This is a genomic window from Absiella sp. AM29-15 (assembly GCF_003434225.1).
Taxonomy (GTDB): Bacteria; Bacillota_I; Bacilli_A; order Erysipelotrichales; family Erysipelotrichaceae; genus Hoskinsella; species Hoskinsella hominis.
Map to the genome: position 1 here is coordinate 1 of NZ_QVFL01000018.1, position 57671 is coordinate 57671.

62 protein-coding genes and 3 tRNA genes (1 of these 65 running past the window's edge) are annotated in these 57671 nt (G+C 36.0%); 26 read left to right on the forward strand and 39 right to left on the reverse strand.

Annotated elements, in window-relative coordinates; genetic code table 11:
- Positions 1-152 precede the first annotated feature (152 nt).
- The 4 genes from DW761_RS16330 (at position 153) to DW761_RS16345 (ending at position 3195) form a co-directional block, all read left to right on the forward strand.
- On the forward strand, positions 153-548 hold the full coding sequence (locus DW761_RS16330) for an Hsp20/alpha crystallin family protein (protein ID WP_117452014.1): 396 nt from the start codon (positions 153-155) through the stop codon (positions 546-548).
- Positions 549-567: 19 nt separating this feature from the next.
- A complete protein-coding gene (locus DW761_RS16335; protein WP_117451735.1) occupies positions 568-963 on the forward strand; it encodes an Hsp20/alpha crystallin family protein in 396 nt (131 codons plus the stop codon).
- Between the two features lie 53 nt (positions 964-1016).
- Positions 1017-1427 (forward strand): Hsp20/alpha crystallin family protein, encoded by a 411-nt coding sequence (locus tag DW761_RS16340; RefSeq protein WP_117451733.1) that lies wholly within the window; start codon positions 1017-1019, stop codon positions 1425-1427.
- A 97-nt stretch (positions 1428-1524) separates the two neighbouring features.
- A complete protein-coding gene (locus tag DW761_RS16345; RefSeq protein ID WP_117451731.1) occupies positions 1525-3195 on the forward strand; it encodes a DUF1653 domain-containing protein in 1671 nt (556 codons plus the stop codon).
- Positions 3196-3212: 17 nt separating this feature from the next.
- Here the strand turns inward: DW761_RS16345 and DW761_RS16350 are convergent, their stop codons facing one another.
- From DW761_RS16350 to DW761_RS16380, 7 genes are all read right to left on the reverse strand, one after another.
- Positions 3213-4328 carry a hypothetical protein gene (locus DW761_RS16350; RefSeq protein WP_117518781.1) on the reverse strand — a complete coding sequence of 372 codons (1116 nt, stop codon included), beginning with the start codon at positions 4326-4328 and terminating at the stop codon, positions 3213-3215.
- A gap of 5 nt (positions 4329-4333) precedes the next feature.
- A complete protein-coding gene (locus tag DW761_RS16355; RefSeq protein WP_117518782.1) occupies positions 4334-5158 on the reverse strand; it encodes a DUF4097 family beta strand repeat-containing protein in 825 nt (274 codons plus the stop codon).
- Positions 5145-5771 carry a DUF1700 domain-containing protein gene (locus tag DW761_RS16360; RefSeq protein WP_158553836.1) on the reverse strand — a complete coding sequence of 209 codons (627 nt, stop codon included), beginning with the start codon at positions 5769-5771 and terminating at the stop codon, positions 5145-5147. The genes DW761_RS16355 and DW761_RS16360 overlap by 14 nt, the downstream gene beginning before the upstream one ends.
- Entirely contained in the window at positions 5752-6081 is a 330-nt protein-coding gene (locus DW761_RS16365; protein ID WP_117451724.1) for a PadR family transcriptional regulator, read from the reverse strand. Before DW761_RS16365 ends, DW761_RS16360 begins: the two co-directional genes overlap by 20 nt.
- A gap of 137 nt (positions 6082-6218) precedes the next feature.
- Positions 6219-6294 (reverse strand) — tRNA-Glu (locus DW761_RS16370).
- 141 nt (positions 6295-6435) lie between these two features.
- Positions 6436-7623: a CapA family protein gene (locus DW761_RS16375; RefSeq protein WP_117518784.1), complete on the reverse strand. Its 1188-nt coding sequence runs from the start codon at positions 7621-7623 to the stop codon at positions 6436-6438.
- Between the two features lie 64 nt (positions 7624-7687).
- Positions 7688-9004: a neurofilament protein gene (locus DW761_RS16380; protein ID WP_117518785.1), complete on the reverse strand. Its 1317-nt coding sequence runs from the start codon at positions 9002-9004 to the stop codon at positions 7688-7690.
- 271 nt (positions 9005-9275) lie between these two features.
- On the opposite strand from DW761_RS16380, the gene DW761_RS16385 reads away from it, so the two are divergent.
- Positions 9276-10646: a S1C family serine protease gene (locus DW761_RS16385; protein ID WP_233513118.1), complete on the forward strand. Its 1371-nt coding sequence runs from the start codon at positions 9276-9278 to the stop codon at positions 10644-10646.
- 36 nt (positions 10647-10682) lie between these two features.
- Here DW761_RS16385 and malQ read toward each other — a convergent pair whose 3' ends face one another.
- The 5 genes from malQ to DW761_RS16410 all read right to left on the reverse strand — a co-directional run bounded on the left by malQ (position 10683) and on the right by DW761_RS16410 (position 16785).
- Complete coding sequence (gene malQ, locus DW761_RS16390) at positions 10683-12155, reverse strand: 4-alpha-glucanotransferase (RefSeq protein WP_117451718.1); 1473 nt, start codon at positions 12153-12155, stop codon at positions 10683-10685.
- 12 nt (positions 12156-12167) lie between these two features.
- Positions 12168-14420: a glycogen/starch/alpha-glucan phosphorylase gene (locus tag DW761_RS16395; protein ID WP_117518786.1), complete on the reverse strand. Its 2253-nt coding sequence runs from the start codon at positions 14418-14420 to the stop codon at positions 12168-12170.
- 128 nt (positions 14421-14548) lie between these two features.
- The gene (locus DW761_RS16400) at positions 14549-15349 is read right to left on the reverse strand and encodes a ZIP family metal transporter (RefSeq protein WP_117518787.1); all 801 of its coding nucleotides are present in this window, start codon (positions 15347-15349) and stop codon (positions 14549-14551) included.
- A gap of 186 nt (positions 15350-15535) precedes the next feature.
- Positions 15536-16039 carry a PocR ligand-binding domain-containing protein gene (locus tag DW761_RS16405; protein WP_117451712.1) on the reverse strand — a complete coding sequence of 168 codons (504 nt, stop codon included), beginning with the start codon at positions 16037-16039 and terminating at the stop codon, positions 15536-15538.
- 56 nt (positions 16040-16095) lie between these two features.
- Positions 16096-16785, reverse strand: a complete 690-nt coding sequence (locus DW761_RS16410) for an MBL fold metallo-hydrolase (protein ID WP_158553837.1) — start codon at positions 16783-16785, stop codon at positions 16096-16098.
- Between the two features lie 124 nt (positions 16786-16909).
- Here DW761_RS16410 and DW761_RS16415 point away from each other — a divergent pair, with 124 nt between their 5' ends.
- A complete protein-coding gene (locus DW761_RS16415; RefSeq protein WP_117518789.1) occupies positions 16910-17419 on the forward strand; it encodes a flavin reductase family protein in 510 nt (169 codons plus the stop codon).
- A gap of 31 nt (positions 17420-17450) precedes the next feature.
- Here DW761_RS16415 and DW761_RS16420 read toward each other — a convergent pair whose 3' ends face one another.
- The 3 genes from DW761_RS16420 to DW761_RS16430 are packed head-to-tail and all read right to left on the reverse strand — an operon-like array spanning position 17451 to position 19208.
- A complete protein-coding gene (locus DW761_RS16420; protein ID WP_117518790.1) occupies positions 17451-17942 on the reverse strand; it encodes a GNAT family N-acetyltransferase in 492 nt (163 codons plus the stop codon).
- A 48-nt stretch (positions 17943-17990) separates the two neighbouring features.
- On the reverse strand, positions 17991-18224 hold the full coding sequence (locus tag DW761_RS16425) for a hypothetical protein (protein ID WP_117451704.1): 234 nt from the start codon (positions 18222-18224) through the stop codon (positions 17991-17993).
- A gap of 60 nt (positions 18225-18284) precedes the next feature.
- Complete coding sequence (locus DW761_RS16430; protein ID WP_117518791.1) at positions 18285-19208, reverse strand: hypothetical protein; 924 nt, start codon at positions 19206-19208, stop codon at positions 18285-18287.
- A 125-nt stretch (positions 19209-19333) separates the two neighbouring features.
- On the opposite strand from DW761_RS16430, the gene DW761_RS16435 reads away from it, so the two are divergent.
- The 3 genes from DW761_RS16435 to fumC all read left to right on the forward strand — a co-directional run bounded on the left by DW761_RS16435 (position 19334) and on the right by fumC (position 21954).
- Entirely contained in the window at positions 19334-19894 is a 561-nt protein-coding gene (locus tag DW761_RS16435; RefSeq protein WP_117518792.1) for a hypothetical protein, read from the forward strand.
- A gap of 292 nt (positions 19895-20186) precedes the next feature.
- On the forward strand, positions 20187-20471 hold the full coding sequence (locus DW761_RS16440) for a hypothetical protein (RefSeq protein ID WP_117518793.1): 285 nt from the start codon (positions 20187-20189) through the stop codon (positions 20469-20471).
- Positions 20472-20589: 118 nt separating this feature from the next.
- Entirely contained in the window at positions 20590-21954 is a 1365-nt protein-coding gene (gene fumC / locus DW761_RS16445; RefSeq protein ID WP_117451696.1) for a class II fumarate hydratase, read from the forward strand.
- A gap of 68 nt (positions 21955-22022) precedes the next feature.
- Here fumC and DW761_RS16450 read toward each other — a convergent pair whose 3' ends face one another.
- Positions 22023-23195: an NAD(P)-dependent malic enzyme gene (locus DW761_RS16450; protein WP_117518794.1), complete on the reverse strand. Its 1173-nt coding sequence runs from the start codon at positions 23193-23195 to the stop codon at positions 22023-22025.
- 169 nt (positions 23196-23364) lie between these two features.
- Here DW761_RS16450 and DW761_RS16455 point away from each other — a divergent pair, with 169 nt between their 5' ends.
- From DW761_RS16455 to DW761_RS16480, 6 genes are all read left to right on the forward strand, one after another.
- The gene (locus tag DW761_RS16455; protein WP_117518795.1) at positions 23365-24213 is read left to right on the forward strand and encodes a metallophosphoesterase family protein; all 849 of its coding nucleotides are present in this window, start codon (positions 23365-23367) and stop codon (positions 24211-24213) included.
- 125 nt (positions 24214-24338) lie between these two features.
- Positions 24339-24782, forward strand: coding sequence for a potassium channel family protein (locus tag DW761_RS16460; protein ID WP_117518796.1), 444 nt, complete (start codon positions 24339-24341; stop codon positions 24780-24782).
- Positions 24779-25441 (forward strand): potassium channel family protein, encoded by a 663-nt coding sequence (locus DW761_RS16465; protein ID WP_117451688.1) that lies wholly within the window; start codon positions 24779-24781, stop codon positions 25439-25441. The genes DW761_RS16460 and DW761_RS16465 overlap by 4 nt, the downstream gene beginning before the upstream one ends.
- A 4-nt stretch (positions 25442-25445) precedes the next feature.
- Positions 25446-26924, forward strand: coding sequence for a TrkH family potassium uptake protein (locus DW761_RS16470; protein ID WP_117518797.1), 1479 nt, complete (start codon positions 25446-25448; stop codon positions 26922-26924).
- A 38-nt stretch (positions 26925-26962) separates the two neighbouring features.
- On the forward strand, positions 26963-28468 hold the full coding sequence (locus DW761_RS16475; protein ID WP_117518798.1) for a DUF4118 domain-containing protein: 1506 nt from the start codon (positions 26963-26965) through the stop codon (positions 28466-28468).
- Positions 28461-29147, forward strand: a complete 687-nt coding sequence (locus tag DW761_RS16480; protein WP_117451683.1) for a response regulator — start codon at positions 28461-28463, stop codon at positions 29145-29147. Before DW761_RS16475 ends, DW761_RS16480 begins: the two co-directional genes overlap by 8 nt.
- Positions 29148-29197: 50 nt before the next feature.
- Here DW761_RS16480 and DW761_RS16485 read toward each other — a convergent pair whose 3' ends face one another.
- The 3 genes from DW761_RS16485 to DW761_RS16495 all read right to left on the reverse strand — a co-directional run bounded on the left by DW761_RS16485 (position 29198) and on the right by DW761_RS16495 (position 31729).
- Positions 29198-29617 carry a hypothetical protein gene (locus DW761_RS16485; RefSeq protein WP_117451681.1) on the reverse strand — a complete coding sequence of 140 codons (420 nt, stop codon included), beginning with the start codon at positions 29615-29617 and terminating at the stop codon, positions 29198-29200.
- Positions 29583-30113, reverse strand: a complete 531-nt coding sequence (locus DW761_RS16490; protein WP_117451679.1) for a DUF1836 domain-containing protein — start codon at positions 30111-30113, stop codon at positions 29583-29585. The genes DW761_RS16485 and DW761_RS16490 overlap by 35 nt, the downstream gene beginning before the upstream one ends.
- A 620-nt stretch (positions 30114-30733) precedes the next feature.
- Complete coding sequence (locus DW761_RS16495) at positions 30734-31729, reverse strand: asparaginase (protein WP_117451677.1); 996 nt, start codon at positions 31727-31729, stop codon at positions 30734-30736.
- A gap of 212 nt (positions 31730-31941) precedes the next feature.
- Between DW761_RS16495 and DW761_RS16500 the strand changes: the two genes are divergently transcribed.
- The 4 genes from DW761_RS16500 to DW761_RS16515 all read left to right on the forward strand — a co-directional run bounded on the left by DW761_RS16500 (position 31942) and on the right by DW761_RS16515 (position 33516).
- Positions 31942-32017: transfer RNA gene (locus DW761_RS16500), tRNA-Glu, on the forward strand.
- 76 nt (positions 32018-32093) lie between these two features.
- Positions 32094-32948, forward strand: a complete 855-nt coding sequence (locus DW761_RS16505) for an alpha/beta hydrolase (protein WP_117451675.1) — start codon at positions 32094-32096, stop codon at positions 32946-32948.
- Positions 32949-33015: 67 nt separating this feature from the next.
- Positions 33016-33091: transfer RNA gene (locus DW761_RS16510), tRNA-Asn, on the forward strand.
- Between the two features lie 170 nt (positions 33092-33261).
- On the forward strand, positions 33262-33516 hold the full coding sequence (locus tag DW761_RS16515; RefSeq protein WP_117451673.1) for a DUF2500 family protein: 255 nt from the start codon (positions 33262-33264) through the stop codon (positions 33514-33516).
- 45 nt (positions 33517-33561) lie between these two features.
- Here the strand turns inward: DW761_RS16515 and DW761_RS16520 are convergent, their stop codons facing one another.
- The 3 genes from DW761_RS16520 to DW761_RS16530 form a co-directional block, all read right to left on the reverse strand.
- Positions 33562-33882 (reverse strand): DUF2500 family protein, encoded by a 321-nt coding sequence (locus DW761_RS16520; protein WP_117518799.1) that lies wholly within the window; start codon positions 33880-33882, stop codon positions 33562-33564.
- 76 nt (positions 33883-33958) lie between these two features.
- On the reverse strand, positions 33959-35968 hold the full coding sequence (locus DW761_RS16525) for a UvrD-helicase domain-containing protein (RefSeq protein ID WP_117451669.1): 2010 nt from the start codon (positions 35966-35968) through the stop codon (positions 33959-33961).
- Between the two features lie 77 nt (positions 35969-36045).
- Positions 36046-36621, reverse strand: coding sequence for an N-acetylmuramoyl-L-alanine amidase family protein (locus tag DW761_RS16530; protein ID WP_117452010.1), 576 nt, complete (start codon positions 36619-36621; stop codon positions 36046-36048).
- Positions 36622-36748: 127 nt separating this feature from the next.
- Between DW761_RS16530 and DW761_RS16535 the strand changes: the two genes are divergently transcribed.
- The gene (locus DW761_RS16535; protein ID WP_117451667.1) at positions 36749-37672 is read left to right on the forward strand and encodes an aldo/keto reductase; all 924 of its coding nucleotides are present in this window, start codon (positions 36749-36751) and stop codon (positions 37670-37672) included.
- A gap of 310 nt (positions 37673-37982) precedes the next feature.
- On the opposite strand, the gene DW761_RS16540 is transcribed toward DW761_RS16535, so the two are convergent.
- Positions 37983-39323: a dicarboxylate/amino acid:cation symporter gene (locus tag DW761_RS16540; protein ID WP_117451665.1), complete on the reverse strand. Its 1341-nt coding sequence runs from the start codon at positions 39321-39323 to the stop codon at positions 37983-37985.
- 345 nt (positions 39324-39668) lie between these two features.
- Between DW761_RS16540 and DW761_RS16545 the strand changes: the two genes are divergently transcribed.
- The 4 genes from DW761_RS16545 to DW761_RS16560 all read left to right on the forward strand — a co-directional run bounded on the left by DW761_RS16545 (position 39669) and on the right by DW761_RS16560 (position 43069).
- Positions 39669-41018, forward strand: a complete 1350-nt coding sequence (locus tag DW761_RS16545) for an ATP-binding protein (RefSeq protein WP_117518800.1) — start codon at positions 39669-39671, stop codon at positions 41016-41018.
- A 1-nt stretch (position 41019) separates the two neighbouring features.
- Positions 41020-41403, forward strand: coding sequence for a hypothetical protein (locus DW761_RS16550; RefSeq protein WP_199485647.1), 384 nt, complete (start codon positions 41020-41022; stop codon positions 41401-41403).
- 163 nt (positions 41404-41566) lie between these two features.
- Positions 41567-42451 carry a DUF368 domain-containing protein gene (locus DW761_RS16555; RefSeq protein WP_117518801.1) on the forward strand — a complete coding sequence of 295 codons (885 nt, stop codon included), beginning with the start codon at positions 41567-41569 and terminating at the stop codon, positions 42449-42451.
- 75 nt (positions 42452-42526) lie between these two features.
- The gene (locus DW761_RS16560) at positions 42527-43069 is read left to right on the forward strand and encodes a hypothetical protein (protein WP_147323330.1); all 543 of its coding nucleotides are present in this window, start codon (positions 42527-42529) and stop codon (positions 43067-43069) included.
- A gap of 58 nt (positions 43070-43127) precedes the next feature.
- Here the strand turns inward: DW761_RS16560 and DW761_RS16565 are convergent, their stop codons facing one another.
- The 15 genes from DW761_RS16565 to DW761_RS16630 are packed head-to-tail and all read right to left on the reverse strand — an operon-like array spanning position 43128 to position 54999.
- Positions 43128-43820: a lysophospholipid acyltransferase family protein gene (locus tag DW761_RS16565; RefSeq protein ID WP_117451655.1), complete on the reverse strand. Its 693-nt coding sequence runs from the start codon at positions 43818-43820 to the stop codon at positions 43128-43130.
- Between the two features lie 3 nt (positions 43821-43823).
- The gene (gene acpS, locus DW761_RS16570; protein WP_117451653.1) at positions 43824-44168 is read right to left on the reverse strand and encodes a holo-ACP synthase; all 345 of its coding nucleotides are present in this window, start codon (positions 44166-44168) and stop codon (positions 43824-43826) included.
- A gap of 2 nt (positions 44169-44170) precedes the next feature.
- The gene (locus DW761_RS16575; RefSeq protein ID WP_117518803.1) at positions 44171-44833 is read right to left on the reverse strand and encodes a biotin--[acetyl-CoA-carboxylase] ligase; all 663 of its coding nucleotides are present in this window, start codon (positions 44831-44833) and stop codon (positions 44171-44173) included.
- Between the two features lies 1 nt (position 44834).
- The gene (fabZ, locus tag DW761_RS16580; RefSeq protein WP_117518804.1) at positions 44835-45263 is read right to left on the reverse strand and encodes a 3-hydroxyacyl-ACP dehydratase FabZ; all 429 of its coding nucleotides are present in this window, start codon (positions 45261-45263) and stop codon (positions 44835-44837) included.
- Positions 45264-45266: 3 nt separating this feature from the next.
- Positions 45267-46502: a beta-ketoacyl-ACP synthase II gene (gene fabF, locus DW761_RS21215; protein WP_199485648.1), complete on the reverse strand. Its 1236-nt coding sequence runs from the start codon at positions 46500-46502 to the stop codon at positions 45267-45269.
- Positions 46503-47234 carry a 3-oxoacyl-[acyl-carrier-protein] reductase gene (gene fabG, locus DW761_RS21220; RefSeq protein WP_117451645.1) on the reverse strand — a complete coding sequence of 244 codons (732 nt, stop codon included), beginning with the start codon at positions 47232-47234 and terminating at the stop codon, positions 46503-46505.
- A gap of 4 nt (positions 47235-47238) precedes the next feature.
- The gene (gene fabD, locus DW761_RS16590) at positions 47239-48165 is read right to left on the reverse strand and encodes an ACP S-malonyltransferase (protein WP_117518805.1); all 927 of its coding nucleotides are present in this window, start codon (positions 48163-48165) and stop codon (positions 47239-47241) included.
- 15 nt (positions 48166-48180) lie between these two features.
- Positions 48181-49230, reverse strand: coding sequence for an NAD(P)H-dependent flavin oxidoreductase (locus tag DW761_RS16595; protein WP_117518806.1), 1050 nt, complete (start codon positions 49228-49230; stop codon positions 48181-48183).
- Positions 49220-50173: a DUF561 domain-containing protein gene (locus DW761_RS16600; RefSeq protein ID WP_117518807.1), complete on the reverse strand. Its 954-nt coding sequence runs from the start codon at positions 50171-50173 to the stop codon at positions 49220-49222. The genes DW761_RS16595 and DW761_RS16600 overlap by 11 nt, the downstream gene beginning before the upstream one ends.
- A gap of 13 nt (positions 50174-50186) precedes the next feature.
- Positions 50187-51161, reverse strand: a complete 975-nt coding sequence (locus DW761_RS16605) for a beta-ketoacyl-ACP synthase III (RefSeq protein WP_117518808.1) — start codon at positions 51159-51161, stop codon at positions 50187-50189.
- Complete coding sequence (locus DW761_RS16610) at positions 51148-52083, reverse strand: acetyl-CoA carboxylase carboxyltransferase subunit alpha (protein ID WP_117518809.1); 936 nt, start codon at positions 52081-52083, stop codon at positions 51148-51150. The genes DW761_RS16605 and DW761_RS16610 overlap by 14 nt, the downstream gene beginning before the upstream one ends.
- Positions 52064-52948 (reverse strand): acetyl-CoA carboxylase, carboxyltransferase subunit beta, encoded by an 885-nt coding sequence (accD, locus tag DW761_RS16615; protein ID WP_117451633.1) that lies wholly within the window; start codon positions 52946-52948, stop codon positions 52064-52066. Before accD ends, DW761_RS16610 begins: the two co-directional genes overlap by 20 nt.
- Positions 52932-54296 (reverse strand): acetyl-CoA carboxylase biotin carboxylase subunit, encoded by a 1365-nt coding sequence (gene accC, locus DW761_RS16620; protein ID WP_117518810.1) that lies wholly within the window; start codon positions 54294-54296, stop codon positions 52932-52934. The genes accD and accC overlap by 17 nt, the downstream gene beginning before the upstream one ends.
- Entirely contained in the window at positions 54293-54730 is a 438-nt protein-coding gene (locus DW761_RS16625) for an acetyl-CoA carboxylase biotin carboxyl carrier protein (RefSeq protein WP_117451629.1), read from the reverse strand. The genes accC and DW761_RS16625 overlap by 4 nt, the downstream gene beginning before the upstream one ends.
- 44 nt (positions 54731-54774) lie before the next feature.
- The gene (locus DW761_RS16630; protein ID WP_117451627.1) at positions 54775-54999 is read right to left on the reverse strand and encodes an acyl carrier protein; all 225 of its coding nucleotides are present in this window, start codon (positions 54997-54999) and stop codon (positions 54775-54777) included.
- Between the two features lie 338 nt (positions 55000-55337).
- Between DW761_RS16630 and DW761_RS16635 the strand changes: the two genes are divergently transcribed.
- Positions 55338-56963, forward strand: a complete 1626-nt coding sequence (locus tag DW761_RS16635; protein ID WP_117518811.1) for a hypothetical protein — start codon at positions 55338-55340, stop codon at positions 56961-56963.
- A 60-nt stretch (positions 56964-57023) separates the two neighbouring features.
- Complete coding sequence (locus DW761_RS21225) at positions 57024-57185, forward strand: hypothetical protein (protein ID WP_199485649.1); 162 nt, start codon at positions 57024-57026, stop codon at positions 57183-57185.
- Between the two features lie 54 nt (positions 57186-57239).
- On the opposite strand, the gene DW761_RS16640 is transcribed toward DW761_RS21225, so the two are convergent.
- A protein-coding gene (locus DW761_RS16640) for a hypothetical protein (RefSeq protein WP_117518812.1) crosses the window boundary here: on the reverse strand, positions 57240-57671 show its 3' portion. It continues 183 nt past the right edge of the window; the window shows 432 of its 615 coding nt (coding positions 184-615); the start codon falls outside the window, past its right edge — the gene reads right to left on this strand; its stop codon occupies positions 57240-57242.

Consider the following 57671-nt stretch of genomic DNA (forward strand, 5'->3'; position numbering starts at 1 on the left):
AAACCATTGATTTTAAAGGGTTTGCAAAAAAATAACAAAAATATTAGCACTCAACTATTGACAGTGCTAATTTTTGCGTTATAATATAGGCGTAAAGTTGATAAGAGCTTTACAGGTAGTCATGATAAAAATAAAAAGAGGCGGTTATTATGATGATGAGATTTCTACCTGGATTATTCAATGAAGGCTTTGATGACATGTTTCATGATGTACACAATATGAAATGTGATATTAAAGAAAAAGATGGCAATTACCTGTTGGATATCGAATTGCCAGGATACAAGAAAGAAAATATTCATATGGATTTAAAGGATGGATATTTGACAATTCAGGCTACGCGTTTAAACAACGAGGAAGAACGTAATGAAGCTGGTCAAATCATTCGTCAGGAACGTTTCTCTGGAAGCTGTTCAAGAAGTTTCTATATTGGCGAAGGCATTCGCCCAGAAGATATCAAGGCAGCTTATGAAAATGGTGAATTAAAGATCACAGTACCAAAAGAACCTGTGAAAAAAGTAGAAGAAACAACATTCATTCCAATTGAATGATAGATAAAAGGAGGCAATTATGATGAGATTATTCCCTGGTTTATTTAATGATGCATTTGATGATATGATGCATGATCACAACATGATGAAAACTGACATTCGTGAAAAAGATGGTAACTTTATTCTGGATATGGAATTACCTGGATTCAAGAAAGAAGATATTCAGATGGAATTAAAAGAAGGTTATCTGACAATCAATGCCAGCCGTAACACAAACAAAGAAGACAAGGATGACGAAGGCAATATCATTCGTCAGGAACGTTTCTCTGGTACTTGTACAAGAAGCTTCTATGTTGGTGAAGATATCACACATGAGGATATCAAAGCAAGCTTTGGCAATGGTGAATTAAAAGTAATCGTTCCAAAGGAAGCTCCAAAGAAAGTTGAAGAAAAACGCTTTATTCCAATCGATTAAACGAATGAATTGGTAGGCTTTTCATTCTTAATATTCAAAGTGAGGCGATCGTTATGAAATTTCTACCAGAATTATTTAATGACACGTTTGATGAACTGTTTTATGATCCATTCTTTTCTAAATCAAGCAGCTATATGAAAACGGATATCAAGGAACAAGATGGTTGTTATCTGTTAGATATGGAACTGCCTGGATTTAAAAAAGAGGATATTCAGATGGAATTAAAGAATGGTTATCTGAGTATTCACGCAAAACGTGATGCCAACAGTGAGGAAAAAGATAAAGAAGGCAATATCATTCGCCAGGAACGTTTCTCTGGCAGCTGTTCACGTAACTTCTATGTTGGTGAAGGTGTTAAACAAAGTGATATTAAAGCAAGCTTTTGTAATGGTGAATTAAAAATCACTTTACCTAAGGTTGATCAAAAAGCGGTGGAAGAAAAGAAAGTCATCGCAATTGAATAAAAAATAGACACGGTGTAAAAATAAAACACCGTGTTTTTTTCACTTATTTTGCTCATGAAAGCGTAATTCATGGTATACTAATACCGAGGTGAATCAAATGAATAACTGGACAAAGGATGCTGTGTTCTATCATATTTATCCCCTAGGATTCTGTGGTTGTGAACAATATCATCAGGAAAGCATCAATCATCGTATTTTAAAGCTGAAAGAGTGGATTCCACATCTAGTGGACATGCATATCAACGCTGTATATTTAGGGCCTGTATTTGAAAGCTATGAGCATGGATATGATACAAGTGATTATCGTATGATTGATCATCGCTTAGGCACTAATGAAGATTTTAAAGAGGTTTGTGATGCCTTGCATGAGGCAGGTATACGTATTGTATTAGATGGCGTATTCAATCATGTAGGAAGAAGATTTTGGGCATTTTTAGATGTTATAGAAAAAGGACAGGCTTCCTGCTATTGCAGCTGGTTTCATAATTTAAACTTCTATGGACAAAGCCCCTGTGGTGATCCTTTCACATATGATGCATGGGAAGGACATTACAATCTTGTAAAATTGAATTTAAGAAATGAAGAAGTGGTATCTTATCTGTTGGAAAGCATAGCCATGTGGATGGATGAATTTCATATCGATGGTTTACGTTTAGATGCTGCGGATTGTATCGATCAGGATTTCTTTCGCTGCTTAAAACAGTTCTGTAAAGAAAAAGCTCCTGATTTCTGGTTGATGGGAGAAATCATTCATGGTGATTATAATCGCTGGGCAAATGATGAAATGTTGGACAGTGTGACAAATTATGAGTGCTACAAAGGATTATATTCTTCCCATAATGAGAAAAATTACTTTGAAATCGCATATTCCTTGAATCGTCAGTTTGGAAATGGTGGAATCTATCGTAATCTGAATCTGTATAATTTCGTAGACAATCATGATGTAAACCGTCTAGCAAGTACCCTGAAAGATCCAAATGACTTAAAAAATGTTTATACTATGTTATATACCATGCCAGGTATTCCAAGTATTTATTATGGCAGTGAATGGGCAGTCAAGGGCACAAAACATGATGGTAGTGATGCCGATATCCGCCCATGCCTTCCTTTAGAAGATCCTTCTTATGATGAAGAACTATGTGAACATATTGCCATGTTGGGAAAGATATATGGAGAACTTTCTGCGTTACGCTATGGTGCTTATGAACAACTGGTTGTACGCAATGAGCAATTTGCATTTATGCGAAAGGATGAAAAAACACATGTGGTTGTGGCATTTAATGTCAGTGATGATACCTTCACGATGGAGCTTCCATGTACGGCATTTGCATATAAAGACATGTGTAAAGATGTAGTCTATCTGGCAAAAGATAATCATATCGAATTGGATATGGAGCCAAAATCTGCATATATCCTGATTCCATGCGCAGATAATGAAAAAGGCGTAGTGAAGAAGATGCCTAAAAAAATTATAAAAGAAGAAGCACCTGAACAGGAAATCATGCCATTACCAGAAACCAAAGAAGAACAGGCAATAGTACTGCCTGTGATTGATATGCCAATTACACCTGGTGTCTATGAACATTTCAAAGGTAAACATTATACTGTGCTTTATGTCGCAAAACATAGTGAAACCTTAGAATCTTATGTTGTTTATCGACAATTATATGGTAATGGTGAAGTATGGATTCGCCCACTTGATATGTTCTTGGAAGATGTAGAAGTGGATGGTAAAATCGTACCGCGTTTCAAATACATTGGAAAATAAATTATAAAAAAATGGAACTACAGTGTAACAACTGCCTGTTCCATTTTTTCTTTCATCTCTTTAGATAAGGATTCTATATCATCACTTTCAAGTGGCAATGCCTCCATGATATCTTCTACTAATCGCTTAGGATATAACTGTTTTTGTTGAAGGACACATTGTGCCAGCAATTCATGGCAGCTGTCTTTCACAAAATCTTTAACTTCATGACGAGCACATGGAAAACCTTCCAGTAAATGATCAAAGAAATGCCAGCATTTTTGAAATAATGACGCACGCTGTGCTTTTGTTTTACACATGGTCGCAAGTGTATGATGACCACATGCTCCATCTTCCAATTGATCCTGAATATCATCAACGATCTGTAAAGCAAAGCCAAAATCAACACAGAATTGAAACTGTTCCTTTGACATCTCCCCATTAATCAAATAACCATCCGCAATTACAGATGTACCACCTTTATCAACTGAGATATCATATATTTTTGACAGATCTAAATGCTCACTTTGTTGAACCGATGCAATCTGTGCATTTTGTATCATATACAAGCCTTCATATACATTGGAAAATGTAACTCTTGGAAAGTGTGCTTCTATCATTTGCACAAGTCTATCAATCTTCATACGCAAAAGCTGTTGACTTGGTTCGTAATTACCATGCAGACGCTCGCTAAACCATTGATTAAGCTGTCTTTTTTCTTCCTTACTGCATGTTGTATCATCCAATAGATTATCTGAATAAGGATACAACATACTATACGCAAACATGGCTTCATGATATACAAGTGGCAGTTGAAACAATAACTCCAACATCCAGATAATCCAAATATTTCGCAAAGCCTGAAAAATATCTTCATCTTTTAATGTTTCATCAAATGCCCGTGCATCTTTCACAAACTGCTCGCTTAACTTTTGAAAACTTTCTGCTTCTTCTTCCTTCATCCATGATAAATCAAATATCGCATTCTTTTTTTGAAGCTTATCAAGTATCTGTGATTGATCACATTTCTTTAGCATGTTCACAAAGCGCATGTTTTTCATACGCTCTGTATGATTTGCTTTAGGAAATAGGATATCCTTTTGTGAAGTATTCTCAAACTCTTGTTTACATCTTTCTATCGCCGCATCTTTCATTATGTTTACCTAAAATGTACCTTGATGTCACCTAAGTGGCAATCAATTTCTAAACGATTGGCATTGCCATGCTTTTCTTTGATCTTACTCTTAAATTCATAGTTTTGATCTTGTATCAGTGTATCGCCTAATTTGTTTTCTATATCAAAATCAAACGTGTTCTTATTACCAGTAATTTCCATTTTGATATCTCCTAGTTTATTTTCTACTGAAGTTTCTCCTTCATATACCCCAAACATTTTGATATCTCCACAATCATTGTTTACATCTGTCTGTTTACTGTGAATATCCTGTAATGTGATATCTCCCATATTCGCTTCGATATCCAACTTTCTAAAATTCAAATCATTGATATTGATATCCCCCAGTTTATTATCCACTTCTAGATTGTATACTGCATCTTTTCTCAAAGTAATTTCCATACGTGCATTTTTCACATTATGATGGATACCCGGACGCTTGATTTTTATTTCTTTTTCATTACCGTCAAGTTTTGTTGTGACTTCACTTTCTTTGATGTTGTAAAACTTAATCTTTGATTCATTGCCTTCTTTGATTCTGATATCGCCTAAATCCATCTCAATACTTAGCTGTGTATCTTTATTTAATGGCATTTCCCATGTATTACGACTATTATCTGTATATTCATTCTCTTCCAACACATTCATGCCTAAAGAGCCTTCAAATGGCCACCAGCTTGTATTATCTTTTCCAATATGCAGTGTTTGGATATCTCCACCCATCGCAAGTCCTGCGCCTAACAATACAGAACCAATGATGACACAGATTATCGCAATCGTTATAATTATTTTTGTTTTATTCTTTTTCATAGGAATTTTCTCCTTTCAGTTTTGTGTATAAACGTGTGATAAAGCCAGTAAATGCAGGAATCATCATGCGCACCAGCTTGATACATCCCATCATTAATAATAAGCCTATTCCAATGCTCATGAAACCTGCGCCGGCATTCAACAAAGCGTTTCCTGATTCTCCAATGAAAAAGAAAGAATGAATCAATAATGGTATGCCTCCTAAAAGACAAGCCATAAAGCCAGCTAAAGCCGCAAGCGCAAATGCAATCATCAAACAGAAAAATACTAATACAAATGCAAACAGCAATAATACTAGTGGCAAGGCAATAGGCAATGCACAAATGCCAAGACAGATTGTCACAATTTTCTTTAAATTTGAAGCGTTCGCTTGTATATGTGACTTATTTTCTGTTGTATTAAAATCTCTTGTGGCGCTGTTTGCTTTTATGGTTGCCGCAAATTTTGAAGGTGAACCTAATTCTTGTAAAACGGAAGAAAGATTTTCTTCTCCAGCCTCATCGAAATACTCACTGACATAATCAATTGCATCTTCTATATCTTCTTCATTTAATCCATTTAACTTTCGTCTTAAAATCCTGATATATGTTTCCTTATCCATTTTCTCCATCATCCTTACCTCCCTGTAATATTCCATCAATCTTTGTGGAAAAATCATCCCACTCTATTACATACTCTTCATACTTCATTTTTCCATCTTCTGTTAATTGATAATATCTGCGATTTCTACCCATATATTCTTTATCATAGGTACACAGATATCCATCTTTGGTAAGCCTTCTTAATACCGGATATAATGTAGATTCACTGACGTTCACAATTTCTTTGACTTCCTGTGTGAGTTTATATCCATATGTATCTTCTTTATGTAGGATTGCCAAAACACAGGCATCCAACAATGCTGATCCTAATTGAAATATCATTGTATCACCTTTCTTCAACAATATTATACGACGTATAATATTATAAATCAACTGTATATTATAAGAAAGATACCGTTTTACCCATCCCGTACGAAAAAAAGGACAATTCTTAATGAATTGTCCTATAATTTATTAAATGGTGACGCGTACGGGATTCGAACCCGTGAGTGCATGCGTGAAAGGCATGTGAGTTAACCGTTTCTCCAACGCGCCATCTTTACTGCTCTGATAGTATACCAAAAACTAAGTTACTCGTCAAGAAAAAAATGAAAAAAGTAAAATTTAACCATATTTAGTATAATGATGTTTTTCTACTTCAAAAAAATGAAGCCGAAAAGCTTCATTTTAATATCCTTATTCCCAATCAATTTTCCCATCAAATAAAGAAGCTAGGTTTTGTTTGAGATAATCATAGGTAAAATACATACTGCATGCTCGCTGATAATGTTGTGCGGCAAGTTCTTCATTATAATCCTTAAAAGGAATCAGTTCATATTGATCATATCCATATGTAAAATGATTCACAATAGCATGCAATTTCTGGTTTTTGATTTCCACCTGCTTCGTATTTGGATTAAATACCACATCAAGATGAACAATGCCTCCTACTTCATACATATTTTGAAATTGTTCACTTGCTCTTGATACTGCAGCAGCTGAGGACACCAGATTTCCTAAAGAATACATTACAAACGTTTCTTTTCCTTCTTTATTGGTAAGTGTATCTACTCCCTGTAATGTGTGTGGATGATTTCCAACAATGATATCTACACCACAATCATTTAAAAACTGTGCTGCCTGCTGTTGTGTTTTTGATATTTGATATGTAAATTCTGTACCCCAATGCATTGCTGCAATCGTCACATCACTGACTGCTTTGGCTTTTTCTACATCTGCTTTGATCATCGCCTGATGTTCTTCATCAAATTCATGATTGGCATTTAGAAATTTATTAACCGCATATTTATGATTTTCATCAATCCATTGATTGGTGTCATAGGTATATGCCAGTATTGCGATACGGATACCGTTTTTTTCAATGATCAAAGGTTCATGATGCTCTTCTTTAAACGCTCCCGTCGTTTTGATTCCGGCATTATTTAATGCATCGATTGTTTTTTCAATCCCGACAAATCCACGATCAAAGCTATGGTTATTTGCAAATGTCAAAACATCAAAGCCAAGTTTGGATAACTGTGGTGCGATTTCTTCAGGTGCATTAAACATAAAATTAATACCTGTAATACCATATTCTCTGCCAGCAATGGGAACCTCCTGATTACCAATGCATACATCTCCATCTAACAAAGGCTTGATTTTATCAAAATAATTCTTAAATGAATAAGTATCCTTTGTTTGATAATCACTCATCCAAACATATAAAGGATCTTCTATTAATATATCACCGGTAAAAGTCAAAGATACTTCACGTTTCTCTGCTTTTGGCTGTTCATGTTGCACTTCCTCCTGTTTTTCAGGCTGCGAGCTGCATGCCGTACATAGGCACAGCAATGTGCATAATGTGATCAACATCTTTTTCATATACATTCCTCTTTACATAAGATAAGAGGAGCAATTTTTTATCACTCCTCTTATATCACTTGTTTTATTTATTGATGATATCCATAATGTTCTGATAGTAAGTATATCTACCATCAACGAACTGTAAAGATTCATAAGCCAGCGCTTTTGCTTTGTTGAAGTCAATATCTTCATATACATGAGCAAAACGATAGTAAATATAATCTTTGATCTGGTTATCTCTTAAGATATAGCCATAGCATACATCACCATGCTGGAAATCACCGTGTTTGATGTATAAATCTGCAACATCGATTAATACACGCAACTGATATTTTGTATATAAATCAGTGTATTGAGATAATACTGCATATGCGAAATCTTCATAGAATTTCACATCGTCATATTGCCAGCCCGGTAGGATGCCATAAGCGAAGTTAAAGAAGTGTTCGATGAATGCATCGACATCAACATCTAATAATTTACTTACTTCTTCAGAAGATATAATATTTTTTCTCTGTCCAAGCATCAAGATTTTTTCACAAAGCTTAAATTCTTTCAGATATTCTGAAGCATTTGCTTCTGCATCTTCACCAAGTTCAGCTTTCATAGATGCTTTTACATCTTTTTTGATTTCTTTGAAATCAGCTGCTTTAATATCCATGGTTTCTTTTACCTTATTCAGTACCACTAAAACAAGTTCTTCATCATATCCATCTTTTTCAAATGTGAATCCTTTTTCTTTGATACCGTTACCTTCAATAATATTTTTTGCTGTTACTTTATCATCTGCTTCATCTAACAGAATTCTTGTATAGTCGTTATAATCGTATTGCACACCCATTGCCTGCATCTTAGCGATACAATCATCTAAAGAATATGCTTCATATTCTTTGACATGGCTTGCTTTAGCACTTGCTTTCTTTGTAGTTTTCTTTGCCGTTTGTTTTTTAGCTGCTGGTTTCTTTTCTTCTTTTACAGCTGTTGGAGTTTTTTCTTCTGCGGCAACTGTTTTCTTGGTTGTTTTCTTCGCAGACGTTTTCGCTTCTTTCTTTGCTGGTTCTTTTTTTGCTGTTGTTTTCTTTGTTGTCTTTTTAGCTGGTTTTGCTTCTTTTACAGCTTCTTTTGTTTCAATTTTTTCTACTTTCTTCTCTTCAATTTTTTCTGGTTCTTTTGCTGCAGTGATTTTTTCTGGTTCTTTCGCTGCTGTAATTTTTTCAGGTTCTTTTGCTGTTGTGATCTTTTCAGGTTCTTTAGCAGCTGTGATTTTCTTTGTTTCTTCCTTTGCAGCAGCTACTGTTTTCACTTCTTCTACAGCTTTTGCTGTTTTCTTTTCTACACCTTTTGTCTTAGCTTTTTCAGCCTTTACAGTTGGTTTTGCTTTCTTACTAGTTTTTGGCATTTTATCATCCTCCACATTTCTTTTTTTCTTGTGAATATACTCGTCGCTAAAAATACACACCTATTATAACACGAAGCCCCCTTATATTTAACACTTCAAAGCATTATTTTGCTGGTTTTGTTGTTTTTTTCGGTATTTTCTTCTAATTTTTCACATATTTTTATTATTTTATCAGAAAAAAGAAAATATTTTCACATATTATTTAAATTTTTTTGCTATATTTTTTTCATATACTTATAGACGTAAAAGATAACAAATGGAGGTCATCAATATGGAAAATAACAACGTAGATCACAATGAAGTAGAAAGAAATAATGAAAACATGGACAATCAGGAGCCAGTGCAGGAAAGTGAAAACACACAAAAGGAAATGGAAGAAACCATTTCTTCAAATGAAGAAGAAATTGCATCTTCTAAGGAGCATGTTGAAACAGAAGAAACTTCATCCGATGGACCACATATAGAAACAACACAACAGGATTCTACAACAGCACCAAAGACGAAAACTTCTTTTATCAAGAAGCATAAAAATGCTCTTACATTCACCGGCTGTTTCTTATTAGCAGGTGTCGGTGGCTTTGGCGGCACGTATTTAGCCAATGAAATGACAGGTGCCAATAAAACAGTATTATATCAAAATACAAGCACAAATAATTCTGATAAAAATACTGCCAATACTTCCTCAATGTCTGTAAAAGATGTTGCGAACGAAACAATGAACAGTGTCGTGGAAATCCGAACAGAATCAATTAAAACAAACGAATTCTTCCAACAGGCAATCTCATCTGGCGCAGGTAGTGGTGTCATTTTAAGTAAAGATGGCTATATTGTGACAAATAATCACGTAATTGATGGAGCAAATAAAGTAACCGTAAAAACCAAAGATGGCAAAGAATATAATGCCAAGCTTGTAGGAACTGATTCTACAACCGATCTGGCTGTTATCAAAATCGAAGCTACTGATTTAACGCCTGTAGTCCTTGGTACTAGTAAAAACCTGCAGGTAGGAGATGCAGCAATCGCTATTGGTAATCCACTTGGTGAATTAGGTGGTACTGTAACCAATGGTATCATTTCCGCATTGGATCGTGAGATTACAATTGATGGGGAATCTATGCACCTGCTTCAAACAAATGCCGCAATCAACCCAGGTAATTCAGGTGGTGGATTATTTAACGATCAGGGACAATTGATTGGAATCGTCAATGCAAAATCAAGTGGCAGCAATATAGAAGGTTTGGGTTTTGCGATTCCAATTGATATTGCGAAACCAGTCATTACTTCTTTGATTGAAAACGGCAAAGTTGAAGGTCGTGCTGAACTTGGTGTCAGCTTACAAGAATATCAGGCACAAAATCAAAATCCATTTGAAGAAAACAATTCCTCCACTGCTGTGTATATCGTACAGGTACAAAGTGGAAAAGCCGCTGATAAAGCTGGTTTAAAACGTGGAGATCGTATCCTTGAAGTAGATGGCAAAGAAATAAAAGAAGTATCTGATGTAAAATCTGTCATTAGTTCTCACAAAGCCGGAGATACCATTAAAATAAAAATCGAACGTGATAATAAGGAACAAACCGTATCTGTTACCTTACTAGAAGTAAGCGATAATACAACTGAAAAAACAGCTTTTACAAACTAAAAAGAAAGGGATAAGACTTGTTTGTCTTATCCTCTTTTATGTTCTGTTAGATGCTGTGATCCATTCTCCAATCTGTGGCAGCAAGGCATAGAATTCTTTTAGATTCTTTACTTTCCATTCCCAGTTAGGAGAACCAATGGTTCCCGGCGTATTCATACGACCTTCTTTTTTCAGTCCCAGAATATCCCATGCTGGAATGATGGTGATATCTGCTTTGGAATCCATACAATAACGGATGACAAGCTCATGGAAGGTACGATTATCATATCCACAATTATGGAAGAATCGTCGAAGGGCGATTTTTTTATTTGCTTCCAAGTCCAGATAATAGCCTTCTAATGTATCATTGTCATGCGTTGTGGAATACAAAATCACATTCTCTTTTCTTGGTCGTTTTAATAATTTGACTTCCATTTCAAATTCTGCGACATTCATACCCGTTAACTGATAATGATCACGCAATTTACCAACCTGTTTTCTTAATTCGCCTAAATCTTCTACCACGATACGAATAGTTGGCAGTTTTTCAAACATTTTATCAAAGAAATCATAAGCAGGACCCAATTCCCATTCTCCGTTGATGGCAGTAGTGCTTTGTGCTGGTATTACCCAATAGGTATCAAATGCACGGAAGTGATCCAGACGGATGATATCAAAATATTGATCATTCCATGCTAGTCGCTTCATCCAGAAATCATAGTTTTCTTTCTTCATTTGACGCCAGTTATAAATCGGGTTCCCCCATAACTGACCTGTTTTAGAGAAATAATCAGGTGGAACACCTGCCACAACTGTTGGTCTTGCGTCCCCATCCAATAAGAAATCCTGTTGGTTTTCCCATACATCAGCACTGTCAAAACCTACATAAAACGGCATATCTCCCATAATTTCAATATCATGTGCATTGGCATATTCTTTTACATCATTCCATTGTTTGAAAAAGATAAACTGTAAGAACATTTCATAACGGATATCATCGTCTAGATGTTTTAAGGAATATGCGTGATCCTTGATCCAATTACGTTGTTCCATTGGCCATTCCAGCCAGTTTTTCATATCATTCTGTTTCTTTAATGTGATAAATACAGCATAGTTATATAACCAATGTGCACTGTCACAGAACGCCTGATATTCTTCTTCAAATTCCTGATAATACTTTTTAAATGTCTTATAGGCTTTCTTCAGATAAGGAAGCTTAAACTGACGTACGCCTTCGTAATCTACATACTCACAAAACTTGTTATAGTTACGAATTGAGCTTTGTTTCAAAAGTCCATAATCAGCTAATGTATCTACGCTGATATAAATTTCATCACCGGCAAATGATGAAAATGGCTGGTAGGGTGAATTGCCATATCCCATAGGATTTAACGGTAAAATCTGCCAGATGTGTACATGCTGCTTACTCATCGCATCTATGATACGATAACAATGCTTTCCAAAATCCCCTATTCCCTGATTCGAAGGTAACGAAGATATCGGCATTAAAATGCCGGCTTGTCTTTTCATTTAATGCCCTCCTTAAGATAATTTCCAGATTTCTCTGTTGTAGTCTTCAATGGTACGATCACTGCTGAAGAAGCCACTGTGTGCGATGTTTTCCAACATCTTTACACTCCATGCATGACGATCCTCGTATGCTTCCAGCATGTGTTCTTTCACATCGATATATTCCCTTAAATCCAACAATGTCATGAACCAGTCTTTATTTAATAATTCATGATAGAAACGTGATAAACTTGTTTCATCTCCGATAGAAGTCATTTCCTCACCAATCAGGAAATCTACCAAGGTATGAATCAATTCATCCTGTTCATAGAAGTCTTTACTACAGTAATCCTGTTTTGCATAATGTTCGATAACTTCATCACTGCTCTTTCCAAACATTGTACAGTTTTCTTCACCAGCCAGCTGTGCAATTTCCACGTTGGCACCATCCCGTGTACCCAGCGTAAGTGCACCATTCAACATGAATTTCATATTGCCAGTGCCACTTGCTTCTTTACTGGCAAGGGAAATCTGTTCACTGATATCACTTGCAGGAATTACTTTTTCTGCTTCACTGACATTGTAGTTTTCAATGAAACAAATTTGTAGATATGGAGATACCTCTTCATCATTTGCGATAATATCCTGTAGACACAATAAGACATGAATAATGTCTTTTGCAATCGTATAAGCAGGTGCCGCCTTCGCACCGAAGATAAATGTAATCGGTCTTACTGGCTTTTCTCCCGCTTTTACTTTCAGATATTTATAGATGATATAAAGTGCATTCATCTGTTGGCGTTTATATTCATGCAGACGTTTAACCTGAGTATCAAAGATAGAATCAGGATTGATAACGATTCCCTGTTTGCGATAGATATGCTCTACCCATTCCTGTTTCTTTATTTGTTTGATATCCAACAATGTCTGTAATGCTTCTTCATCATTCTTAAGTTTGCTTAACTCTCTTAACTTCGATGCATCTTCATAGAAGTCTTTTCCTATCCATTTTTCAATCTGATGTGTTAATTGTGGATTGCAGGAATATAACCATCGGCGAAATGTAATGCCATTGGTTTTATTGTTAAACTTCTCAGGATACAAGTTATAAAAATCATGCAGCTCGCTTTCTTTCAATATTTCCGTATGAAGCTTTGCGACACCATTGATGCTTTTTCCAAAATGAATGTCAATATGTGCCATATGCACACGTTCATCCTTTCCGATAATCGCAAGGGATGGCAAATCACTTCTTTGGGCTGCCGCTAAATCCAATGCTTCAATAATTTCAACTAACTGTGGTACAACAGTTTTCAGATAAGCCATTGGCCAAGTTTCCAAAGCCTCTGCCAAGATGGTATGGTTGGTATATGCACAACTCTTTTCAACGATAGCACATGCTTTCTTTAAACTCATACCTTCTTCACGTAGTAAGCGGATCAACTCTAAAATTACCATTGTAGGATGGGTATCATTGATTTGAATCACTACATGTTCATATAGTTTATCTAAAGGATATCCTTTTTTCTTACAATCTGCTAATATCATCTGCGCTCCACAGGAAACCATGAAGTACTGTTGATAGATACGCAATAATCTTCCATCATCATCGCTGTCGTCTGGATAAAGAAACAATGTTAGATTCTTATCAATGGCGGTTTTATCAAAGCTGATTCCATCTTTGACAATCGATTCATCCACACTTTCTACATCGAATAGATGTAACGTATTTTTCTTTCCATGATATCCAATCACATCCATATCATATTGTACAGCCTTTAACGTCATATGAGGAAATGATACCTGAATATCCGTATCTTTCTTTGTGAACCAGGATGGTTCTTCTATCCAGACATTTGGCAATTCCATTTGTTTATGATTCACAAACTTCTGCTCAAACAAACCAAAATGATAGAATAAACCTATTCCATCACCACATAAATTTAAAGATGCGATAGAGTCAAGGAAACATGCAGCAAGTCTTCCTAGACCGCCATTTCCTAGCGATGGCTCTTTTTCTACATCTTGAATTTCAGCCATCGTATATCCCATTTTTTCCACAAAGGCAACTGCCTCATCATAGATTCCTAGATTAATCAGGTTACTAGATAACATTTTACCTAATAAAAATTCTGCGGAGATATAATACAGCTTTTTATCACCTTCAACATATGGTATTTTTTCCATACGTTTTTTACATTCTTTCACTAAGATACGATAAATATCCTGTGCAGATGCTTTACCTTTTACAGCTTTTTGTTTTGTATATTTTAAAAATTCTTCCATAGAACCCTCCTTTACCTTTGTAAGCGTTTTACTTATTCTTATTTTATCACATTTTATGAAAATTTCATGCATTTTCGTAAAAAAACAAAAAAAAAGAAGCAAATCATCGATTTACTCCTCCATTTCAATTATCCAAGCGCAACATCCATGATCATCATAATCAAAAATCCTGCCATAAATCCAAACGTTGCCGCATGTCCATGATCTGAAAAATGCGCTTCTGGAATTAGCTCCTCTACTACAACATACACCATGGCTCCTGCCGCAAAAGCTAGTAACCATGGCATGACAATCGTAGCACTGCCTGTGATTGCCACAACCGCAATACCCGCAATGGGTTCCACAATACCTGATAAAGAGCCATAAAGAAATGCTTTTCCTTTACTACAGCCTTCTTTTTGAAGTGGCAGGGATACTGCCGCTCCTTCTGGAAAATTCTGAAGCCCGATACCAAGGGCCAGTGCCACAGCTGCAGCAAGTGATATAGAGCCACTTGCTGTTGCGCTCATCGCAAAGGCTAATCCAACAGCCATTCCTTCTGGAATATTATGCAAAGTAACCGCAATTACCAGCATAGATGTTCTTTTCAAGCTGGAGGAAGGCCCCTCTGGCTCCTCACTTCCCGGATGTAAATGAGGAAGTATCTTATCCAGCACATTTAAAAATACTGCACCTAGTATAAAACCAGCCCCTGCCGGCAACCACTCTATCATGCCTAAATCTTTTGCCTGTTCCATTGATGGAATCAATAAACTCCATACACTTGCCGCTATCATTACACCAGCCGCAAAGCCCAAAAATATGGATTGCCAGCTTTGTTTCATTTCTTTTTTGAATAAAAAAATCGTTGCTGCTCCAAGGGTTGTCATCAAAAATGTAAAACCTGTTCCTATGGCTGCCAGCAGATAAGGATTTGTGATGTTTTCCATATCTAACACCTCCTACCCTTATTATATGGGAATTCTTTATAGAATTCCATTCATTTGATTATTTCTATATATCTTTTGGCAGTAAAACATCTTTGGCATGATCTCGCTCATTTTGATCGATATCCACAGCACTTTGCTTGATTTTTTCCATTTTCCCTCCAAAAAAAAGCCGATAAATCATCGGCTTTATGCTTCACTAACATCTTCCCACGCATCTAAATGATAACGTAGTAAATCTTTCAACAACTGAATACTGGAAGTCATTTGATTTTCATTCATTGTCTTGTTTTTTCTATAGTTTTCATAAATCATATCACGGTTGATATGATACTCTTTACTCAGATAATCTGCCCAAATGTCAGCTTCTTCCCATTGCTTTCTTGCTAAGATTCCTTCCGATACGATGACACAGTGGAAATCATGATAATGAACAGGTACTGCCCATTTGATCAATCCTGCATGACAGGAGTAGATACATTCTTTATCGATTTCTCTTGCGTTATCATATGTTTCTTTTGTACACTCTTCACATTTCTCCAATGCCTTTGTGCTCAACTTCAAACATTTACAGAAATAATTCTTTTCAGAAGCACTTTGTATCTCCGTATTATCGTATACAATATAACTTCTCAACCCTGTAATTCTCTGATAATCATCTAATACTTTTTTCACTACATCCTTAATTTCCATAATTCTATATTCCCTTCTTCTTTCATTGCTCTATGAAAAATATAACACACTTTGTGTTAAACTTCTATAGTAAATTGTTGATTTTCTTCTTTGACATCCATAATTTTATCACGATATCCTACACTTTGCGTAAGCCTTTTCATTTTTTCAACTATTTTATAATTCTTCCACATATGCATTGGAAATACATAATCGATATCCATTTCATGCAGATAGGCATCCATACCATAATAGAACTGTTCTTCCTGTCTTGGATCTAGTACCAGAAAGGCAATATCGATATGGCGATGCTTTAATTTTTCTATACCATGATAAAACAATGCTTTGGCTTCTTCATTTTCAGCATCGGTATTTTCATCCTGCCAATGCCACCAGTTTAAATCTCCGGCGTGATAAATGCTTTTTCCATTCACTTCCACAAGATATGCCAAGCCTTCATCACTGGAAGGAAAACTCTCTATACGCAATCCATTAAGATGCAAAATCTGAGAAGCATGCATATGGCATACATTTTCATTGGTATTGATATCATCTGGTAAAATACAGGTCACGTTATGATATGTTTTCATAAACGTAAATATTTTTTTCTGGTAATGATCTTCATGTGCGTGTGATACAAAAATATATAATGGCTTGCGATGGTCATAATTAGGAAGCTTTCCTTTATAATAATCAAACAACAAACAGCAATCTTCCATTTCCACAAAATATCCACTATGATATATAAATGTTACTTTACATTTCATCCTTATCACTTCCTTGTACATAGTGTAACACGATTCTTTGAAATAAGAAACCAATAGCCATTTGCAATTACTTGTAAATTCTTGTCAGCGCGCATATAATAGATACCGAAAGAGAGGTCTTTTTATGAGCGAATTTAATATTAGTACACCAGAAGCACTACATGGCGATCCTTTTACCATGATTGGCAAAGAATGGATGCTTGTGACAGCAATGAAAGAAGATGGAAGTGTCAATACCATGACAGCTTCATGGGGTGGTGTTGGTATCCTTTGGAATAAGAAAGTGGCATTTGTATTTATCCGCCCACAGCGTTATACAAAGGAATTTATTGATGCACAAGAACATCTGACATTATCTTTTTATGATGAATCCCATCGTAAAGAGCTGGCTTACTTTGGTAAAGCTAGCGGTCGTGATGAAGATAAGATTGAAAAAGCCGGGTACCATACGATTAAAGAAAATGGCTATGCGTATTTCTCAGAAGCCAATACCGTATTAAAATGTAAAAAGCTGTATGCACAATATTTAGACAAGGAATGTTTCCTTGAAAAAGATCTGATTGAAAAGAATTATCCACAAAATGATTTCCATATGATGTATGTTGTGGAAATTGAGAATGTACTTGTAAAATAATGAATAAAGTCATGCGATATGCATGACTTTTTTATAATAGATTTTCAGACTCTAATGTTTTAGATAATACAAGTATGGTGATATCCTTCATTTGTTTACTGCGCCCATTTGGTAAAAAACCATGTTTTTTCCAAAAATTTTGCGCATGTGCGTATCCTTCGATACATCCAAGTTCTATCTTTTGAAACCCTGCCTGTTGTGAACGTGCACATATCATTTCCACAATCTGTGAAGCTATGCCCTTTCCTTGCTGTTGTTGATCAACGATCAGCCAGCCGATATATGCCGTATCATCACTTGGATATCTTAAGATGAAATCCAATATTGCCACAAGATGATTTTCTTCATAAAACCCCATGAAATATTTATCATCTACCGTTTTTCCAGGTGGTACTGCGGATAGATCAGCTTTTAGATTTTCTATGGTAGGCTGTTCATGAAGATAATCATAATATTCCTTATTACCTAAACAAAGCGTCAATACTTCATTTAAATCTTCTTCTTTGATTCTTCGAATATCCATATATGCTCCTTTCTGAAAAAAAGAGAACAAATCGTTCTCTTTCCTTTGTTACACATGTTCAATAATTACGACTTCCACTTTCTTATCACTTGGATAGTATTCATATGTGATCTTAGCCAGATTGGTATCTCCTAAGTTCTTTGTCAATACACGAGTAATATTTTCAGTCAATGTCTTGGCATCTTTTTCACTTTCACAAAAATAATCAATAGAGGTAGTAATATGTTTTCTGGCAGAAACATTCTTTGAAATTTCTTCACTTAAACGAATCGTATTTTTCATAAATCAACGTCTCCTTTTTACGATATTCATTCTAACACGTTTCAGGTTTGAATAAAAGTCCTAATACGTTGTCATCTCAAAATCAAAATCATCCATTTCAGGATAATCATCCAAAGCTTCTAAATAAACATAGATATGATGCTCCTCCATATCCAGACTTACACGATATGCTTGTGTTTGGGCAATTTCTATAGATATCATTTGTCCACTATAATTTCCTTGCGCATATCCAGCCAGGGTATATTGTAAAATATCATGTAATGCTTCTTCTGATACGCTTTGATCTAACTGGTAGATGATTTCATCATCCGTTTCTTCGATGTGATATTCTACATCTGGCTTATGATAATCCAAAGAATAAGAATAATCATATACGATATTGCATTGATTTATTTTTTCATTATACGCAGATGCCTTACGTGTAGAATGTGGCTGCATATAGGAGATATAACGTATCATTTCCTCCTTTTCATTACGTAATTCATAGGTAAGGAATTCATCACTATCATTATTTACTACCATCACATCTTCTGCACCTTCACGTTTTACTTCACATTTTAAATTTTCAGGTGCTTCATCATGATAGGTTGCATAATCTTGAAAATATATATAAGATTCAGGTTCTTCCTCATTGAAATTATCAAACAAACTCGTCACAATGGACACAATAATGATAAATGCAACGACAATAAGCGTGAATCCTTTTTTGATGTTTTCAGAATTTAGTTGAAATGGCTCCTTCTTTTTAACTTCCTCGTAGTATGGATGTTCCCCTTCATGCATGTGTAACGCAGGGCGTTTAGAAGATGTAGAACGCCTTGTTTTTTCCTCGTGTTGATCCATACAGATATCATCTTTTACTAAATCCAGTTCCTTTTCGTGCGCAAGCATTTCCATGGGTCTGGTATTTCTTCCACAGATTTCACATGTATGATCATTGGTTTTACTGCCACAGAAGGGACAATAACGCTTTTTTGGGTCCATATTGTATCCCCCTTTCGCTTTGTTCCTTCTATTATACGATAAAAAAAGACAAAACTTCTACATTGTATAGTAAATTATCGTAAAATTGGTATATAATAAAAGAAGAAATGAAAGGAGCAATTCTTATGAAACATGTAATGTATGGAATTGAAGTTGCTGATGTAAATGATTTCGGGGGATGGATTGGCTATGAACCTGTATGCGATGAACTTGCGGAGGTTTTAAATGGACATGTATATCTGTTCTTTCAGAATGAATATCATATCCGCCAATTTGCGGAAGGCAGAAAATTTGTGATCAATGTAAAAGATGATTCTTTTGGCAAGAAGATTGAAAAAGCCAGAATTATTAAAGCAATCGTTGAGATTGGTACACCATTAAGTATGAATGGTTATGAAGTAAGTGCACCATCTTATGCTCGTAATGTGATTAAGCCATTAAGCAGAAAAACTGGCTTTATTCCTGAAAAAGAAATTTATACATTTGCGGATAAAGAATACGCAGAGATGAAAACAGATTTCAATTATATTGCGGATTTGATGAAACGTACATCTATCGAAGATGTAAACTCATTGATTGGAGCAACAAGTTTTGTGAATAAGAATCTGACATATCACTATCCTCACTATTTCCTGATTGGTTTAAATCAAGTAAATATTCTAGATAACGATTATCAGATTGCATAACGTAAAAAGGAAGTTGACATATACAACTTCCTTTTATAAACGAATGTGACGTTTTTTTCGTGTTAAGGCATAGGCTGCGATCAATGCCGTCACAGATAATAAGATCGTTGATTTTTTCATGTCTGCTCATCCTTCCTTTCTTATCTACAGTATACCCTTATCTTATGTTTTATGCCTTAAGTAAGGCTTACATTTACCTAACACAAGTGTAAGGTTGCATTGTTTTTTCATGTTTTTTCTGTTATACTACACACGTTGAAAGGAATGTAGCAAACTACATACAGGTGATTTCATGGGACAAAAAAATGGTATGGGGATTGCTTCTATGGTATTGGGTATTGTTTCTGTATCCTTTAGTGCTGTAGCGATTCCAATTGGTATCTTTTTTCAGTTATGGGGATGTTTTATATCCGTATGCAGCATCTTATGTGGAATAATCGCCATTGTATTAGGGGCGAAATCAAAAAATCTATATCCCTGTGGTACTGCGATTGCAGGTTTTGTAATGGGAATTATTGGTGTCAGTATTCATACGATCATATTCCTTTGTTTTTTATTGCTTCATATCTATCTTTGATGAATGCACGCTGCATTCATTTTTTTATATCCTAGTGCTAGGAAGGATTCGTCTTTTTTTATGCCCTTTTTTCTGTTAAAATGGATACTGTAGGATAACGTCAAAGGAGAGATCAAGAATGGAAAAAAGAGTAGAACATGATTCTATGGGTGAAGTACTTGTTCCTGTAGATGCATACTGGGGTGCCCAGACACAAAGAAGCTTTGAGAATTTTCAAATCAGTACAGAAAAGATTCCAATGGAAATCATTCGTGCTTTTGCGATATTAAAATCAGCTGCCGCAATCACAAACAATCGCTTAGGTAAATTAGATGATGAACGCTGTCGTCTGATTACGACGGTTTGTGAAGAAATCTTAGATGGAAAGTTAAATGATCATTTCCCATTAAGTGTATGGCAGACTGGCAGTGGTACACAATCCAATATGAATGTGAATGAAGTAATCGCCAATCGTGGAAATGAAATTGCCGGTATCAAGCTGTTACATCCAAATGATCATGTCAATATGTCACAAAGTAGTAATGATACATTTCCTACGGCAATGCATATTGCGGCCGCAATGGAAATTGAAGATAAATTATTACCTAATCTGAATGCTTTTATTGAAACTTTACAACAGTTAGAAAAAGAAAATGAAGGAATCATCAAAAGTGGAAGAACCCACCTGCAAGATGCTACCCCAATCAAGTTTTCCCAGGAAATTAGTGGATGGCGTGGTATGGCTGAAAACAGTCGTAAACAGATAATCGCATCACTTGATGGTTTACATCATCTAGCGTTGGGAGGTACTGCTGTGGGGACTGGTTTAAATACCCCAAAGGGCTTTGATGTAGAAGTCGCAAAGGCTGTCAGTGAACTTTCCGGACGCAAGTTTGAAACAAATCCTAATAAATTCCATGCCTTAACAAGTAAAGATGATTTGGTATTTGCCCACGGTGCTTTAAAAGGTCTTGCGGCAAATATGATGAAGATTGCCAATGATGTACGCTGGTTAAGCAGTGGTCCACGTTGTGGCTTGGGAGAAATAAAAATCCCTGAAAATGAACCAGGTAGTTCTATTATGCCAGGAAAAGTCAATCCAACACAATGTGAATCTATGACGATGGTTGCTGTACAGGTAATGGCAAATGATACAGCGGTTGGAATTGCCGCAAGTCAGGGTAATTTTGAATTAAATGTATTTATGCCGGTATGTATTCACAACTTCTTACAATCTGTTCGTTTATTAAGTGATGGTATCCATTCCTTTATCATTCATTGTGTATCCGGCATCAGTGCTAATAAAGAAAAAATGCAATATTATGTTGAACATTCTTTGATGCTTGTTACTAGTTTAAATCCATATATCGGTTATGAGAATGCCGCAAAATGTGCGAAAACAGCATTTAAAGAAAACATTTCATTAAAGGAAGCTGCTGTAAAATTAAATCTGTTGACAGCTGAGAAATTTGATGAAATCGTAAAACCTGAAAAAATGGTATAATAAAACGCTCAAATCGAGCGTTTTTTTTGTATAAGAAAAGCGATAAATCATCGCTTTTCTATCTGTTATTAAATTCTTGCGACGCCGCTTTTCTTTGCAGCTTCTGCGACTTTTTCCGCAACTACTTTTGCGACACTCTTATCTAAAGCACTTGGAATGATATAATCCACACTTAAATCTTCATCACTAACCAAAGATGCGATACCTTCTGCAGCCGCAACCTTCATATCTTCATTGATATCACTTGCTCTTACATCTAATGCGCCTCTAAAGATACCAGGGAATGCCAATACATTATTGATCTGGTTAGGGAAATCACTACGTCCTGTACCAACGATATATGCTCCAGCTTTTTTTGCTAAGTCAGGCATAATTTCAGGAACTGGATTTGCCATAGGAAGAACGATTGATTTTTCATTCATGCTGGCAACCATTTCTTCACTTACGATACCAGGTGCACTGACACCGATAAATACATCGCTGCCCTTCATTGCATCCGCAAGGCTGCCTTTGATATTTTCTTTATTTGTGATTTCAGCCATTGCAGTCTTATCTGCATTCATGCCTTCTCTGCCTTTATAGATGGTACCACGACTATCGCATAATACAACATCTCCAAAGCCCATCTTGATCAATAATTTCGCAATCGCAATACCAGCAGAACCAGCACCATTGATTACCATTTTCAATGTACCCATCTGTTTACCAGTTAGTTTTACAGCATTTAATAAAGCTGCTGCTGTAACGATTGCAGTACCATGCTGATCATCATGGAATACTGGAATATCACAGATTTCTTTTAGTTTTGCTTCAATTTCAAAGCAGCGTGGAGCTGCGATATCTTCTAAGTTGATACCACCAAAGCTTCCTGCCAGCAAGGATACTGTTTTTACGATTTCATCTGTATCTTTGCTTCTGATACATAAAGGAATTGCATTGACACCGCCAAATTCCTTAAACAATACACATTTTCCTTCCATAACCGGCATACCAGCTTCAGGACCAATATCCCCAAGTCCAAGTACTGCAGTGCCATCTGTTACTACCGCAACGCTGTTGCCTCTGCCAGTTAATTCATAAGATTTATTAATATCCTTTTCGATTTCCAAACATGGTGCAGCAACACCTGGTGTATAAGCCAGAGAAAGATCATCTTTATTTTCTAATTTCATCTTTGGCGTCATATCCAGTTTGCCTTTCCATTCATAGTGTAAACGTAAACTCTCTTTTGCGTAATCCATCTTCATTCCTTCTTTCTTTTCCACATTTAGTTTAACATAAACCCTATCTGATAGAAACAGCGAAACCACGTTTTTTACTTTAATTTTCTATCCTAACAATAGGAAATTTTCTACCTTTCTCATAATCTTTTCCATCACATCCATACTATAGGATAGAAAGGATGATTTTATGAAAACACCAAAAGAAGTTTATCATCAGCGAATCGCCAATGAAAAGCCATTCATCACCTTTGAAATGCTTGCGGATATTCATCAGATATCCTGCTTCAAAGATAAAACCCTGCGCCGTGCTTTTGATGATATCAAACAACGGGATATCCATTATCTTTTTTGCTTAGGCGATCTTACCAACAACGCCTGTTTTTTTCAGTTTCGTGCGTTTTTTTCTTTATTGAATCCCTATGGATTTCATCATTTGATTGCTTTAGGCAATCATGACCTATATCATGCCCATCATGATGAAAGCATGCGCATTGATCCTACATGTAAACGTTATGTCTATCGTCATGAGGTATATTATAAAGAAGAACTAAAGGGTTGTTCCTTTTATGTATTGAATACCCAGAAGCCGCAAAAGGATAATATGTATTTTGAAAAAGATCAGTTAGAATGGCTGCAAGATGACCTGAATCAAGATAAAAACAACTGGAAGTTTGTATTATGCCATCATCCCCTTGCCAATACCCACCCTGGAAGTGAACGAAGGGATATGCATATTGGATATCAAAATGCCCAGCTGGAAAAGATTTTACTGCATCATCATGTTATCTATATATCTGCTCATTTACATAACAGCTATTCGCTGCCTGCTCTGTATTTAAACAAAGATATCCTGTGTGTGAATGTACCTGCCTTTCATCAGGTTGAACATGGTATCAAAAAGGATCAAATCGGTATGCAGATACAGGTTTTTACTGATTTTCTATATATTCGTTTTTACGATTATCAAGAACATCGCTTTCTTGACAGCGTTACCTATATCTATGATCATAAACATCGCATCATTCATATTATCTAAAACTGTATAATTACAGTTTTTTTATGGAAATCTTAACACAATCTTTATATCATACAGGATGTGTTTACACTTTCTTTATACCTTTACTGATAATATATAGGCGATATAAGAAGGAAGGTCTTTATATGTTTCAATTTCTAAGAAGTAAAAAGGTTTTTATCGCCGGATGCGGGCGGTTTGGTTCTTTACTGGCAAGTGAATTAAGTCATGAAGGTTATGATGTTACCATGCTGGATATCGATGAACAGGCGTTTTTACGATTGCCTGATTCTTATGATGGTTTTCAAGTAACAGGTGATGCCTGTGATCAGGATGTTTTGGAACAATGTGGTATCGATCAATGTGATATTTTCATTGCGACTACCAATTCTGATAATATCAATTGCATGATTGGAGAAATCGCAAGTACCATTTACCATATACAAGATGTATATGTTCGTTTATATGATCTAAGTAAAGAAGAACTGTTGAAGGATACAAGTATTAAGGCAATCTATCCCACACGATTATGCCTTTCAGCGTTTTTAAAACTAAATAACCATATGCCTGTGGAAGATAAAACTATATGAAAATCGTTATTGCAGGCGGCCGCAATAAAGCGGATTTTTTAATCGCCTCCCTGTTAGAAAAACAACATGAATTGATCATTATCAATGATGATAAAGACTATTGCGCCTATTTGTCTTCTAAATATGATATTCCCGTCTTTATTGGAAACCCATGTAAAGCCTATGTATTAGAGGAAGCCGGTATTGAAAAAGCTGATATCCTAATTGCTCTTCGTCCAAATGATCCCGATAATCTGATTATCTGTCAAATGGCAAAGAAACAGTTTCATGTAAAAAAATCTGTAGCGACGGTATCTAATCCTAAAAATGTATCGATATTTAAAAAGCTGGGTGTAAATACGGCGATATCTGCCACCCATATGATTGCCAAAATCATTGAACAGGCCAGTACGATTGAAAACCTGATCAATTCTCTTTCCTTAGAAAGTGAACACATTGTGCTGAATGAAATTCTATTGCCTCATGAAAGCTCGCTGTTGCATCAAAAGCTGAAAGATTTAAATATCCCTGAACACTTGATTATCTGTTGCATTATCCGAAACACACATATGCTTGTGCCAAATGGCGATACCATGTTATATGCCAATGATAAGCTGTTGATTTTATCAGAAATCAAGAATCAGGATGATGTTTTACACTATTTCGCCAAGGAGTCATGATACTATGCAAAATAAAAATGAAATTGCGGGATTTCCCCTGATTTTTGGTTATATCGGCGTCTTGCTGATTTTGATTGGTACAATCACATTACTTCCCTTGCTGATCCTGTTTTTTTATCCACAGGATATCCATGAAGCAAAATATTTTATTGTTCCCGGTATTGTGGCAATTTTAATTGGATATTTGATGAGTTTTACCATTCGTGGAAAAAAGAAAGGACGGCTAAAGAAAAATCAGGATGCCATCATCGTTGTCAGTTGCTGGATGCTTGCGATTTTGATTACTGCTCTGCCTTTTATATTCAGTGGAAAGTATAATCTGACACAGGGAATATTTGAAACGACCAGTGGCTGGAGTACAACCGGATTAAGTGTAGTAGATGTTTCAAAGACATCCCATTTGTTTCTTATGCATCGCTCAACTGTTTTGTTTTTTGGCGGAATAGGTCTTGTGTTGGTCATATGCAGTGTATTATCCGATACATATGGAATGCGTTTATACAACGCAGAAGGACATAATGACCGCCTGCTTCCTAATCTGATTAAATCTGCACGTATTATTATCACTATTTATTCTGGTTATACACTTGCAGGTATTATCTTATATGTATCCTTTGGTATGCCTGTTTTTGATGCAATCATTCATTCCATCGGTGCTTTGTCTACTGGTGGTTTCTCTTCACAGCCAGACAGTATTGCACATTATCATTCCATCGCAATTGAAGTGGTAACCATCGTGTTGATGTTATTAGGAAATATCAACTTTTTCGCACATTTATTCCTTGTGAAAGGCAAATTTCGACATTTCTTTCAATATTGTGAAATCCGTTTTTCCTTTATATTGGTCATCATCGCTACCATGATCATTACCATTTTGTTTATGAACCAATTTGCGCAAAATCTGCCAAGCGCTTTTCGTATGGCGATATTTCAAGTCGTATCTGCCTTAACTACAACAGGATTTCAAACACTGCCTAATTTTCATGTCTTATCCAGTGGCGCGCTTTTGATTATGATAGTTTTACAGTTGATTGGTGGAGGTATTGGTTCCACTGCCGGCGGTATCAAACAATATCGTGTATATATCCTATTAAAAGCTATTGTATGGCAAATAAAAGCACAGTTTTATCCTAGCCAGATGGTATGCAGTCATAAGATTCAAAAAGTTGATAAACAAATCGAAATTCAAAAAGCGGATATCGCCTCTGTTGGCACCTATGTATTCTTATACCTGCTTATTTTCTTTGCTGGCTCTTTTCTATTATCCCTGTACGGGCACTCTTTACAAGATGCCATGTTTGAATTTTCCAGTGCTTTATCCACTGTCGGTTTATCCTGTGGTATCATGAATTATGATGCCCCAACGCTTGTTTTATGGACTGGCATCTTCGGTATGTTTTTTGGCAGGCTGGAAATTTACGTTATCATTTTAGCGATGATGCAATGTCGAAATGATATCAAACATCATGGAATCCATTGCTGAATCCTGTTATAATACCCATAGCATAAGGAAGTGACATCATGAATTACCCTTATATAAAAAATACAATCATTACCGGTATCATCATTTTGTTATGTACCCTATTGGCCTTTGTATGTAACGATTTAAACATTCGTACTGAAAATATCATTATGATCTATTTAATTGGCGTTGTTTTTATCATCATAGAAACCCATCATCTACTTTGGGCAATAATCAGTTCACTGTTAAGTGTGCTGGCATTTAATTATTTCTTTACCGACCCCTATTATTCCTTAAAAATCAATGACTCAAACTATCTGATTACGATTTTTATCTTTTTGATTGTATCTTTTATCACAACATCGCTTGTCAATAAACTTCAACAGCACGCAAGAATATCAAAGCATAATGAAATGCAGACCAAAGCACTGTATGAAATCACACGCAGTTATTTAAATATGTCAGATACAAAAGATATCTTGAAGCATCATATACAGACCTTATACGATTATCAGGGAATCATTACTGAGATTTATTATAAAGAGGATGGACAAGATTCATTTACCTATTATCCCCATCCTGATAAAGCTTTTTCTCAAAGAAGTGATGAACAGCTTGCGAAATGGTGTTTTATGCAGGATCAAGAATGTGGTTTCCATACTGCCTTTTTCGATCAAAGTAAATGGTCGTATCATCCTTTACACAATCACCATGAGTGTTTAGGTGTCTACACGATTTATCATGAAGATGATCGTGATGAATCTTCCATCTTCATACATACCCTGATTTCCCAGATGCTCATGGCACTAGAACGTGAAAATCTATATGAACAGCACCAGAAAAACAAGGTAGAAATCGAAAAAGAAAAACTTAGAAACAACCTCTTGCGCACCATGTCCCATGATTTGCGTACCCCTTTAACCAGTATTCAAGGCTCCTCTTCTTTGATTATTGAAAACTATGATACCCTGGATGATGATACGATTTTAAATCTTATAAAAAATGTGGAAAGTGATGCACTCTGGTTAAATCAGCTGGTAGAAAATCTATTGAATATGACCAGAATTCAGGATGGCAGATTATTGTTAAATAAGCAGATTGAAGTGGTGGATGATTTGATTTTAGAAGCAATCCATCGTTGTGAAACAAGAAAAGGCGAACACAGTATACATGCACATTTACCTGAAACACTGGATACGGTCTATGTTGACGGGCACCTCATTATACAGGTACTGATCAATTTTATTGACAACGCTATCAAACATACACCAGATACTTCGCATATTGATATCTATTATCACAATGAAAAAGATATGGGCGTATTTGAAGTCATTGACGATGGAGATGGCATCGATTCAACTATCCAGCATACACTGTTTGAAAGCTTTGTGACCACCAAAAATGACAGAAGCGACGCAAAACGTGGTGTAGGCCTTGGATTATCTATCTGTAAAGCGATTATAGAAGCACATGGTGGAATGATATATGCACACAATCAGAAAGAATCAAAAGGCGCAGTCTTTGGCTTTCAGATTCCTAGAAAAGGAGGCACAAACAATGGATGACACAAAAATTCTGGTCATAGAAGATGATCACAACATTACTCGTTTTTTAAAGGTTTCCTTAGAAACCAACCATTATAAAGTATTGCTGGCAGAAAAAGGAATTGAAGGAATCTCACGCTTTCTTTGTGATAACCCAGACTTGATTCTGCTTGATTTAGGACTTCCGGATATCGATGGCACAGAAGTGTTGTCACAGATCCGTGCACAAAGTGATGTACCGATTCTTGTTGTTAGTGCCAGAGGACAGGAAAAAGAAAAAGTAGATGCATTAGATATGGGCGCAGATGATTATATTACCAAGCCTTTTCATATCAATGAATTACTCGCAAGAGTACGTGTGGCTTTGCGCAAACACACTCCTGATATCATCAAAGAAAAGATATTTACCTTAGATACTTTAACCATCGATTTTGAAAAACACAAAGTATTTATTGAAAACAATGAAATCCATTTAACCCCCATTGAATATAAACTGCTGGTACTGCTTGTGGAAAATAGTGGCAAAGTGTTGACTCACAGCTATATCATCAAACAGATCTGGGGTTATGCCAGCAATGAAGACTCCCAATCCTTACGTGTGTTTATGGCAAGTATCAGAAGAAAAATCGAAAAAGATACTGCCCATCCCCGTTATATTCTGACAGAAGTTGGTGTGGGTTATCGCTTTGTGGATGCATAGAAAAAGTGAAGAACGTGTAATATTCATGTTCTTCACTTTTTTATCATATCTTATGCATTTTCTTTTTGTTTACGCTTTAATTCTGAAGTCTTTGCACTGACTTTATAATAAATCTTATGAAACCTCTGCAGAAATTCCTGATCCGCATCACAGATAGCTTGATAAAACTTTTGTTTAGCATGTTCATCATACATATCAAACAAGAATTTATATGCATCATATAGATCAAAACACTCTACACCATAGGTACCACATCCACCACAAAAACAAATCAGTTCTTCCAGATATGCTTCCATATGCTTCGTAACCATCGCTAATTTCTCACGATTAGAAGAATCAAAGATAGAACGACTTATCAAATGTACGCCGCCTTTTGTTTGATTTTCTACATATTTTAGAAAATCCAAAGAATCTTTTTGTAGCTGAAAGCCTAAATCAATCGTCTTTTCCAGTGTCAGTATCTCGCTCATAATTTCTCACCGCATCTCTCACATATGCTGTATATGCTACAGCCTGTATCGTATTTCTGATCAAATCCACAATCGGACTGCCTTCATCATCACTTGGAATATGCTTTACGCGCTTATGTGTACAAATACTATATAAGCAGCATTCCAGTTCTGCACAGAAATAATCATATGCCTGGTCCTGTGGATACATATCCATTTGTACCCGTATCAAATCACTGATTTCATCCATACGGAATACTGTTTTCAATATACAAACAACAATCAGATAAGCCAAATGCTTACGATTATATCGTTTTTTTACCGGTGGTGTTACGATTCCATGTTTCACATAATTGTTAATCATGGTAGAAGTGATTGCTTTGCCCTGCTGTTCCAGACAGAAGTCTTTTAAGTATGTATTTAACAGTGTCACGACTTGATCCATATAAAGATCCATATCGGGCAGTTCTTTCCATCTTGGACAATGGAACGCCGTGAGTGTCGTATCATTTTTCATTAATATCACCAGTTTTATTTTATCATTGTGGGTATGGCTTGTCAAATGATTAAATACCAAATTATCTGTTTTTCAATACTAGATGATACAAATATCGAAATTAAATGTAAAAACCAAACAATATTCCATGAAATATACAATTTTTTATGCTTTCCCATATAAAAGAACATCTAAAAATTAAAGATTTTTGAACAAAATCATCTTAACGCATATGACTTGTCTTAGTTGACAAGGATGATATCACCAATTTGTATGCCAGATAGAAACAGCCTGCCGCCATACCGATACCTAATATATTAATTATCCAGTTTACCATATCGGATTCCCTCTTTCTTTATACATTTTTTTGTAAAGAATTGTGTCAAGAAAAACGATATGCCTTAAACCTTGGCATATCGCTCACATCATTTTACTGCTATGATCATTTGTTTTAGATACAGATAACATCATTTTTACTACGATCCATATTATCAATATCACAAGAATGATTCCCATCAAAGTCATCAATACTTTCAACATTATGACCACCTTCTTTACAGTTATATGATAATACGATTCATATAAAAACAGTGTAGTTTCTTGTGTCCATACTGTTAAGATTGTATAAAGAAAAAATCACATTATTTCAATGTGATTTCATGAACAAAACTTGTTTCAAATAATTTCTTTACTTCATATGGATTCTGGGTTTTGCCAAGTGCCCACATAAGTTTTGTTAAAGCCGCTTCACTGGTCATATCATAGCCTTGGATCACGCCTTTTTTCAATACTTTCTGACCAGTTTGATAAATTGAAAAATCACTGTTTTCATATAAACACTGAGAGCACACAACAACACTGATACCTTTTTGAACGATTTCTTCTAACTTACTGATTAGATCACGACGGATAAAATTGATACCGCCGGCACCAAATGCCTCAATGACGATTCCTTTAAATTGCATATGTGTTAATGCATCAAAGATACCTGGATTCATTCCCGGTGTCAGTTTGATTAAAAAAACATCTGTACATAATTGATCTTCCAGCTTGAAAGCACCATCTACGTGAATCAACAAATCTTCTCGAAAATGCAGACCTCTGGCATCCACGATTCCTGCAGGTTCTATATTCACACTTTCAAAGGCATCAAAGTTCATCGTGCGTACTTTTACTGCACGTGTTGCTAACATGATTTTACGATCAAAACAGATATAAACACCTTGAATGTTCTGTTGAACTGCCTGAAATGCTATACGGATATTATCTACACCATCACTTAATGGATGAATCAACGGTAGTTGTGAACCTGTAATCATCAACGGTATAGGAAGATTTCTTAACATGAATGACAATGCACTGGCTGTATATGCCATCGTATCTGTACCATGACTCAACACAATGCCATCATAGTCCTGATATACCTGTGCAATCCTTCTGGCTATGATTACCCATTCCTCAGGCTGCATATTACTGCTGTCTAAGCGTAATAAGTCCTCACAATCAATATGGATTGCCTCATCATGCCATCCAAGGTAAGAAAGAATTTCTTCACTTGTTAAGGAGGGCACCAACCCTTCTTCACTTTGAGAAGAAGCAATCGTACCGCCGGTTGTTAATAATAGTATTCGCTTCATATGTATTTCACCTTATCACTTTCCACCCGTTATTATACGAAAAAAATAAGTCTACGTACAGTATTTTAAATATCATTTTATTCAAATGCATATGTGCCATATATGATGAAAAAACAAAAAAATACAAAAAAAGCAAAAAAAGACTTGCCAACTTTAAATTCCTATGCTATTATATTATAGCACTTGCGCTGGTAAGCAAGTTTCATATAGATGGCGCGTTGGAGAAACGGTTAACTCACATGCCTTTCACGCATGCACTCACGGGTTCGAATCCCGTACGCGTCACCATTTAAAAATACAGGACAGTTCAAAGAATTGTCCTTTTTTCATATCCATACGCGTAAGGGATGGGTAAGGAGGCAATATGACAGATACACAATTACAGGCAATGCTGAGCTTTTTAGAAACAAGTACAAAAAAAGCTTATGAAGAAGATGAAGTACCAAAGGATAAAAAGATCATCGAAGATCTTAAATATCTTGATGATCAAGAACCCATGCATACACTTGATGTTATATATCCTGATTACAAACAGGATACATATCCTTTTATTATATATATCCATGGTGGAGGATTTTGTATGCACCATAAAAATGAAATCTATCGTCATCATGCATTACGTCTGGCAAATGATGTTTTTGCTGTTGTGAATATCAATTATCGTTTGGCGCCAAAAGCTTCTTATCAAGATATGATAGATGATCTTCATGCAGTTTTATCTTATCTACAACAATGTGGTAGACAACTGCATCTTGATTTAAAAAGAATGTTTGTGGCAGGAGATTCTTCTGGCGCATATTTAGCCAGCTATCTTCCTTTTCTTGTACAATCATACACACCTTTAGATATGAAAAGTATTGCATGCTGTTGTGGCTTGTTTGATTTTGATACATTCCTTCAGGACAGTACTTGTAAATTCCCTATCAAAAAAGAAATGCTGCATCTTTTATTTCAGGATGATATCCCAAAAGCAAGTTCAATACTTTCTAGAATCACTCCTTCTTATCCCCCGGTATATTTAATGGATAGTGCCTATCAGTCATTTTCAGGTGAAGCAAAACGCATGAAAGCTGTCTTAGACAAGCATGCTGTTTCCAATGCGCTGTATATCATTCCTAAGGAGGAAAAACTTCCGCATAATTTTCAGTTATTATGGAAATATCCACAAAGTGCCATGGTCTTAGAAACCATTTTTGATTTTTTCCATCAGTATTTATAACTTTTTTGAAAAAATCTATTGCATTATATCGGGATATATGATATTATAATCAAGCAATCGACGACATGCCTTAGTAGCTCAGTCGGTAGAGCATCCGGCTGTTAACCGGCAGGTCACAAGTTCGAGTCTTGTCTAAGGCGCCAGATTGCTGAATAAAGTCTGTAACCTTATGGTTATAGACTTTTTTTGTGTTTACTCGAACAAAAACCTAATGTTCGAGTCATAATGCAATGTGATACAACCCGCTTTACAATCCATCATAAAAATGATTTAATAAAAGAAATAAAAGATATCATTGTGGGAGGGATATCACATGAAAAATGAACGTATAGAAATACAGGCTACATTATCAGAAAAAAAGGATGGCGATTATTTTCCAATACCCGGAAAAGTTCCCCAGCCAACCCAGATTTATGAATTGCATTTTGATACAGAAACAGGGCCTGTCATATTAGAGGTCAGTGCTTTTGAATATGATGTAGTAGAAGTTGGAGATCATGGAGTACTTGTCTATGAAGGTAATAAACTAATATCCTTTGGTGACAAAATAAAGGAATTTCACATGTAAGAATCAAAAAAAAGGCAGAAATCCATTTAGGAAATCTGCTTTTTTTTACATTACAAACTCTTTTATTTTATCCGCAAAACTGATGATTTCGTTACAATATTTGTATTCATCATACACCAGTCTGCCTTCATCACCGACAGATACATTGCCAAACTCAAATTCACTGACTGTTGCGACAACTTCTTTTCCATCATCACAGAGAAATGTCAATTCAAAGATTGGTTTTTCTACCGGCATAACATCTCCACTCAACAAATCGTCAATTGGCTCATCTGATTTATGAATCAATTTCGCCTGTGTATCTACACGTCGGATTGGTTGAATCGATTTTTCTTTTTTCTTCTCTTTTTTTAGAAAACCAAACATCTTACAACCCTCTTTCTATCCGAGGTTTATTATATCACACAAGTAGGGGTTCTCTTTGTGATAATTTGATGAATTTTTATGGTAGATCAATCAAATCATTCTGAATACATAATTTTGCGTTCAATGTTTTTAATTCATTGGCAAACTGTACATGCATCATACCATCACTAATTTTCATAATACGACCTAATCCAAGCGTCGCATGAACGATTTTCTTGCCACGTTTTAAATCAGATAAACGCACCTTTTTGGGTTGTGAATCCATACTGGTATCTCTAACTGGCTGATTTTCCTCTGGCTGTTGATAAATTTCAAATAAGAAGCCAGATAATTCCATTTTTACCAAAGAAGCCTTTTTAAATGTAAAGAATTCCAAATGCTTAAGTGCACGTGACATTGCGATATAGAACAAAGAACGTTCATATTCATCATATACACCGGTTTTAGGGAATAAGGTATTCATACAATCTAATACATATACATTGTCATATTCCTGTCCCATGCTTTCTTCGATACTGCAGATTTTTACATTCGCCAGATCCATACTGTTAAAATCCGCAATTCTTTGCATATGCATTACAAAATCCTTAGGTTCAGGATATCGTTCTGCCATGGTATATAATGCCAGCAGCGCAGGATGTTTTTCATTTGCCTGATGCTTATCTAAATAATTTCTATAATTAAATTCTTTTAACACAAAAGAAATCATGCCCAATGTGTCTTTCATTGCTGCCAAACGAATCTTTTCCATTCTGCCAGCCAGCTTTTTCTTACTCACTGCACGTAAAGAACTATCCATCAATGCCTGATAGATATCCATGTCCTGTAATTGCATACATTGTGCAACTTCAGGGAAAACACGTTGTGGTATATCTAAGTGGAAATGATCCTGTACCTGAATAAAAGCATCCAGATCATGGGCATTGCTTAATAATCGGATAAAGCCAACCATATCTGCGATTAACGTATCCTTTAATAAGTTTTTCAGACTCTTTGAACAATAGAATGCGACTTCTTTTTCCATGAACATATCAATCAAAGGCAATGCCATTTCTTCATTGCGATATAAAAAGACATGCTCCTGCATCATATCTGCAGACACTGTTTCATATGCATAAGAATATACACGATCCAGATTAGAGAAGCCTTTAAACTTCACTTCACCATCTTCTTCACTCGCACAGACTCTTGTTTCATGAGAGAATTTGTTCATGATTTCCTGTATCATCTTCGCATTACGATAGTTTGTTTCAAGTGTATAATTTTGAAGTCCTGGATATGCAGTATCCAAAGTATCTAACGCTTCAGGGAAAGCACAGGATACTTTCTTGCAGCTTGCTGATTTATCAGCTAACGCAAATAACTGTGCATGATCTCCACAAACAGAGCGAAGCAGCATATGTCCAGCAAAACTGATTTCCTGTGCATCATCTACTTGTAGACAGCTGATTGCCTGATGACAGCCTTCTAATACATCCTGATCACTACGTAGGATACATAAAGCTTCCACCAATACGTCATCCATATCATAAAACTGTTTTGTTTTACGATTTTTTTCATACATCTTATAGATAGCAGGAAAATTCATTCCTTCCATCTGTACTTTATCAATCTGTGATTCACTCATCAACATATTCTTGCAATGAGCAATCTGGTATAAGACTTCATCCAGCTTATCATTTGTAAGTGACAAGGCGAACATGTCTTTGCATATTTTTTTCACAAAGCTCTTCACATTACGGTATGCAGGCCATACGGATATCCCTTTTGCTTCATGATCCATCTTAATGATCTTATATGCCAGCGCATGCAGATCAATAAAATGTGGCATTGCCACCCCATCATAAAAATGACGGAACTCTCTAGTCAGCTGTTTTGCACTTTTTCCATCCCGTGCAATGTTCCATATCTGATCCGCTTCCATCTGTTCACATTCGATCAGATAAGCGCTTCTTGCTTTCAGTAGGGTTGTCTTACCACTTCCGGCACTCCCCTGCACCAGAACATGGGAATGTTGTCTTAGAAGTTGTTTTTTCACGTCTTCTAGTTGTACGTTGTAACTTTCAAAAAATTCTTCAATTTCCATATTCTCACCAATTAGTCATTATACATGATTTTTTCAATAATTTCTAACCTTATTCGAGAAATTTTTCTTGCAAACCCTTACAGTTGATATGGCAGTCCAAAGTATTCCAAAAGTCCGATATAAATGCCAAAAGAAAAGGCAAATTGTTTATCGCGCAATATCTCAACATCATGCAGATTTGTTAAATAACCCAGCTCAATCAGCATTGCTGGCATTCTGGTTCTACGAAGCACAAACAAGCTTGGATTCACACGTACCTGATTATTTTTCATACCTGTAAAATATACCATGTTATCCAATACGATTTCTGCCATGTTATAGGCAACACTGTTTTCTCTGAATACATAAATCTCTGAACCATTGATTGCAGGATTGGGATTGCTGTTCACATGAATACTGATAAAATAATCCGCTGGCCATCCATTTGCCATATCCACCCGCTGTTGTAAAGACGTTCTTTGATTTGTTCCCAAAACAGTATCCGGATATCTTCGCGATACCCTTACCTCAAAATTAGGATCCGCAAACAATAACCCCGCCAGCATGATCCCCACGTTATACGTAATTTCACTTTCAACCAAGCCATTGCCACTTGCTCCAGCATTGATATCGCCTGGATTGTGTCCCTGATCAATAAATATTTTAATTGCCAAAATCATTCATCCCTTTCTCTGTATCCTATCAAAATATGAAAAAAAGGTTTGTGTGTTTGTACCATTTTGATTGTTTCTTGTGGGCAGATAGCGTACAATAAAATCATAAGAAAAAAGGAGAAAAAAAATGAAGCAAATAATAATCAAAGAAAAAAAAGCCAGTGCACTTGTACAAGGCTGTATGCGCATCAGTGTGCTACATGATGATGAATTAGAACAGTTGATTAAAACCGATTTGGCTTGTGGCATCAACTTCTTCGACCACGCAGATATCTATGGCGGTGGAGAATGTGAAAAAGCTTTCGGACGTATATTAAAGAAGGAGCCACATCTACGTGATCAGATGATTCTTCAAAGCAAATGTGGTATTCATCGTGGTGAACAAATTACCTACTATGATTTCAGTAAGGATTATATCCTGTCTTGTGTAGATCAAAGTTTAGATAACCTGCATACAGATCACTTAGATTATCTGTTGTTACATCGCCCGGATGCCTTAATGGATCCAGATGAAGTGAATGATGCATTTGATATATTGTATCAATCAGGAAAGGTATTGCATTTTGGTGTGAGTAATCAATCCCCTGCCCAGATGGAATTAATGAAAAAAGGTGTACGTTATCCATTAGAAATCAATCAGATGCAGCTTAGTGTCATGCATACGCCAATGTTAGATGCAGGATTTAATGTAAATACCATGTTTGATGGTGCAATCGATCGTGATCAAAGTGTAATAGAGTATTGTCGTATACACGATGTTACCTTACAATGCTGGAGTCCCTTTCAATATGGCATGTTTGAAGGTGTATTCTTAAATAACGAAAAATTTCCTGAAGTAAACCGTGTGATTGATGAATTAGCTGCCCATTATGGTGTCAGCAACAGTTCTATTGCCGTTGCCTGGTTATTAAGGCATCCAGCCAATATGCAGGTAATATTAGGTTCTACTAATGTGCATCGTATGTCTGAATTAGTAAACAGCTGTGACATTGAGTTAACAAGAGAAGAATGGTATCGTATTTACACTGCAGCAGGAAATATGTTGCCATAAACCAAAACCTTACAAAAGATTATAAAAAGGGGCTGTAACGAGTAGTCATCAATGATAGACTATGAGAGTTACAGCTCTCTTTTTCTTTGAAATTCAAGAACAATGCGTGAAATATCATCATGTGCTATGTCATTTTAGAAAGAAAGATTAAAATTTAATGGCAAAATAGTTTGATATGTTGTATAATCTTTCTTAGGTAATATATTTAACATAAGCAATTAAATTTTACCAAAGAAAAAGCACTTTTTCCAGTTTTGGGATAAGTGCTTTTTTGATTTTCAAAGTGCTTATTCGTTACAGCCCCATTTTTTTAAGAATGATAAGTTTCCTCGTCTAATAATCCTTCTGATTTTGCGACAAAGACACTAGCAGAGCTGTCACCAATTACATTTAATGATGTTACCAGCATTTCAATTGGACGATTAATTGCTAGAATCAATGAGTACGCAAGCATTGCCGCATCATTGGTATATCCTAAACCAGTTAAGATTGTAAATAGGATTACTGCACCAGCACCAGGTGCTGCTGGTGTTCCAATAGAGGCAACCAACGCGAGGGTTGCGATAATCGCTATATTACCGATTGTAACATCATAACCTGCTGTTGCTGCAATAAAGATTGCCGCAATGACCTGCATAATCGCTGTGCCATCCATATTAATGGTCATACCTAAAGGTAATACAAAGGATGCAATCTCCTCACTGACACCCAATTCTTCTACGGTTGTTTTTTCATTTAAAGGAAGTGTTGCCGCAGATGATGATGTAGAAAATCCAAATAAAGAAACCTTAGCCATTTTACGAAGGAAAGGTAGTGGATTTAATTTGGTTGTCACAAATAAAATCAACGCATATCCAAAAATCAGGAACAATAATAATGTTAATATGGTTGTTATTACATATGCCGCAGCTGGTTTTAAATGATCAATTCCATAAATTGCGAAGGTTCTTGTTAACAAGAAGAAAATCGCCATTGGTCCAAATTTTGTAATGACAAAACTTAAGAATACCACAACAATATCATTTACTTCCTGTAACAGTTTCTTTAACACTTCAATTTTTTCACCTAATGTATTGATACAGATACCTACACAAACAGCTAAGAATACAATACCCAATACACCGCCATTATTGGTAAATGCACTGGCAATATTGTTTGGTACTGCCTGTAAGATTACCATTAAAGGATTGCTTGCAGTAGAACCTGTTCCACCAGCTAATGTAGAGTTAATTTCAACTTCAAATAAACCTGCGTGATAAACGCCAAAACCAACAATTCCTGCCACAATCAAAGCAATAAATGAAGTTAAGAAGAAATATCCAATCGTTTTATAAGAAATTCTTCCAAGCTTCTTTGTATCTGATATATGGCACATTGCAAGTGCTATACTTGTAAACACCATAGGAATGATGATCAGCTGCAACGCATTGATAAATAACTGTCCTAAAATATAGAAGATACCTACTGCATTTGCATTTTCTTCTTTTGAGATATCCGCAAACAACAGATTGTTGATCGTGTTCCATGTTTCGTTATATCCATTCCCCAACATGTATTCACGAAGGACGATACAGCCAAAACCAGCTGCCAAACCTAGAATCATAGCAATTGCCATACGTTTTGCGAGCTGCTTGCCATTTATTTTTTTCATATTCAAAACTTCCTTTCAAATAAAAAAACCTTATTCACCCGGTATGATGGAATAAGGTTATATAGACTTCATATAAAAACACGCTGCTGTGTTTGTTTCCTTTTCTACCTCTCGGGTAAAATTAAAGGTATTCTTTTTTCCATGTGCAAGTATAAAGGAAATCTTAGTGATTGTCAACAAGGTATTTTATCAAAGGATAGGATAAAAATACTATTTCATTAATCATTATCATATTTTTATCGATATTTTTATGCATATTTGCATATTTTTATTGATATTTTTATGTATCATTGCATATTTTTATCGATTGATGTATACTAAGCATAAGAAATGAGGTGTTGATTCATGAAAAGGCAAATAGAGAATGATTTAATCAAATGGAAAAAAAATCCACATAAAAAACCGCTCATTATTAAAGGAAGCCGTCAAGTAGGTAAGACATTTTGCATTCGTGAATTTGCAAAAGCACAATATCACGATTTTATTGAAATTAATTTTGAAAGAAATTTAAAAATGGTAGATTTATTTAATAAAACCCGAGAACCCAATGAATTATTAGAGTATTTGAAAATCACCTATATGGATAGCGTATTTGATGAAAACACGCTTTTATTTTTAGACGAAGTCCAGGCATGTCCAAGTGCTTTAACAACCTTAAAATTTATGAGTGAATCATTCCCTTGTGACATTATCTGTTCTGGAAGTCTTTTAGGAATAGCCATTGCTTCCACTTCATCTTTCCCAGTAGGGTATGTAGAAACATGGACACTTTATCCGATGAGTTTTCTTGAATTTTTAGATGCTTATGGATTACCTGATGATATAATGAAAAAGATCAATCAATCACTTGATAATTTAAAAAAAATACCAGAAATCATACATGAGAAAATGAATGAATTATTCACCACTTATATGATGACTGGTGGCATGCCCGAAGTTGTGTCCACTTATATCAAAACAAAATCTTATCGTGAATGTTTAACAATTCAAAGAAGAATTGTGAATGATTATATCAGTGATATGGCTAAATACGCTCATGCAAGTGATAAAATCAAAGCTAGAGAATGTTTTCTATCTATCCCCATACAATTGGCCAAAGAAAACAAAAAGTTCCAATATGGTGTAGTAAAAAAGGGTTATAATGCAAGATATTATGATTCCAGCCTGCAATGGCTTCAAGATAATGGCATGATCATCAAAGTTAATCGTTTATCCCATATATCAACGCCTTTAGCAAGTGCTGTAGAACTTCCTATCTTTAAAGTCTATATGGCAGATGTTGGGCTATTCATCTCTCAATTAGAAGATGGAGAAATACAAAAAATCATAAGTGGCGATTTAGGTATATTCAAAGGAGCTTTATATGAGAATATGGCTGCGCAGATATTTCAAAGAAAACATAAGAAATGCTATTACTTTGAACCAAGCCAGACAACAGAAATTGATTTCATTATAGAATATGAAGGTGAAATCACACCAATTGACATAAAAGCCGGTTTAAATACAGCTTCTAAATCCTTTAAGAATTTTGTAGAGAAATATAAACCAATCCATGCATTCCGTTTTTCACAAAAAAATATAGGGATAGCTAAGGAAGGTAATATTGTATATCTTCCATTATATTTACTAGAAATCTTGTTGGAACATGAGGTTCCTATTTCTTTTGATTTACCTATAAATAACGAGGAATCATAACATGATAAAAAAAGATGATTGGAAAACATTAGAAATTCCTACACAATTTGAAACCTTCTTCTTAGAGAGAACATTAACAAAAAAAGATCTTGCATATATCAAAGAAGGACACCGCCCTGAAGAAATGGAAGATAAATGGTTCATGTATTGCGAAAACAATAAGTTATTCATCCATCGAAGCTGGACAGGTTATTGTATTTATATTGTGGAATTATCTGACAATGGTAAACTGAAAACCATTGTTAATCGTGATCCACAACAATATAAGGAAACAGATATTGAACAAGACAAATTGCAATTATATATCCTTATAAACCGTTTAGTAAAACAAAATGAGGAAAATGCACGTTTGATGAAGTTATTTTTTGAAAGAAGAAAATCATAATACAATCATAAAATAGTTGAATTATCTATCAGAAAAATGCTTAACTACATCCTTAAAAAACGTATATCCATCATTTTACGAAATCTTAACAAATCTTTTGTATTTTATTTTGGAGTTTCTAGCTTTTTCCTGTATAATTATACTTGCGCAAAGGAGGAAGTTTATGGTTTTAAATTTTATTAGAGGCTTTTGTATGGCCTTAGCGGATAGCGTACCTGGAGTGTCTGGGGGTACGATTGCTTTCCTGCTCGGCTTTTATGATAAATTTATCGGCTCTTTAGATGCTTTGATCGCTGGTGATAAACAGGAAAAAATTGACGCAATCATCTTTTTATTGAAATTAGGCGTTGGATGGGTTATTGGTTTTTTAAGTGCTGTCAGTGTACTTGCCAATATCTTCGATACTTATATTTATCAAATTAGTTCTTTATTTATCGGATTTATCTTGTTCGCAATTCCCATCGTTATAAAAGAAGAAAAAGAAAGCCTGATATTCAACTGGAAAACGATTCTGGCATTTATCGGTGGTGTAGCACTTGTTGCATTCATTACGTATTTCAATCCGGTAAGTGGAAGTGAATCTGGTGTAAATCTGGCACAGTTAGATATTAGTTTAATATTATATGTATTTGTCGCTGCCATGTGTGCCATTTCTGCTATGGTACTACCTGGAATCAGTGGTTCTACATTATTGTTGATTTTTGGATTATATGTTCCTATCATTTCCGCAATTAAAGCGGTAATGGGATTTGATTTATCTTATATCCCAATCCTGTTTGTATTTGGATTAGGTATCATCACTGGTGTTGTTACTGTGGTTCGTTTAATTAAATGGGCACTTGACAAACATCGTCCTATCATGATTTTCTTAATCATTGGTATGATGATTGGTTCCTTCTATGCAATCGTTATGGGACCACAAACATTAGCTACACCAAAGCCACCATTAAGTATTGATACATTCAGCATCATCTGGTTTGTTGTTGGTGGTGCTATCATCTTTGGTTTACAGAAGATGAAAACTATGACGACAAAAGAAGAAGCATAAACATCACTCTAAATATGGAGTGATTTTTTTATGCGTTATGGTAAAATAAACATAATGAAAATGGAGGATAAGAAAATGATGGCAATCAAAGATTTTATAAAAGACACATCACATTTAAATGAAGCTGCTTTAGTAGATATTTCTGATCAATTATGGCGAATAGGCAGTCTTTCAGAAATCAAACAACAAGTAAGTCATGAACTTTTCATTTTACATATCAGTATGAATATGATTGGCAATTGGAAAGGTGAAGGATGGTGGGGTGTCATTAGTGAACAAGCTGAACTTGTACCTTATATTCCAGAAACTTTACAGGCTTTACAACTAAATCATTTGAAAACAGCTTTTGAAGATGTCATTTCCATATTCCCTGCGTATACGCTCTTTTCAAATGATAATGAATGTTATTATGATATGATCAATTTCTTACAAAACGTTCGTTTCAAAGTAACAGATGAACAATTATTAATGATTCCTTCTGAAAAGAGAAAAGAAATGGTCACATCTATCAAACAAAAGTTAGATATATTGGAAGATCTTACAGAGCCATTATGGGGATATGGCGCAGAATCGGATGGCTGGATACAAGTCATAGACTATATTAAAACACAATTATAAAACCAATATAAAAACAAGCAGGATCATATCAAAATTATAATTCCTGCTCATTTTTATATTATTTTTGATGAAATGCATCTAATTCTCCCTGCATTTGTTCTTGTAGCTGTTTGATCATACCATCCACTTTTAATGGCTTATATGCTTCAAATGGGATGGCTTTTCCTATATGCATGTGAAAGGTTCCATGTTGTTTTAAAAGTCGCTTATAATCAAAAGAATCGCATAATACCACGGGCACGATATAACATTTTGCCATGAATGCGGGTTGGATACTGCCTGCCTGCATCTGTTTCATCACTGTGCCTTTTGATCGAGTGCCTTCTGGAAAGATCAGAATATTTTGACCAGCTTTTAAGCGTCTGGTTGTTTCCCTTAGCATATGCACGGCACTGCCTTGATCTTCACGATCAAAATAGATCAATTCAAGATTCTTACTTAAACTAGATAAGTATGGAATCTTTTTATTTTCGGCTTTTGACACGAATGTAAATGGCACATGGATGCCGATTTCCAACATAAACAAATCAAAAAAGCTTTGATGATTGCTGACAAACAGAATACTGCCATCGCTTGGCAATGCATCTTCCATTTCCACATCTAATTTGATATGCAACAGATGAAAACATCGTTTACACCATTTCGCAATGTGTAAAAACCGTTCTTCAAATGATTTTTTACGTACCATGAAGCATCCAATCCATGATATCGGAATCAGCCACAGCAAGTGCAGACAATATACATAAAACATAATTTAAGACCCCTTTGTCAAAACCATTGCATAAGCAATGGCATATTCTTTTTCATGTGCAATGGATATCATAACATCATAATCAAAGCATGTACACACAGGCGCTCCTGTATCATCCTGAAGTACTTCAATGTCTGATATCGTACAATCCACAACCTTGTGAATTGCTTTATAAATCGCTTCTTTTGCCGCAAAACGTCCGGCAATCCATTCGGCTTTGCGTTTATCCGGATATTGATTAGCGATTTCCTGTTCTTTTTCACTCAGAATTCTTTGTATCACCGGTTTATTTAATGCATTTGCAATTCTTGATATCTCTACGATATCGCATCCAATCCCTATGATCATAACTACTCCTTCTCATAAATCGCCTCTAATGTGATTTCTTCACTTTTCAAAAGGCGTATGGTATCCTGATGATGTACACGAAGATATCCATGTTCTTCAATGCCATCTACCTTCCATATTATACCATCCAGCAGGATGGATCTGCCAGATAAATAAGAATATTGTGAAATGGAGGATAATAGAAAAGATGATTTTGCCATCATTAACTGATCATATTGTATTAATATCTTCTGTAAAAGTTCCTCTTTTGGCAAACTGACATAATCTGCTTTTGTAAGCAAATTATCTTTTTTACTTAAATTGATACCAATTCCAATCACTGTAGCGACCTTTTGATTGCCTTCATAAATACTTTCAATCAAAATGCCACATAGTTTTTTGCCATGAATCAGGATATCATTTGGCCACTTGACAGAAGTCTGTATGCCATATTGTTTTAACGCAAATACAACAGATAATGGCGCAATCAGTTCATTGGGATAATCATTTTTTAGAAGAATGGAAAATGTCAAATCTTCTTTACTTTCCCATACACGGTCAAAGCGCCCTCTGCCCTTTGTTTGTTTGTGGGCCAGAATGACGCTGTGATCTTGATATATATGATATTGTTGTTTTAAGACATCATTGGTACTGGATACTTCATCAAAAGCATAAATTGTAAACATATTACTTATCGCTTACGGCAAACATCATTTCAGCTGAAACAGCTACTTCTCCATCTACACTAGCAACAGCCTTTACCCATGCGATTCCCATACGTTCACGAATGACTTCTGCTTCTAATCGAAGCACATCTCCAGGAATGACCTGACGTTTAAAGCGGGCTTTATCGATACCGGCAAATAAACCGATTTTCCCTTTGTTTTCTTCTTTACTCAACAGCATTACTGCCACTGTTTGTGCCAGTGCTTCTAATTGAAGTACACCTGGCATGATGTGTTTTTCAGGGAAATGTCCAAGAAACTGCATTTCATTTGCGCTGATGCATTTTGTACCTACAACTTTATTTCCTTCAATGGATTCAATACGGTCCACCAATAGAAATGGGTAGCGATGAGGAATGATTTCCTGAATTTCATTACTGTTATATAACATGACTTATTCCTCCCATCTTTTGATAATGATACTTGCATTATGTCCACCAAAGCCTAAAGAGTTAGACATGGCAACACGAATATCTGCAGTTTTACCTTCGTTTACCACAAGATTTAAATCACATGCAGGATCGCTTTTTTCATAATTGATTGTCGCTGGCACAAAGCCTTCTTTTACTGCAAGAGTAGAAATAATCGCTTCTAAAGCACCACTGGCACCTAACAGGTGTCCACTCATAGATTTTGTGGATGAGATATATGGTTTATAAGCATCTTCTTGAAATGCTACTTTGACTGCTAAGGTTTCACTGGAATCATTTAATGGTGTAGATGTTCCATGGGCATTGATATAATCAATATCCTTTGTAGTTAAGCCTGCATCTTTAATTGCCATACCCATTGCACGAGCTGCGCTTGTTCCATCCGCAAGTGGTGCGGTAATATGATTGGCATCACATGTTGAACCATATCCTACGACTTCTCCATAGATTTTCGCATGACGTTTTAAGGCATGTTCCAATTCTTCAAGAATCAGCACACCGCCGCCTTCTCCCATGACAAAGCCTTTACGTTCTGCATCAAATGGAATACTTGCACGGTTTTTATCTTCCCCTTCATGTAAGGCACGCATGCTCGCAAATCCTGCGATTGCCACAGGTGTAATCGCTGCTTCACTGCCCCCGACTGCGACAATATCTTCATATCCGTCACGAATTCTGTGAAATCCTTCCCCAATTGCATTGGTACTTGCTGCACATGCTGTTACCACACTAGATACATTGCCATGAGCACCCATATCGATTGCTACACTGCCTGCCGCAAGATTGATTAATGACATAGGAATAAAATATGGGGATATTCTGCTTGGTCCACGATTTTCAATTGTTTGGGAAGCTCCTTCAATTGTGGAAATTCCACCAATGCCACTACCTAAAATCACCCCAAAACGATCGTGATCAAAATCAACATCCTGTAATCCACTATCTTCATATGCCTGTTTTGCGGCAATTCTGGCAAACTGGGTAAAACGATCATTAAATTTTAAATCACGTTTGGTAAAGTATTGCTCCATATCCAGATTTTTTACTTCACCTGCAAGCTTTGCACGATATTCACTTGGATCAAAGTGTGTAATACGATCAATTCCACATACGTTTTGTTTTACATTTGTCCATACTTCTTCTACATTATTTCCAATCGGTGATACAACACCCATTCCTGTAATTACGACTCTTTTCATTTACATCACCATCCCGCCATCTACATTAATTACCTGGCCTGTTATATATGCACTTTCTTCACTACACAAAAACTTCACTACATTAGCAACATCCTGTACATCGCCAAATCGTTTTAATGGAATACCGGATAACATTTGTTTCTTTACGGTATCATCTAATTTCTGTGTCATTGCGGTATCAATAAATCCAGGTGCAACAGCGTTCACACGGATACCACGGCCTGCAAGTTCTCTTGCGACACTTTTGGTAAGTGCAATCACACCGCCTTTACTTGCTGCATAATTTGCCTGACCTGCATTTCCCATAATACCTACCACACTGGCCATATTCACAATACAGCCACTTCTTTGTTTCATCATCTGACGTGTCGCATAACGAATGCAGTTATAGCATCCTTTCAGATTGACATCAATGACAGAATCAAAATCTTCTTCACTCATGCGAAGCAACAAGTTATCTCTTGTAATACCGGCATTATTGACAATCACATCAATATGTCCATAAGTATCAATGATTTCTTTCATCATCGCTTCTACTTCTTCGCCTTTGGCAACATTACATTTGATTGCTTTATGATGACCGCTTGGATCAAGTTGTGCCAATACGTTATTTGCACTTTCTTCACTGTTGGAATAATTGATAATCACATCATATTCTTTTGACAGTGTTTTTGCAATACATTCTCCGATTCCTCTGGATGCACCGGATATAAAAGCTGTTTTTCTTTCCATACATTTATCCTTTCAATGCTTCTACACATTCTTTTAATGTGGTCATATCTTCTACATGTAAGATTTTTACATCATGTCCTTTACAGCACTTTTTCACAAAACCACTGATTGTTTTTCCAGGTCCTACTTCAATAAAAGTATCTACCCCATCACCCAGCATATTGGCAATCGTCTGTTCAAAATAGACAGAGTGTGCAATCTGTTTGCTTAAGATATCAATCAAAGGCTGATTCTCAATGTTTCCACTGATATTGTGATATACTGGAATACTTGGTTTCTTTAGATCATAGTTTGATAAAACATCATGTAGTTTAATGGCTGCATCATTTAATAAGGAGGAATGAAATGCTCCAGATACCGCAAGTGGAACTGCACGGCGTGCACCTTTTTCTATACATAGATCTTTGGCTTTATCCACTGCTGCTTTTTCACCTGTGATTACAATTTGTCCCGGACAGTTGTAATTGGCAATCTCACAAACACCAATAGATTTCACTTCTTCACATGCTTCTAATATAGAAGCTTCATCTAACATTAAAATCGCATACATAGAGCTGGTTCCTGCTGGTAAAGCATTGGCCATGATTTTTCCACGCTCTCTTACGATTTTTGCGCCATCAGAAATAGAAAATGCCTTAGCATAACATAATGCCGCATATTCTCCAAGACTTAATCCAGCCACAACATCTGCCTGTATGCCATATTCATGCAATACCTTGGCAAGTGCCATGCTTGTCACAAAAATAGCCGGCTGTGCATATTGGGTATCATCCAGTTTTTCTTTAGGACCCTGAAAGCATAGATCTTTGATATCCACATCTAATTCCACACTGTCAAATACTGCTTTCGCAAGTGGATCTGTTTCATATATTTCTTTTCCCATTCCGGGTGTTTGTGCACCCTGTCCGGCAAATAAAAATGCTGTTTTCATACGTATAAATCCTTTCTATTCACCAAATAATTCGTGAATCAATTCATGTACCGTTACGATTTTATCAATACGATATGCATTTGCTCCTGCAAACACCAGACCTTCTTCCACTTCACCTTTTACAGCATGTATCAATGCTTCACTGATACAATATGGTGTGGAATCAATTTTACAAGGCAACATACAGCCAATACAATGGGTTGGTATTGCACGCTTGTTTTCATGCTCCTTCATAAAAGGTGTCATAATGGCACGTCCAGGCAATCCAGCAGGACTTTTCACAATGGCGATATCTTCTTTTTTCGCATTCACAAACATCTGTTTATAACGCTCATCTGCATCACATTCTGTCGTAGCGATAAAACGGGTTCCCATCTGTACCCCATAAGTGCCCATGCTTTGATAATGTTTGATATCTTCTTTTGTATAGATACCCCCAGCAACAAATACAGGAATCTTTCTTGCGGCCTCTTCTTCATATGGTGGAAGCAGTGCTAATACATCTTTTAAGATATCATCTAAAGAAGCATACGATTCATTCAATACTTCTTCTTTTTTAAAGCCTAAGTGCCCTCCCGCAAGTGCTCCTTCAATTACGATAAAATCAGGAATACGGTTACTGTGGCGTTTCCAGCTTCTTAAAATCAGGGAAGCTGCTTTTCCACTACTAACGATTGGGGCTAATAAAATATCTGCATCTTTAACGATTTCAGGCAGATGTAATGGTAGTCCTGCTCCGGATATAATGGCATCCGCACCTGCCTCTACACATGCTTTGACATAAGTTTCATAATCACGGGATGCGACCATGACATTTACAGCACAAAGCCCTTTTCCTTTTGACAATGCTTTGGCTTTTTTTACTTCTTCTATGATGGCCTCCACATTGCATGCTTTACTGTTTTGCCAGAAATCTGGCTTGCGATATCCTGGATGAGCAGCTGAGATAACCCCCATGCCACCTTCTCTCATAACCGCACCAGCTAGTTTGGATAAGGAAATTCCTACACCCATGCCACCTTGTATGAGTGGTATTTCTAATGTATCTAAACTTTTATTTCTCATAGACAAGGCCTTTCACTTTTTCCTCTAGTGTTTTTATTTCTTCTTGACTTTCTTTAACAAGTTTTTCTAATATTTCCTGTATGCTTAAGATTTCATGTACCATACCAGCAACCTGTCCCATCATTACAGAACCATGCTTCATATCACCATCAAATACGGCACGACGAAGTCCGCCAAGGGTTAATTTTTCCATTTCTTCTTTTGGGGCATTTGCTGCTTCCAGCTTCAGATACTGTAATGCCATCTGATTCTTTAAGATACGAACAGGTGTTCCAGCACTTCTACCAGTTACCACACTATCCATATCTTTTGCCTTTAATACGGCTTTTTTATAATTTTCATGAATTGGACATTCATGGGATGCCAACAGGATCGTACCAATCTGTACCCCGACAGCACCTAAGGATAAAGCAGCATTCATCTGTTTTCCACTGGCAATTCCACCAGCTGCGATAACTGGAATATTAACTGCCTCTACAACTTGTGGTACCAAAGACATGGTTGTTGTTTCTCCAACATGCCCACCACTTTCGCCACCTTCAGCGATGATTCCATCGACGCCGGCTTTTTCCAAACGTCTTGCGAGTGCCACACTTGCCACTACAGGAAAGATTTTTGTACCACTGGCCTTTAATGCTTCAATATAAGGACCGGGATTTCCTGCTCCTGTCGTCACAACTGCCACTTTTTCTTCACAGATTACTTTCATAATATTTTCTGTATCCGGATTCATCAACATCACATTGACACCGAAAGGTTTATTGGTTAATGCTTTACAGGTACGAATGGCTTCTCTAGTTGTAGTGGCATCCATTGCACCGGTTGCGATAATACCAAGTCCACCACTATTGGATACACATGCCGCAAATTGTGGAGTTGCGATATTTGCCATCGCTCCCTGGAAGATTGGGTATTTGATATTTAAGAGTTCATTGATCATCATAATGCTTTTCTCCTTACAGTTCTATATAGGCTCCAGCCCAGCAAAATCCTGCGCCAAATCCTGTTAGAACGATTTTCATGCCTTCCTTTAACAGGCCTTTTTCCTGCATTTCGCCTAATGCCAAAGGAATACTTGCGGCACTGGTATTCCCAGTTTCCGCGATATTGATATATACTTTCTCCATATCGATATGCATACGTCTGCATACATTGTTGATTATTCTAAGATTTGCCTGATGAGGCACGATCCAATCGATTTCATCCAATGATACATTTGCTTGTGATAATACATCTTCGATTGCTTCTTTCATAGCGTTAACAGCAAAGCGGAAAGTTTCACTGCCATTCATACGTACCAGCGTCGGTGTATACACCTGTTTAGAAAATAATGTTCTTGGTAATGGTGCATCTGCATGAATAATGCCTTCATGATCCCCTTTGCTAGAAGCAAAATGAAGCATTCGATTATCACAAGGCTCTTGTTTTACAACAGCAGCTCCTGCCCCATCCGCAAAGATGATACAAGTTCCACGATCTTCCCAGTCTAATTGTTTTGATATGACTTCCGCACCAATCACAAGTGCAGAATGTGCCATATCACATGCTAACAGGCTGTGAGCAACTTCTAAGGCATAAAGAAAACCACTGCATGCCACATTGATATCAAAAGCCATGACTTTTTGTTCATTCATGCCTAATTTATGCTGAACCATACAAGCCGTGGAAGGTGTAGTATAATCGGGTGTAAACGTAGCGACAATAATCAAATCAATATCCGTATACGCTACAGCGCTGTGATCTATTGCCATACGTGCTGCACGAACTGCTAAATCACTGGTATTTTCTTCTTCACTGATATATCGGCTTTTGATACCGGTACGGGAAGATATCCATTCATCATTGGTATCCACAACCTGTGCAATATCATCATTGGTAACTTTGCGTTTTGCCTTGGCATATCCAAAGCCTTTGATTCTACATGTTTTCATACGCAAGTCCCATCTTTCTGAATTTCGCATAGCGTTTTTCTACCAGGGTATCCCCACTTAACATGTTTAGCTGCAACAATTCCCGATATAATTCTTTATCTAAATGATCACATACCAGATCAAAGTTTTGATGTGCTCCACCAAGTGGTTCTTTGATGATGGTATCAATAATTCCTTTTCGCTTTAAATCAGCCGCAGTAAGCTCCATGACTTCTGCTGCTTCTTCTGCACGTTTTTCATCCTTCCATAAAATTGAGGCAAAGCCTTCTGGTGATAATACGGAATATATCGCATTTTCTAACATCAGGATTTTATCCGCAACGCTGAATGCCAGCGCACCACCACTGCCTCCTTCACTTAATACAATGGCAATCACAGGTGTACGCAAGCCTGAAAAAACTTCCAAACACTGGGCAATGGCTTCTGCCTGTCCACGTTCTTCTGCACCTTTTCCAGGATATGCACCAGAAGTATCTACCATCGTAATGATGGGACGGTGAAATTTTTCAGCCTGTTTAGCCAGGCGAAGTGCTTTACGATATCCTTCTGGATGAAGCATACCGAAGTTCTTTTTCATATTTTCTTCTAAGGTCTTACCTTTACTTTGTGTAATCAATGTCACAGGCATGCCATGAAAATTCGCAAGTCCTGCCACACAGGCACCATCATCTCCAAAAGCACGATCGCCATGTAGTTCAATAAAATCATCAAACAGTTTTTCTACATAATCACTTGCTTTCGGGCGTTTTGGATGACGTGCTAAATATACAATATCCCAGGCACTTAAGGATGCATATGCCTGTTCTCTGATTTGTGTGATTTCTTTTTGTATCGCTTCTTTTTCAAACAGATCCTGTTCACCCAAAGAAGCAAACCGCGCTTCTAATGCAGCGATTCTAGCTTCACTTTCTCTTACCTGCATAAGCACTCCTTTCATGCATCTTCAATATCTGATACAATACTTTTTTCGCATCTTTACGCTCTACGATTTTATCGATAAAACCTTTCTCTAATACAAACTCTGCCTTTTGAAAATCATCTGGCAGTTCTTCTTTTACAGTGGATGCAATTACACGTTTACCCGCAAAACCAATCAGACATTTAGGTTCTGACAAAATGATATCTCCTAACATCGCAAAGGATGCGGATACACCACCGGTCGTTGGATGCGTTAAATAGGATATATATAATAAGCCAGCATCACTGTGTTTCTTTAAAGCGGCACTGGTTTTTGCCATTTGCACAAGGGATGATATTCCCTCTTGCATTCTAGCACCACCACTGGTGGTAAATAAGATCAAAGGCAAACGATTACTCGTCGCATATTCAATCGCACATGTTACCTTTTCTCCAACGATGCTTCCCATACTACCCATAAAGAAATTAGAATCCATGATACCAAGAACACAACGCTGACCATAGATTTTTCCAACACCTGTGACTACCGCTTCTTTTAAACCGGTTGTTTTCTGCAGGCGTTCTAATTTATCTTCATAACCGGGAAAATCAGGCACCTGTTTTAAATGCATCCCTTTATTAAATTCCTCAAAGCTTCCATCATCTACAATCTGACGAATACGCTCATGTGCTGTAATCTTGATTGGAAAACCACAGTGAGGACATACATAGTCATTATGCATCAAATCCTCAAACAAAGAAGTTTCCTTACAGTTGGGACAGCTGTGGAACAGATTGTCTGGTATATCAATCGGATCTTTATGCAGGGATTGTTTTCTGCTTTTGAATAAATTCAACCGATCTTTTCTTGTTTTAAATAATTGTTCCATCCTCGCTCAACTCCTTAATAAAGGTTTCCATAAACCCGGTATCATATTTACCTGATACAAATGTTGGATGATGCAGCAGTAAGTATTGAAATTCAATGTTGGTTTCTACACCTTCAATGATTAATTCTTCCAACGCTACACGCATTTTTTTGATACATTCCAAACGATTATCTCCAAAGGTAATCAGTTTTAAAATCATAGAATCATAATATGGTGAAATCTCATAGCCACAATATACAGCCGTGTCAATACGCACATTTCTTCCACCAGGGAAATTAATAAAACTGATTTTACCAGGACTTGGCGCAAAATTCATTTTGATATTTTCCGCATTGATACGACATTCCATCGCATGTCCCAAACATTTGATATCTTCCTGACGATATGATAATTTCATACCTTCTGCTATCTTGATCTGTTGTTTGATTAAGTCGATACCAGTAATCATTTCACTGATGGTATGTTCTACCTGAATACGGGTATTCATTTCCATAAAATAATAATTGTTTTGCGCATCCAGTAAAAATTCTATCGTTCCAACACTGTCATAACCGACAACTTTACAAGCATGCACGGCATCTGCCAGCATTTTTTCTCTTGTTTCCTGTTTCAGTGTATGACATGGTGCTTCTTCTAACAATTTCTGATTGCGTCGCTGACAGGAGCAGTCACGTTCAAATAAGTGACACACATTGCCAAACTTATCTGCCATCAGCTGAACTTCCACATGTTTAGGTTCCAGAATGTATTTTTCCATATACACGCCATCATCACCAAAACAAACACGTGCTTCACTTCTTGCGGTTTCATAGGCATCCTTTACTTCTGATTCTTTATAAGCTACTCGCATGCCTCGTCCACCACCGCCATTTGCGGCTTTGATCAATACTGGATAACCGATCTTATTCGCCGTTTCCAGCGCCTCCTGTGCTGTTTCAATTAAATCTTTACTTCCCATGATCACAGGAATACCTGCGTCCATCATTTTCTGACGAGCATGATTTTTATCACCCATCGCTTCAATTACATCAGGATTAGGACCAATAAAAGTCATCCCACACTGCATAACCAGACGGGCAAACTTGGCATTTTCACTTAAAAATCCAAAACCTGGGTGAATACCATCACATCCGGTCATACAGGCAGCACTTAAAATATTTTTCATATTCAGATAACTGTCTGTGCTTTTGGCACCACCAATACAGACTGCATAATCCGCAAGCTGAACATGTAATGCCTCTTTATCCGCAGAGGAATACACTGCGACCGTTTCAATACCCATTTCTTTACAGGTACGAATGATACGAACAGCGATTTCTCCACGATTGGCAATCAATATTCGCTTCATTTTACACCTTCCACAATGCGCATCAGCTCCTGATCAAATTCCACCATGGAATCATCTGTCACCAGAATCTCCGCAATTACACCATCCATTGGCGCATGGATTTCATTCATGACCTTCATCGCTTCAATAATGCAAAGTACATCACCTTTTTTCACCTGCTGGCCAATTTCCACAAACGGTGTACTGCCTTTGGCACGTGATTGATAAAAGGTTCCTACGATTGGTGCCTTTACCCAATATCCTTCTTTTTTGGTTTCTGTTTTTTCTTCATTAACTTCTATTGTTTTCGGCTGTGATACAGGTGTTGAAACAATCTGCACATCACCAACCGGTTTTTCCATTTTTAATTTAATATCACTTGCTTCTATTTCCATACGGGATAAATTTGAATTTTCAAATACCGCAATTAATTCCTGAATCTCTTTCGTATTCATATGTGTACCTCCACAATTTTAAAAAAGCCAAGATATCTTGGCTCTTATTGTTTGCTTTCTAATAATTTCACGATATCTGCGACTGTAACTAATTTAGCTAATTCATCATCTTCGATGCGTACATCAAATTCTGTTTCCAGTTCTAATGACAATTCAACAGCAGCCAAAGAATCGATACCTAAATCATCCTTTAAATTTGCTTCCATTGTAATTACATCTTCATCTACATTAATAGCTTCCACTAATACTTCTTTTACTTTTTCAAACATATTTGTTCCTCCTGTACTTTGCTAGTAACGAATACTAGATTAACACTTCTTGTTTCCAATGTCAATACTTTTAGTTTCAATTACTAGATTACTTTGTAAAAAAAACTTTATAGCTTTTTTATATGTTGTTTTTTAACTGTCGTTGTCCGAATTCCCAGTTTTTACTTTGAAATTCAAATCGATTATAATACTTTGATATTCAAAAGTAAATACTTTGATAAACAAAATTTATAAAAAACGTTCACTTTTTTCAAATTTATGAACTTGAGATGTAAATGAAATCGATTTCTATAACTATCTATGATATAATAATTGAAAAAATATGGAGGGAACATTTTATGCAATCACAAATCCAATATGTCAGAAATCATATTGAAATCGCAAAAAACGAAAAATTTATCGCTTTGATGTTTTTATTAAGCTTACTTTTCACAAGTGTATCACTTTTCTTTGTCGTTACCAGCTTTTCCTGGTTTATTGATACGATAAAATATAATATCATGTATCAGGAAACATTTTATATCACAACCTTATTCCTGTATATCTTATGCTTTATCTCAACGATTATTTCTATCATAATTATGCTTCGTCATTACCTGTCTTATTGGCATAAGCGTTTATATCTGATAGAACGTTGTCACCATGTCGGCTTACTTCTTCTTACCATGATTCCAGGATTTCTTGCTTTGACATATACAGCAGCAGCTTCTCGAAATTTTGACTTTGATATCATGGATATTGCATGTTTTTCGATTATGATATGTATTCCAAGCTTTCTACTTTATAGATTGCACATATCCCATCGCATTGAAAAAAGTATTTGGCAAATCAAAAGTTTCAACCTTAATGCCTTTAAATTATTATTTTGTTTCTTTTTTATGCTTTTGATTTGTACGGAAATGATGCTTTCAAGGGAATATATAATACTCACGTTTTCTATATCCTGCACTGTTCCCTGTATTTTTTTCACTTGCCTTGCTTGTCGCTTTTTGTTTGCGCATCATCTTTACCTTAACGCAAAAGATGACATGGTAGAATTTGAGTGTTATGAATATAATGCCGATGCATTTGAAGATCACAGTGCGATAAAAGAACGTTTGATTATTCTTAATTCTGGTAATCTATTGTTAGCAGAGGATGTAATGGAAGAATTTGATTTTGATAAAGCAAAAGTAAGAACAGCTATATTAAAAAACGAGTATATCCATGTCTTTTCAGATGAAATGTATTTCAATATCGATTACCTGCATTTATTACTTCAAAGACTGGCGTATGAAGATATCGCATTTCGTGTAGAACGCTTAAAAAATGGTACATGGCAGCCATATACACAAGCAGACTATGATGCAATTCAACCAGAAAATATCCAATGTAAGCCAAAATCTGAAGACATCCAAGCACCTGTAAAGAAAAAGCCACGTAATGTTGAAAAGCTGTCTTTATCACAGAAAATAATATATACACCATTTCTGATCATTTACTTTACCTTTATATTTTTATTTCCAGTTAATTATTATCGTCCCGTCAACTGGATGTCTAAAAAAGCTTTAAAAAAGACATATCATGTTTTTACATATCGTAATATCCGTACACTTGGACATATCTTTATCGTATTCATTATCATTATTTTGCTTTTGTGCAATCCATCTTTATTTGAAAGCCTGGCAAATAATATTGGCAGTGCAACTGCCCCCCTTTATGGTATGTGCATCTTGTTTTTTATTGGAGAGCTTATTCACTTTCCAATTTATATGACACAAATAGAAAAAGCACTAACAAAAACACAGCATCAAACACATAACTATTTTGTTTATGCATTTATTCTTTATTTAATTTCAATTACCTTTAAAATGTTCACACGTGGTATACAAAAAGGACTTTCTCAAATCTTTATTTTAATTTTATCTGTTGAAGCCGCAAGAAGTATCATCTTGATTTATCGATTCATTAAGCATAAACGTTGATTCCTGTTCTATCTTTTTAAGTAAATACAGCGTATAATGAATATAACGAAAGGAGTTCATATGAAAAAAGAAACATTAAAGCTTTGTAACGTATTTTTGCTGGGGATAATTACAGGATTTCTATTAACCCCCATTCGTCGTGGTGTAAATGTGCATGTTGAAAATAATGGATTGCCTTATACAAAATGTAAAAAGAACCAACAACAAAATTCCCATCAATAAAAAAATGTCAATACTTCCAGTAAACACTAGATTTATTGACATTTTTCTTTTGCTTTATAATGCTTCACTTTGAAATTTCACTGTGATTGCATAAAGATTCAACATATCTTTTGTAATGTATTTTTCAGGTTCTTTATATGCATCTAAAGATAATCCCATCGTACTTGTTCCATCTGTAACCTTTTTGGTTTGTATAATCAATAAGGGTATTTCTTCATCTATCTGAAAGCTTGTCTTTTCACTTAAACTAACCATTCCTCTGCTATAACTTTCTTGATCATCTTTAATTTTAACTGGTTCATCAGGATATGTGGATGATGTGGATGTTCCAGATTCATCCTGTAAGACTGCTTTCATAGACACAGGATCAATCTTTAAGTCCACAAGGATATTTCCTTCACCTTTTTTCACCTGTCCATAGTGTGCATAAACTGATTCATATCGATGATCTTTCCATTCCCACAATTCAACCTTCGCACCTTTACA

Excerpts from the sequence above, each read along its gene's own strand:
- DW761_RS16330 (WP_117452014.1), top strand. The coding sequence starts at position 153 with ATGATGAGATTTCTACCTGGATTATTCAATGAAGGCTTTGATGACATG.
- DW761_RS16335 (WP_117451735.1), top strand. The coding sequence starts at position 568 with ATGATGAGATTATTCCCTGGTTTATTTAATGATGCATTTGATGATATG.
- DW761_RS16340 (WP_117451733.1), top strand. The coding sequence starts at position 1,017 with ATGAAATTTCTACCAGAATTATTTAATGACACGTTTGATGAACTGTTT.
- DW761_RS16345 (WP_117451731.1), top strand. The coding sequence starts at position 1,525 with ATGAATAACTGGACAAAGGATGCTGTGTTCTATCATATTTATCCCCTA.
- DW761_RS16350 (WP_117518781.1), bottom strand. The coding sequence starts at position 4,328 with ATGAAAGATGCGGCGATAGAAAGATGTAAACAAGAGTTTGAGAATACT.
- DW761_RS16355 (WP_117518782.1), bottom strand. The coding sequence starts at position 5,158 with ATGAAAAAGAATAAAACAAAAATAATTATAACGATTGCGATAATCTGT.
- DW761_RS16360 (WP_158553836.1), bottom strand. The coding sequence starts at position 5,771 with ATGATGGAGAAAATGGATAAGGAAACATATATCAGGATTTTAAGACGA.
- DW761_RS16365 (WP_117451724.1), bottom strand. The coding sequence starts at position 6,081 with ATGATATTTCAATTAGGATCAGCATTGTTGGATGCCTGTGTTTTGGCA.
- DW761_RS16375 (WP_117518784.1), bottom strand. The coding sequence starts at position 7,623 with ATGAAAAAGATGTTGATCACATTATGCACATTGCTGTGCCTATGTACG.
- DW761_RS16380 (WP_117518785.1), bottom strand. The coding sequence starts at position 9,004 with ATGCCAAAAACTAGTAAGAAAGCAAAACCAACTGTAAAGGCTGAAAAA.
- DW761_RS16385 (WP_233513118.1), top strand. The coding sequence starts at position 9,276 with ATGGAAAATAACAACGTAGATCACAATGAAGTAGAAAGAAATAATGAA.
- malQ (WP_117451718.1), bottom strand. The coding sequence starts at position 12,155 with ATGAAAAGACAAGCCGGCATTTTAATGCCGATATCTTCGTTACCTTCG.
- DW761_RS16395 (WP_117518786.1), bottom strand. The coding sequence starts at position 14,420 with ATGGAAGAATTTTTAAAATATACAAAACAAAAAGCTGTAAAAGGTAAA.
- DW761_RS16400 (WP_117518787.1), bottom strand. The coding sequence starts at position 15,349 with ATGGAAAACATCACAAATCCTTATCTGCTGGCAGCCATAGGAACAGGT.
- DW761_RS16405 (WP_117451712.1), bottom strand. The coding sequence starts at position 16,039 with ATGGAAATTAAGGATGTAGTGAAAAAAGTATTAGATGATTATCAGAGA.
- DW761_RS16410 (WP_158553837.1), bottom strand. The coding sequence starts at position 16,785 with ATGAAATGTAAAGTAACATTTATATATCATAGTGGATATTTTGTGGAA.
- DW761_RS16415 (WP_117518789.1), top strand. The coding sequence starts at position 16,910 with ATGAGCGAATTTAATATTAGTACACCAGAAGCACTACATGGCGATCCT.
- DW761_RS16420 (WP_117518790.1), bottom strand. The coding sequence starts at position 17,942 with ATGGATATTCGAAGAATCAAAGAAGAAGATTTAAATGAAGTATTGACG.
- DW761_RS16425 (WP_117451704.1), bottom strand. The coding sequence starts at position 18,224 with ATGAAAAATACGATTCGTTTAAGTGAAGAAATTTCAAAGAATGTTTCT.
- DW761_RS16430 (WP_117518791.1), bottom strand. The coding sequence starts at position 19,208 with ATGGACCCAAAAAAGCGTTATTGTCCCTTCTGTGGCAGTAAAACCAAT.
- DW761_RS16435 (WP_117518792.1), top strand. The coding sequence starts at position 19,334 with ATGAAACATGTAATGTATGGAATTGAAGTTGCTGATGTAAATGATTTC.
- DW761_RS16440 (WP_117518793.1), top strand. The coding sequence starts at position 20,187 with ATGGGACAAAAAAATGGTATGGGGATTGCTTCTATGGTATTGGGTATT.
- fumC (WP_117451696.1), top strand. The coding sequence starts at position 20,590 with ATGGAAAAAAGAGTAGAACATGATTCTATGGGTGAAGTACTTGTTCCT.
- DW761_RS16450 (WP_117518794.1), bottom strand. The coding sequence starts at position 23,195 with ATGGATTACGCAAAAGAGAGTTTACGTTTACACTATGAATGGAAAGGC.
- DW761_RS16455 (WP_117518795.1), top strand. The coding sequence starts at position 23,365 with ATGAAAACACCAAAAGAAGTTTATCATCAGCGAATCGCCAATGAAAAG.
- DW761_RS16460 (WP_117518796.1), top strand. The coding sequence starts at position 24,339 with ATGTTTCAATTTCTAAGAAGTAAAAAGGTTTTTATCGCCGGATGCGGG.
- DW761_RS16465 (WP_117451688.1), top strand. The coding sequence starts at position 24,779 with ATGAAAATCGTTATTGCAGGCGGCCGCAATAAAGCGGATTTTTTAATC.
- DW761_RS16470 (WP_117518797.1), top strand. The coding sequence starts at position 25,446 with ATGCAAAATAAAAATGAAATTGCGGGATTTCCCCTGATTTTTGGTTAT.
- DW761_RS16475 (WP_117518798.1), top strand. The coding sequence starts at position 26,963 with ATGAATTACCCTTATATAAAAAATACAATCATTACCGGTATCATCATT.
- DW761_RS16480 (WP_117451683.1), top strand. The coding sequence starts at position 28,461 with ATGGATGACACAAAAATTCTGGTCATAGAAGATGATCACAACATTACT.
- DW761_RS16485 (WP_117451681.1), bottom strand. The coding sequence starts at position 29,617 with ATGAGCGAGATACTGACACTGGAAAAGACGATTGATTTAGGCTTTCAG.
- DW761_RS16490 (WP_117451679.1), bottom strand. The coding sequence starts at position 30,113 with ATGAAAAATGATACGACACTCACGGCGTTCCATTGTCCAAGATGGAAA.
- DW761_RS16495 (WP_117451677.1), bottom strand. The coding sequence starts at position 31,729 with ATGAAGCGAATACTATTATTAACAACCGGCGGTACGATTGCTTCTTCT.
- DW761_RS16505 (WP_117451675.1), top strand. The coding sequence starts at position 32,094 with ATGACAGATACACAATTACAGGCAATGCTGAGCTTTTTAGAAACAAGT.
- DW761_RS16515 (WP_117451673.1), top strand. The coding sequence starts at position 33,262 with ATGAAAAATGAACGTATAGAAATACAGGCTACATTATCAGAAAAAAAG.
- DW761_RS16520 (WP_117518799.1), bottom strand. The coding sequence starts at position 33,882 with ATGTTTGGTTTTCTAAAAAAAGAGAAGAAAAAAGAAAAATCGATTCAA.
- DW761_RS16525 (WP_117451669.1), bottom strand. The coding sequence starts at position 35,968 with ATGGAAATTGAAGAATTTTTTGAAAGTTACAACGTACAACTAGAAGAC.
- DW761_RS16535 (WP_117451667.1), top strand. The coding sequence starts at position 36,749 with ATGAAGCAAATAATAATCAAAGAAAAAAAAGCCAGTGCACTTGTACAA.
- DW761_RS16540 (WP_117451665.1), bottom strand. The coding sequence starts at position 39,323 with ATGAAAAAAATAAATGGCAAGCAGCTCGCAAAACGTATGGCAATTGCT.
- DW761_RS16545 (WP_117518800.1), top strand. The coding sequence starts at position 39,669 with ATGAAAAGGCAAATAGAGAATGATTTAATCAAATGGAAAAAAAATCCA.
- DW761_RS16550 (WP_199485647.1), top strand. The coding sequence starts at position 41,020 with ATGATAAAAAAAGATGATTGGAAAACATTAGAAATTCCTACACAATTT.
- DW761_RS16555 (WP_117518801.1), top strand. The coding sequence starts at position 41,567 with ATGGTTTTAAATTTTATTAGAGGCTTTTGTATGGCCTTAGCGGATAGC.
- DW761_RS16560 (WP_147323330.1), top strand. The coding sequence starts at position 42,527 with ATGATGGCAATCAAAGATTTTATAAAAGACACATCACATTTAAATGAA.
- DW761_RS16565 (WP_117451655.1), bottom strand. The coding sequence starts at position 43,820 with ATGTTTTATGTATATTGTCTGCACTTGCTGTGGCTGATTCCGATATCA.
- acpS (WP_117451653.1), bottom strand. The coding sequence starts at position 44,168 with ATGATCATAGGGATTGGATGCGATATCGTAGAGATATCAAGAATTGCA.
- DW761_RS16575 (WP_117518803.1), bottom strand. The coding sequence starts at position 44,833 with ATGTTTACAATTTATGCTTTTGATGAAGTATCCAGTACCAATGATGTC.
- fabZ (WP_117518804.1), bottom strand. The coding sequence starts at position 45,263 with ATGTTATATAACAGTAATGAAATTCAGGAAATCATTCCTCATCGCTAC.
- fabF (WP_199485648.1), bottom strand. The coding sequence starts at position 46,502 with ATGAAAAGAGTCGTAATTACAGGAATGGGTGTTGTATCACCGATTGGA.
- fabG (WP_117451645.1), bottom strand. The coding sequence starts at position 47,234 with ATGGAAAGAAAAACAGCTTTTATATCCGGTGCATCCAGAGGAATCGGA.
- fabD (WP_117518805.1), bottom strand. The coding sequence starts at position 48,165 with ATGAAAACAGCATTTTTATTTGCCGGACAGGGTGCACAAACACCCGGA.
- DW761_RS16595 (WP_117518806.1), bottom strand. The coding sequence starts at position 49,230 with ATGAGAAATAAAAGTTTAGATACATTAGAAATACCACTCATACAAGGT.
- DW761_RS16600 (WP_117518807.1), bottom strand. The coding sequence starts at position 50,173 with ATGATGATCAATGAACTCTTAAATATCAAATACCCAATCTTCCAGGGA.
- DW761_RS16605 (WP_117518808.1), bottom strand. The coding sequence starts at position 51,161 with ATGAAAACATGTAGAATCAAAGGCTTTGGATATGCCAAGGCAAAACGC.
- DW761_RS16610 (WP_117518809.1), bottom strand. The coding sequence starts at position 52,083 with ATGCAGGTAAGAGAAAGTGAAGCTAGAATCGCTGCATTAGAAGCGCGG.
- accD (WP_117451633.1), bottom strand. The coding sequence starts at position 52,948 with ATGGAACAATTATTTAAAACAAGAAAAGATCGGTTGAATTTATTCAAA.
- accC (WP_117518810.1), bottom strand. The coding sequence starts at position 54,296 with ATGAAGCGAATATTGATTGCCAATCGTGGAGAAATCGCTGTTCGTATC.
- DW761_RS16625 (WP_117451629.1), bottom strand. The coding sequence starts at position 54,730 with ATGAATACGAAAGAGATTCAGGAATTAATTGCGGTATTTGAAAATTCA.
- DW761_RS16630 (WP_117451627.1), bottom strand. The coding sequence starts at position 54,999 with ATGTTTGAAAAAGTAAAAGAAGTATTAGTGGAAGCTATTAATGTAGAT.
- DW761_RS16635 (WP_117518811.1), top strand. The coding sequence starts at position 55,338 with ATGCAATCACAAATCCAATATGTCAGAAATCATATTGAAATCGCAAAA.
- DW761_RS21225 (WP_199485649.1), top strand. The coding sequence starts at position 57,024 with ATGAAAAAAGAAACATTAAAGCTTTGTAACGTATTTTTGCTGGGGATA.